The sequence below is a fragment of the Aeromonas australiensis genome, from assembly GCF_000819725.1.
Classification (GTDB): Bacteria; Pseudomonadota; Gammaproteobacteria; order Enterobacterales; family Aeromonadaceae; genus Aeromonas; species Aeromonas australiensis.
Genome location: NZ_CDDH01000085.1, coordinates 1 through 56,598, shown reverse-complemented (window position 1 = coordinate 56,598; position 56,598 = coordinate 1). Strand labels below are relative to the sequence as shown.

The following is a 56,598-nucleotide window of genomic DNA, read 5'->3' as shown; positions in this document are numbered from 1 at the left end:
CCGACCACACCCTGACCATTGAGTCCGTTGCGATCGCCAAAGCGAATGGCCACTTCGGGGGCGAAGCGCAGCAGCGACCAGCCGTTGAGATCCCAGCGCAGCTGGTTTACCGATTCGCTGGCATATTGCAGTCGGGCGATCTGGCCATTCCAGATAGTGCCGCTCACTCCTTCCAGTTGCAGCAGGTTGGCGACGTTGGCAGGCAGCGGCAGATAGCGCGCCACCAGCGCTGCAGGCAGGGTGGCCAGCAGGAAGAGCAGATAGGCGGCCAGAAACAGGCTGGCAATCAGGATGCGTTTTTTCATTGTGGACGACTCAACTGCAAACGTCTGACCTTGACCAGACCCGGGGCCAGATCCTCGCGGGCGATCTCGATAATTTGAACCTCAATGCCGTGCTGCTCCACCAGCGTGGAGAGCCAGATCAGCAAGTCATCGAACTGGACCGTGTCGATCCACACCTGCAGCTCCTGCCCCTGGGGTTGCAGTCGGGCAATCTTGATCTTGTGGTTGAAGGCGGTGCGGTTGACGACGCCCTCCAGAGTGCCGGAGGTGTCGATCTGACGACCCGAGCCACCCTGCATGGCCAGCACCTCTTCCCCCTTCTCCTTGAGCCAGGCGAGGGTCTGCTGCTGGTTCTGCACCTGCCGCTCCCGCTCGGCAATGCGATTATTGATCGGTTGCCAGACGCTCCAGTAGAAGAGGCCGACCAGCAACAAAACGCCACCTGCGACCACCAGCCGCTGTTCCCGTGCGGTGATGCCGTGCCACCAGCTCTGCAATTTTTCCATCATGATGATTTACCCTTGAGCACCAGTGCGCCCTCTACCTTGCCCTCGGTGCTGCGCACCTCGCCCTGTTGCACCTCGAATTGCTTGCCGGCCAGCTCACGGAACCGCTCGATCTCGGCAAAGCCGGGGGCGGTCACCTGCAGCCGCAGCTCGTGGCGACTGGCATCAAAGCGCATCACCTGGGGCTTCAGGCCGGGTACTTCGGCAAAGGTGGGGGCCAGCTCGGTGAGCATCAGCAGCACGCCGTTTTGCGGGGCTTGTCCCATCTGTTGCAGATGCTGGGTCATCTGGCTGCGCACGTTCACGATGCGGCTCTCTCCCGGGAAGATGCGGGTATAGACGGCACGGATCTCCGCTTTTAGCGCCTTGTCCTGCTCGCTGAGCTGATAGAGCTGCACCCCGCGCTGGCAAAGGGCCACCAGCAGCAACAGACCCGCGGTGATGACCACCTTGCGCCACTGCAACCAGTAGCGGGCATACTCGGTCTGCGGTCGGTAGGGGCCGGTCAGCAGGTTGCCCCGGCAGGTGAGGGCCCCTTTGGCCAACAGCAGCATGGGCAGCTCTGGCTCCGCCGCCTGCCAGTTGGCGGCGGCAATGGCGGGCACCGGAGTGTGGCTGTGGATGGTGACCGGCTCCGCTTCCGTCGCCAGCAAGATGGCCAGCAACGGCTCGTCGGCGACGATCCCCTGACAGGGGCCCTGGCTCACCAGCCACTCGTTGCCCAGTTGCAGCGCAGACCAGCCATCCGCGGCCTGTGGCAGCGCCAGCACATCGGGCAGCAGTTGCAGGCTTTTGAGGCCAGCGGCATCGAGCCAGCCGAGCCACTCGTCCATCTTCTGCCGATCCACCGCCATCAGGTCGACCTGCTGGCCTTCGTGGGCCAGCACCACCAGATGGAGCTCGTCCACGTCGGAGGCGATCTGCTCCTCCAGCAGGTAGGGGAGGGCCGCCGCCGACTGCCGGTTGTAGCGACCCGGCAGGGTGACGCGCCGGAAGATCAGATCGCTGCCCGGCACTAGCGTGACCACGGGGCGGCCACCGGCCCGCTCCTGCAGCTCGCTCAGGGAATCGGCCGAGGGCAGGGTGCCGGAGGCGATGATCTCCTGCTCCTGACCGGACCAGACCAGCCAGGTCACGGGTTGTTGTTTATTGGTCCCCAGTCGGATGACCAGACTTTCGCTCACGCATCTCTCTCCTGCGATACCTGTTTGCAAAGGGCGTTGTGCGCCTTGGCAACCGGTGTGCAGCCCGCAGGCTGCATCCAACATCTCTCGTACCCACGGGCGAGTGCTCGGGGGAACGCTGTTTATTCGGCGCCGCTACTGAGGCGGCGCAGCATCACCAATTTATTGTCCTTGCCCCGCTGGAACAGGGTTTCGAGCCAGGCCCGGTTGTCGCCGACCTCGGCCACGACTCGGGCTTCGAAGAAGTCGCTCTTGACCACCAGCGCCTCTTTCAATCCTTTCACTGAATCGACCGGAGCGAGCATATCCGTCATCAGCTTGCTCTCTTTCCACCCCTTTTGTGGTCGCTCGTTCAATACTCGTTTGGCATCATTGCGCCCGATAGTGCCCAGATAAAGAGCGACCAGCAGCTCGGGGCGATCCGGTGCCAGAGTATTGATATTGATCTTCAACTTGTCGTTGGGCAGGGCGCAAACATAGGGTGCCAGCTTGGCATAGACCCTGGCCGTTACCCCGCGCACCGCCCGCAACTCATCCTTGCCCAGCATCCACTGGTTGGCGGTCAGATAGGGGGGCTTGAGCCCCTCGTAATAGGCGTCCTCTGCGCCAAGGCTGGAGACCAGCACCGTATCCTTGTCAGTCCAGTCACGGATGGCATCGGTGAGCTGGGCTGCCTCGTAGTCATCCATCGCCAGTTGCTTGAGCAGTTCGCGAAACACCTGCACCGGATAGGGCTGCTGCGCCAGCTCCTCGCCGCTCCCCGCCTTGGCGGCCACGCTCAGGCTGTTGAGGTTAAAGCAGGATTGCAGGTCGGTCACCTCGCCCTTGAGCTGGCCATCATCTACCGGAAACACCGTATTCTTGCGGGCCCAGTTCTGGCTGAGGTTGACCACCTCGGGGTTGTCCTTGAAATCCTGTGTCAGCACCTTGCTCACCAGCGCTTCCGCCGAGAGGGCATACCACCACGCCTGTTTGCCGGTGGTGATGTTGGCGGTACGGCGCAGCTCCAGCTGCAGGCGGCCGCTCATATTGCTGGCGATGATCACCATCACCGAGAGGATCAGCAGCACCACCAGCAGCGCCATACCGCGTTGGCGACCGGGAGCGGCGAGATTAGCCCGCATTGGCGCTACCCCCGTTCTGGCTGTCACCATTACCGCCGTTGCCGTTGCCGTTGCCGTTGCCGTTGCCGTTGCCGCCGTTGTTCCCGTTGTTGTTGCCGCCCCCTTGGTCGGGGTTGCTGCTCTGGCTGTTCTCTTCGGCGCGCTGGCCACCGGCACCGATCAGGAACTGACGGCGAATGGTGCCGTAATCCTCCAGATCCAGCTCCACCGCCAGCCCGTGGGGCAGCACGCTGCGCTGGGTCCACTCCTCCTTCCAGTTGCCCTTGCCGAAGAAATAGAGGCGAAACGCCGTGACCCCTGTCAGCACCGGCTGGATGCGCGGCTCGGTGCCGATCACCGGATCCGGATAGAGGTAGCTCAGGCGCTCCAGTTTCTGATCCTTGAGGCGCCAGCCGACCCGCTGCAGATGGGAGCGGGGCAGCATACCGTCCGGGTTGAGCCAGCCGCTGCGCATAAAGGCCATGCCCCAGTCATCGCTCTGCTGGCCGAAACGGGAGGCCGCCAGCAGCACCTTGTTGTTCTCCCCATCGATGCGGCCGCTGCGCGGCACCATCTGGGTGATGTCTCGCTCCAGCAGGGTGAAGGCGAGCTGCAATTCATTGAGGCGGGCCTCCTTGCGCTTGGCCACCTCGTCGCTGGTGAGCACCCCCTGCAGCACCTGATAGGCCCCCAGGCTGAGGCTGGCGAAGATGGCGATGGCCACCAGCATCTCCAGCAGGGTAAAACCGCTCAGACGAGCAGGCCGGGTGTGCGGCAAGCGAATTGGCGATCGCACTCTCGGCGTCTCGAGCAGGGTGAAACCGGCGTGACGGACGGAGCGAGGCGTGTGGGCGGAGTGCTGGGTCATCGGCTGATATAGGTCCGCATCATGGCGACCGGGTTTTCGGCCTTGGCCTCGGTGCGCACTTCCATATCGAGCGCCCGGAAGTTGTTGTCGGCGGTGGCGACGCCGCGATAGCGCCAGTACCAGGTGCTGCCCGCCATCTGCTCATCCCCTTCCACCCAGCTGTCGCCGGGCCACTTGTTCTCGAGCTTCTGTTGCACCAGCTGGTTCTCCACCACCCAGGTGGCGAGGGTCTTCTGCTCCAGATAGTTGAGGGCCGAGAGGTGTTCGCTGGCGGTTTTCATTACCGCCAGACCCGCGATGGCAAAGACGGCCAGTGCGACCATGACTTCGAGTAGTGTCATGCCCCGGGCTTTCATTCGCTCACCTCTTCATCTTCATCGCCGGTGAGCAGGGTAAGACGGCCGAACTCGTCCCCCTTGACGATGCGGGTGTAGCGGGCATCGTCATCCTGCTGGGTGAAGGTGAGCACGAACGGGCTCAGCTCGCCGCCCGGGAAAATAAGCAACTGCGGGGTGCGCTCCTTCTGGTCGCGCGTCTGCTCGGTTTTCTCGTCGGAGTCCGGCTGCCAGCCAAAGCCTTCCAGCTCCAGGGTCAACGTTATGTTCTCGACCAGCTGTACCGGCCCCAGCTGCTTGTCGCCAGTCAGGGCCAGCCACTTGCGATCCTTGGCCTGACGCTGCATAAACTGCCAGCCATTCTCCTCGATGCGAATGCCTACCAGCCGGCCATCCATCACCGCATACTCCTGTGCCAGCTGAACAGTCGCCATCAGACGGCGCGCCTGTTTGTCGATCTCCCTGTCACCTCTGGCGCCTCCCATGCTGAGGGTAACGGCGGTGGCCACCAGTCCCATCAGCATGGCGACCAGCAACACTTCCAGCAGAGTAAAGCCGGATTGGCGATGAAAGGAGAGAGAGCGCTTCATGCAGTCAACTCACAAGGAGTGCGGTGGCGGCACATCACTTATTGGAAATCCTTCAGGTTCCAGTTGCCGATGTCGTCATCGGTACCGGCTTCGCCATCCAGACCCATGGAGAAGATATCGATCTTGCCGTACTGGCCCGGGCTCAACAGTTGATATTGGTTACCCCAGGGATCTTGTGGCAGCCGCTTGATGTAGCCCCCTTCACGATAGCTGCGCGGTGCCGGGTCGATGGTCGGTTTGGTCACCAGCGCATCCAGACCCTGCTCGGTGGTCGGGTAACGGTTGTTGTCCAGCTTGTACATATCCAGGGCGTTTTCCAGCGCCACGATATCGGAGACCGCTTTCTGCTGGTCCGCTTTCTCCTTGTTGCCCATCAGGTTGGGCACCACCAGACTGGCCAGAATGCCGAGGATCACGATGACCACCATGACTTCCAGCAGGGTAAAACCGGATTGACGACGCTTTTGCATGAGTTACTCCCTCACAGATGAGATGGCATGAACCATCGACGATTGATTGTTAAACCGCGATCGTTCGATTACGCCTGTCGGCTAATCGAACCTACGAGGTCGATTGGATTGGTAGGTTCGAATAGGGTCGCGTATTCGGACATCCGAACCTTACATATTCACCATATTGTTCAGTTCGAGGATCGGCTGCAGGATCGACATCACGATAAACAGCACCACCCCGGCCATGGAGACCACCAGCATGGGTTCGAACACCCCGAGGGCGATATTAACCTGGGATTCAAACTCCCGATCCTGGTTGTCCGCCGCCCGCTCTAGCATGCTGTCGAGCTCGCCGCTCTGCTCGCCGGAGGCGATCATGTGCAGCATCATGGGCGGGAAAATCTTGGTCTCGGTCAGCGACTTGCGCAGACTGGTCCCCTCGCGCACCCGTTCGGCGGCTTCGAGAATGCGCATTCTGGCAAAGTCGTTGGAGAGCACTTCGCCGGCGATCTTCATCCCCTCCAGCAGCGGCACCGCACTGGCGTTGAGGATGCTTAACGTGCGAGCGAAGCGGGCGGTGTTGAGGCCGCGGCTGACCCGGCCAATCACCGGCAGGCCAAGGATCACTTGATGCCAGTGGCGGCGACGCTTTTCATCGGTGAGCCACCAGCGCCAGACAAAGCTGCCGAGGAAGATCAGCAGCAGGAACCAGAGGCCGTAATGCTGCATCAGCTCGCTGGTGCCGATGAGAAAGCGGGTGGTGCCCGGCAGCTGCTGACCCATGTGTTCAAACTGGGCCACCACCTTGGGCACCACCGCGGTGAGCAGGATTGAGATAACCCCGATAGCCACGCAGGTGAGCACGATGGGGTAGATCATCGCCTGCAGCAGCTTGGTGCGCATATGCTGGCGCTGCTCGGTGTAGTCGGCGAGGCGGTTGAGCACCTTCTCCAGATGGCCCGACTTTTCACCGGCTGCCACCATGGAGCGAAACAGCTGGTCGAACACATGGGGAAAAGCCCCCAGCGAGTCGGCCAGCGAATACCCTTCTACCACCTTGCTGCGCACAGTCGCCACCAGAGAGCGCAGATGGGCTTTTTCGCACTGCTCGGCCACCGCCTTGAGCGCCTCTTCGATGGTGAGACCGGCCCCCACCAGAGTCGCCAGCTGGCGAGTGATCAGGGCCAGCTCGGCGGTGGAGGCGCCACGACGGAACAGGGCGAAGCGGGTCGCTTCCCGCTTTGCCTTCTCGGTGGTCTCGTGCACCTCGAGGGGGGTGAGCCCCTGTTCGCGCAGCAGCTGGCGCACCTGACGGGCCGAGTCGCCCTCCAGCACGCCGCTCTTGCTGCGCCCCTTGTTGTCGAGGGCCTTGTATTCAAATGCCGCCATCTCAATCTTCCCGGGTCACGCGCAGTACCTCTTCGAGGCTGGTCTGCCCCTTGAGGACCTTGTCGATGCCGTCACGGCGGATGCTGGGAGTGTGGCCGCGGATCAGCCGCTCGATGGCTAGCTCACCGCTGGCACTGTGAATGGCTTCACGCACCGCTTCATCGATCACCACCAGCTCGTGGATGCCGGTCCGGCCACGGTAGCCGGTGTGGTTGCACAGCTCGCAGCCCACCGGCCGCCACACCTGCTGATCGGGAGCCAGCTCGATGCCCATGGCGAGGCGCTCCTGCTCGGTGATGGGGCGCGGGGCGCGGCAATCGGGGCAGAGGGTGCGCACCAGCCGCTGGGCCAGCACCGCCAGCAAGGACGAAGAGAGCAGGAAGGGCTCGATCCCCATGTCCCGCATCCGGGTGATAGCGCCGATGGCGGTGTTGGTGTGCAGGGTCGACATCACCAGGTGACCGGTGAGGGAGGCCTGCACCGCGATCTGGGCGGTCTCGAGGTCACGAATTTCACCCACCATCACCACATCCGGATCCTGGCGCAGAATAGCGCGCAGGCCGCGGGCGAAGGTCATGTCCACCTTGCTGTTGACCTGGGTCTGGCCCACCCCTTCGAGGTCATATTCGATAGGGTCTTCCACCGTCAGAATGTTGCGATCCCGGGAGTTGATTTCAGACAGCGCCGCATAGAGGGTGGTGGATTTACCGGAACCGGTCGGGCCGGTGACCAGAATAATGCCGTGGGGCTTGCGAATAAGCTCGCTGATGATGGTGCGGTTGGCCGCGGTCATCCCCAGCTGCTTGAGTTCGAGGCGCACGTTGTTCTTGTCGAGCAGACGCAGTACCACCCGCTCGCCGTAGCTGGACGGCATGGTGGAGACCCGCACGTCGACAGCGCGGCCGCCGATCCGCAACGAGATACGGCCATCCTGCGGTACCCGCTTCTCGGCGATATCCATGCGCGACATCACCTTGATCCGCGAGACCAGCAGCGAGGCCAGCTTGCGATGGGGGCGCAGGATCTCCCGCAGTACCCCATCGATACGAAAGCGAATGACCAGTGCCCGCTCGAAGGTCTCGATATGGATATCGGAGGCCTCCTCCTTGATTGCTTCGCTCAGCATGGCGTTGATGAGGCGAATGATGGGGGCATCGTCGTCGGCATCCAGCAGATCTTCGCTTTGCGGCAGCTCTTCAGCCAGGGCGAAGAAGTCCATCTCGTTGCCGAGATCTTCCATCAGCTGGCGCGCCTCGGAGGAGTCGCGCTGGTAGTGGGCCATCAGTAGCTCTTCGAAGGCGTCGTTGTCGAGCTGCTCCACTGCGAAGCTGCAACCCGCGACCCGCCGCACTTCCAGCAGGGCCTGCGGGGTGACACCGGGGCGGCACTGCAGCACGGGGGCGCCGTCCCGCTCAATCAGGATCACCCCGAAGTTGCGGGCAAAGACAAAGGGGAGCTCGGGCAGTGGCGCAGGCCCGACGCTGCCATCCAGATGGTAGGCACTCATCAGGGCTTACTCTGCACAAACGGGGTGGCGGTCTCGACAGTGTTCTGCTGTCTGCTCCGCATCTCGTTGATCTGCTTCTGGATCTCTTGTTGCAGCTCGGGCGATACCATCACATCCTGGCCGTAGGCGGGCAATACCTGACGGGCGGGGGAGGTGAGATACCCCTCCTGGGCGGCGGCATTGAGCTGCTCGGCGCGGAACAGGGTGTATTTGCTGCTGGAGATACCGGAGTAGACATCGGCATCGCGCAAGATGGTGGGCCGGATAAAGACCATCAGGTTGCGCTTGGAGGTGGTGTTAGAGGTGGAGCGGAACAGATAGCCCAGCACCGGAATATCGCCAAGCAAGGGCACCTTGGAGACCTGCTCCTTGGTCTGTTCGTCCATCAAACCGCCCAGCACCACGGTTTCGCCGCTTTTGACCAGCACTGCATTCTTGACGGTACGGGTATCGAAGGTCGGGCCAAGGTTGGCAGTACCGGTCGCCTGGGTCTGGGCGACGCTGGAGACCTCCTGCTCGATATTGAGCAGCACCGAATCCCCTTCGTTGATCTGCGGGGTGACGGTCAGCTTGGTGCCCACCGTCTTGCGCTCGATGGTGTTGAACACCTGATCGCTGGTGGTGGAGCTTTGCGAACCACTCTGGACCGGGACCTCCTGACCGACGTTGAAGGAGGCCTCCTTGTTGTCCATGGTGACGATACTCGGGGTGGAGAGAATATCGTTCTTGGTATTGGAGGCCAGCGCCGTGGCCAGCATGGCCCAGTCACCGCGATAGAAACCGGCGGCCATGCCATTGAACTCTTTCAGCAGATTGGCAGCGCTGTCGGTCTTGCCATCCTGGTAATCCTTGCCAGCAATGATGGCACCGCCAATGGGCAGGCCAGAGTTGGTGAACTGGGTGCCACCGCCGTTGGCATTGCCCCACTGGACGCCAAGGGTGAGGCCATCGCCATCCTGCATCTCGACGATGATCGCCTCCACCAGCACCTGGGCGCGGCGGATATCGAGCTTGGCCACCACCTGCTCCAGTTCGGACATCACGTCCGGCTGGGCGGTGATGACCAGCGCATTGGTGGTCTCGTCGGCTGAGATCGCCAGCTTGCCACCACCGATGCTGGCGCCACCTGTGGTTGCGCCGCCGCCCTTCTTGTCGGCCTCGATGCTGGAGCTGACCCCCTTGAGCACCTCGACCATATCTTTGGCCTTGCCATATTTGAGGTAGAGGACCCGGGTGTTGCCCTGGCTTTGCAGGTCGCGGTCGAGCTGGCGCACCATCTGGATGATGCGGGCGCGCGCTTTGGGTTCACCACTCACCACCACAGAGTTGGTGCGCTCGTCGGCCACCACCTTGGGGGAGAGCAGCAGGGAGGCGGTGCCGCCCTGTGGGTTGCCATCCTTGTTGAGGTTGGTCACCAGCCGCACCATTTCACCCGCCGAGGCGAACTTGAGTTTGATGATGTCCACATCCTGATCGCCGGCACGGTCGACCCGGTTGACCACTTCCACCAGCCGGTTGACCACGGCGGCGCGGCCGGTGATCAGCAGTACGTTGGAGGGCTCGTAGTGCACTACGTTGCCACCACCAGCGTTGTCGTTGAGCTGACGCAGCAGCGGCGCCAGTTCACGGACCGAGACGTTGCGCACTGGTACTACCCGGGTCACCATCTCGTCGCCCATGCCCGGGTTGTTGCCATCTACCACCGGAATGGCGGAGGTCTTGGCATCCCGCGAGCGCAGCACCTTGAGCACCCCGTTGTCCATCGGCACCACGGCAAAGCCGTAGACATCGAGCACGCTCAGGAAGAACTGGTAATACTGCTCCTCGTTGAGCAGGTCGTAGCTGCGCACGTTGATCTTGCCGCGCACCGATGGCTCTATGATGATGGTTTTATTGAGGTTCTTGCCCACCGTATTGATGAACTCTTCAATGTCGGTGTTCTTGAAACTGGCAGCGTATTCGGTGGCCCAGGCTGAGCCCGCCATCATCAGTGCCGCAGCGATAGTGGCCAGACGCCAGCCTTTTCCTTTAGTGGTCATTCTTGATACGACTCCAAATCATTATTCTGACAAGCGCACATAGATGTCGAACTGTTCGCCCTGTCGCTCGACGGTCACTGTCATTTCCGTTGCGCCAGCCAGCTGCTGCATCGCCTGCATGGCTTGCATATTGTCCCGTAAATCCAGTCCGTTGATGCTGATGGCCAGGTCATTGGCCTGCAGCCCGCTCTGGTTGAAAAACTCAGGGTTGCTGCCCGGATTGAGGCGATAGCCGGTCATGCGGCCATCCACCTGTACCGGGGAAATATTGAGGTAATCGGTGATCTTGGCCGGGTCGGCCATCAGTTCGCTACGCAGGGAACTAATAGGAGCGCCACTAGCCGTTGGTGGCAGCGGCTTGCCATACTCCTCGCCATCCAGCATCAGGGTCTCGTCACGGCCATCGCGCTCGATGATCACCCGATCCGGATAGACCTGCCGGATCCGTGTCTGGGTGCCGTCAATCATATCGCCAATACCATAGGAGTTCTGGATACCGGACATGGCGATGATGGCGATGGATTTGGCGGGATCCGAGCTGGCCAGCACACCACTTAACTGAGCATTGAGCTGGGTGCGTGGCGCATTGGCGGCCACGGAGGCTTTGGCCTGCGCCTTGGGGAGCGCCTTGCCAAACAGCGCCAGTCGGCTTACCTCGCCCAGTTCAAGGTGCGGGTTGCTCTGGCCGTTGACCGCCACGGCGGAGGGTTGCCACGGTTGAGTGGTTTGCGGGCTTGCCAGGGTGAGCAGACGCCAGGTGAGGGCGGCGCTCTGTTGCGCCAGCATGATCAGCAGCGCCAGCAAGGCCAACTGGCTGACTCTGGTCATGGGAAGCCGCCGGCACCGGGCCAGCAGCAGGGTCAAGGTCTCATCCCTGAATCTTAGTGTCATATTAATCAACAAATTCCAGGCTCTGGGGCGGCTGCGTATTGTCTACGGCCGGTGGCTGTGACACAACGGGTCGGAGCGCGCCAAACCGTAAAAATGGATATTTCATCACACCCTGATCCTTTGAATGCTCATAAAAGTGGCACTCAGGTGAGGTGCATCCTGCTTGCTTGCGAATATCTGGGCCCGGTGCGTACTCACCCTTGCCAATCCTGCAGCGCCTTGAGGGATACGCTCTGTCCGGCAACTTGCAGCACTATGTATTGCTGGTCGATGGTAGCGAGCACGACCCCCGGCGCGATTTCGCTCCCCTCCCGGTATTCACGACCATTGAGCACCACGGCCCGTTTGGCGGGGTTGGAGGAGAACACATGAGAGCCGTAGCTCAGCTGTGGCACTTGCTGGCGCACCGACTGGGGGGCCGAGCCCAGCGCCATCAATTGGGCCGGTTGCACGTTCTGGCTGGCGGTGTGTGGCGTCTCCTGCAATGGGGTTTCATTGAGTGCCCGCATCAGCTGCTCGGCCAGACTCAGCGTGGGGGGATTCCCCTGACTGGCCCCTTCGTTTCTGGCTACCGCTCTGGGTTGGACCACCGGCTCTGGCAGGGGGGGGGGCAGCGGACGGGTTACCATCGCCTTGGGTTCGACCCGCACGAAGGGGGGAGTGATCACCTCTTTCACCTCCACCTTCTCCTCGATGGGGCGCAGGTGGATCAGATGCCAGCCATAGTTGGCTCCCGCCCCCAGCAACAGGGCCAGGGGAGCCAGCAGCCAGCCGATGCGGCGGCGGCTGCGCTCCTCTTCCCGGGGCATGGGCAATCCCATGGCCGGAATATGGGTGGAGAGTTGCGGCTGCTGCGCACGGTGCAGCGCCTTGAGCAGGGTAGACATCAGGAGGCCTCCTCCAGTCTGGGCATGGGTTCACCGGAGAGGGCGTTGAGACGGAGCAGGGTATTGCTGCCCGCGATGCCATCAGGGGTCAGCCCCTGATCTCGCTGAAACTGCTGCAGCTTGTTTTTGAGCTCGCCATCGAAACGGTGCACCTTGCGCTCGGGTTGTTGCAGCGCACGGCTGAGGGCATTGTCGAGCCACTGGAGTTGGGTGATACCCGCATTGTTGCCAATCAGGGGCACACCTCCCTTTGGCATTCGCCAGAGCAGGGTGTAACTGCCGCCCCAGTTGTCGCTGAGCCACTGGCGATCCACCTGCCAGCTCTGGTCGCCGATCAGCAGGTTGGCCTTGCTTGGCCCCAGATTGACCAGGGTCGCATAGTAGAGGCCACCAGTCTGGTCGGTGAGGGTGATCATGGCGGGATACTGCAGGGCGCGCAGCTCGTCGAGGCTCGCCTCTCCCTCCTGACAGCGCAGACCGGCCCGAGGGGCGTTGTCGCAAGTTGCCTCGAACGGTTCCGGCTCATAACCCCAGACCCGATAGAGATTCTGCATGGCGCTGTCGGGGTCGATGGCCTGATTGATCGCCTCGGTCAGCTGCTCCTGCTGCTCGGCGGTCTCATCTATGGTGACCGGCACCTCGACCCTGACTACCGGACGGGTGGGGAACACACCGAAAAATTGCCAGCCCCACCAGCCTGCGGCCACCAGCAGGGCGCCTGCCAGCGTCACTATCAGACCGGAGGCCCAGCTTCCTTCGTCCCGAACGCCATTGACCTCGAAGGCGGCCTGGCTGATATCGCTGTGGATAATTTTGTAGCTGCCACGGGCGAAAGCGGCGATCAGGGCGCGGTCGCAGATAAGGTTGATGAAACGGGGGATGCCGCCACTCAGGCGATGGAGCGTCTTGATGGCACGCGGGGTAAAAATAGGTTGCACGCAGCCCGCAACTTGCAGCCGGAAGCGGACGTAGGCATCCACATCGCTGTGGGAGAGCGGCAGCAGGTGGTAGCGGGCGGTAATGCGTTGGGCCAGCTGGCGCAGCAGGGGCTGGCGCAGCATCTGTTGCAGCTCGGGCTGGCCGATCAGCACCACCTGCAGCAGTTTTCGTTCGTCGGTTTCGAGGTTGGTGAGCAGACGCAACTGCTCCAGTACGCCGGGCAGCAGGTGCTGCGCCTCATCTACCAGTACCACGCTGCGCTTGCCTGCCGCCAGGTTGGCCAGCAGGTGATCGCGAATAAGGTCGAACAGCCGCTTGATCCCGGCATCCTCGGGATAGGGGAGCTGAAACTCGTCGCAGATGGCGGCCAGCAGATCCCGTTCGGTCAGGGAAGGGTTGAGGATATAGGCGATCTCGGTCTCGGCGGGCAGCTGTTGCAGCAGGCAGCGGGAGACGGTGGTTTTGCCGGTGCCCACTTCGCCGGTCAGCAGCACAAAGCCGCCGCCATCCTGCAATCCATAGTTGAGATGAGCAAGGGCTTCGCCGTGGCGCTCGCTCATATAGAGGTACTTGGGATTGGGCGAGATGGAAAACGGGTGTTCCGAGAGGCCGAAGAACTGTGTGTACATGAGGGTATTCTTTTGTAGCCGGCGACAGATGAAAAATGTCTCCGGATGATAGCAAACCTCGCTTTCATTGGAAGCCATCATTGGCGCCGGAGGGCAAATTGCGGCCTTTTCCTGCCATCTTGTGACCCCGGTTATGTCATTGGCATGAAACCCGGATCACAAAATGACAAAAGACAGCTGCAAATAAAGGGAGCTAGCAATATCTGCCCAGCGTGAACAGTACCGCGTGTGCCGCTGCACCTATGACTGTCAGAGCTGTTTTCGCGCTTTTTATGACGCCGGTTGCGTTGTCTGCCATCACGGCTGGTCCCATTCAGTGGTGATCCTGAAACTGCGCAGCAATCTCCCTGAACTGCGTCTCGCAGGCGAGAAAAGCCGCAATGATGGCGGGATCAAAATGGCTGCCACTCCCTTTGACGATGATCTCCTTCGCCTCCTCATGGCTGAAGGCTGGCTTGTAGACCCGCTTCGAGATGAGGGCATCGTAGACATCCGCCACTGCCATCAGCCGCCCGGAGAGGGGAATAGCCTCACCTGCCAGCCCAGCCGGATAGCCGCTGCCATCCCACTTTTCGTGGTGGGTGAGGGAGATCTCCCGGGCCAGCCGCAGGAAGGAGTTGGAGCCCAGCTGCGCCTCGGCAGTGGCCAGTGCATCGGCGCCGATCTGCGGGTGACGCTTCATGATGGCGAACTCTTCATCGGTCAACTTGCCTGGCTTGAGCAAGATGGCATCGGGAATGCCCACCTTGCCCACATCATGCAGCGGGGCTGATTTGAACAGCAGATCGATGGTGGCGTCATCGAGTGGGTAGCGCTCCCAGTCGCTGCCGCTGAGGTATTGCGCCAGTGTCTTTACGTAGTGCTGGGTGCGGATGATATGGGCTCCGGTTTCGTTATCACGGGTTTCCGCCAATGAGGCGAGACCGAGAATGGCGACGTCACGGGTCAGATTAAGCTCATCGCTGCGGGCTTTCAGTTCGCCGATCATCTGATTGGTGCTGGCCGCGATAACACCAAACTCGTCATCCCGGGTGATGGGGACCCGGGCATCGAAGTCACCGCACTGTACTCTGGCCATGGTGCGGGTCTGCTGGCGCAGGGAGAGGCCGAGATTGCGGCCATAACCGTGGATGATGAGGGCGAGATAACAGAAGGTCACCGTCATTACGAAGGCGATCTCCCAGAGAATGTAGTGCTGGGCATCGACCCTCGGCAGGCTGCGCTCCACTGTCACCAGCCACTCCAGATCCTTGTTGAACAGCAAGAAGAATACGCCCCCCAGCAGGGTGAGGGTCGCCAGGGTAAAGAGGGTAAACTTGCGTGGCAGCGGCATGGCCAGCGGGTGGCTTAGCGTCAGACTCAGCTCATCTTGTCGTGCTCTGGCTTGATGCCAGTCTCGCTCCAGAGTCAGGTCTGCCGCCACCAGAAAACCGAGGGTGGCCATTCCGAGCAACACTTTAAGGTGGCTTTCCAGAGAGAATTCATGGACCAGCGCGTTGTAGCAGGAGATCAGCAGGGCGCCCAGCAGATAGAAACCTACCTCAAGGGCAAATCCGTCCAGCCCGTTGCGAGGTAAAGGATGCCGTGAGAGCAGTATGCTGCGCACGGCGAACATGATGGTGAACGTCACCAGAGTTGGTCCCAGCAACTGGGGCAGGGGGAGATTCTCGATCAACGGGCAAACCTGCCCGCCATAGAGACAAAATAGTGACAGGGTTATCCCGTAGTGCAGGGCGCAGCGCCCCGTGATCCTCTGCATATTCCCACCCATGTTGCTGGTTATTGTTATGTCGGCGGGAGGCCCGCCATTACAGGCGTCGCAGCAGCAGGCTACCGATGGAGTAACCCGCGCCAAATGAGCAAAGCACACCGCGGGCCCCCGCAGGAAGGTCGCGATTGTACAGATGAAACGCGATGATGGAACCCGCCGAGCTGGTATTACCATAGCTATCGAGAATGATCGGCGCCTCCTGCTGAGTGGCATCATGGCCAAGCAGCTTGCGGCCGATGAACTGGTTCATGGTGAGGTTGGCCTGATGGAGCCAGAGCCGGTTCAGGCTCTCGGCGGGCCAGCCCTGCTCATCGAGCTGGCCGGCTATCTGGTCGCACACCAGCGGCAACACCTCCTTGAACACCTTGCGACCCTGCTGGCGGAACAGCTTGTCGTCGCTGTAGCGGGTACGCGGGCTGAGCCGGTTCAAAAAGCCGAAGTTGTTGCGAATGTTGTTGGAGTACTGGGTCACCAGCTTGCTGGCTACCAGTTGCCACGGATTGGCCACCTTGCAATCTGCTTCCCGCTCCAGCAGCACTGCGGTGCAGCCATCGCCGAAGATAAAGTGACTGTCTCTGTCCCGGAAATTGAGGTGCCCAGAGCAGATCTCAGGATTGACCACCAGCGCCACGTTGGCAGTGCCGGCCGCCAGCATGTCCGCTGCCGTCTTGATACCAAAAGTGGCGGAGGAGCAGGCCACGTTCATATCAAAGGCCAGGCCACCCGCCCCCAGATAGTGCTGCAGCTCGATGGCCAGTGCCGGATAGGGGCGCGGCATATTGGAGGCGGCCACGATGACCAGGTCGATCTCACCCGGCTCGCGGCCGGCGGCGATCAGCGCCTGCTCGGCGGCAGCCACTGCCATCTCCACCATGATGGAGGGCATCTCGTCGGGCCGCTCCGCCAGCAGCGGCTGCATGATATCGGGGTTGAGCACCCCTTCGCGGCTCACCAGATAACGGCTCTTGATGCCGGAGGCCTTCTCGATGAACTCGCAGCTGGAGTGCTGCTTGGCTGGGAGCTGGCCGGCATCGATGGCGGAGGCGTTCTCCTCGTTGTAGAGATCCACATACTGGTTGAAGGCGGCCACCAGCTCTTCATTGCTGACGGCAAAGGGTGGGGTATAGAGGCCTGAGCCACTGATCACGATAGAGGTCATCTTTGCTCCTCGCCGGGTTCACTCCCGGCTTGTTGGTCTGTTCGGGTAGAGAGGGTCACAGCTGGTCGATGGCCGCAGCCAGACCCGCCAGAGTCAGCGGATGCATCCGTCCGCCAACCACGTCATTCATCAGTTTGATGGAAGGATGCCAGAGCCACTCCCGGCGCGGGGTGGGGTTGAGCCACACCAGCTTGGGAAAGTGCTGTTGCAAGCGGGTAAGCCACACCTGACCCGACTCCTCGTTCCAATACTCAACGCTGCCGCCCGGCCAGGTGATCTCGTAGGGGCCCATGGTGGCATCCCCCACCAGGATCACCTTGTAGTCGCTGCCGTAGGTACGCAGCAGGCGCAGGGTATCGAACCGCTCCTCAAAGCGGCGGTTGTTATCCTTCCAGACGAAGTCATAGAGGCAGTTGTGAAAATAGAAGTACTCCAGATGCTTGAACTCGTGGCGCAGGGCAGAGAAGAGGCGCTGCACCTCGGCAACGTGGGCATCCATGGAGCCCCCTACATCGAAGAAAACCAATAGTTTGACCCCGTTGTGGCGCTCGGGCCGCAGCTTCACATCGAGCCAGCCCTGGCGGGCAGAGCTTTTTATGGTGTCGTCAAGATCCAGCTCGTCGGGATTGCCTTTGCGCACCCAGCGTCTGAGTTTTCGCAGTGCCAGCTGGATGGCGCGCTGGCCAAGCGGCGAGTCGTCGCTGAAGTTGCGATAGTGGCGGGCCTCCCACACCTTGGCCGCCTTGCGGTGCAGCCCTTCTCCCCCCATGCGCACCCCCTCGGGGTGAAAACCGCCGTGGCCAAACGGGCTGCTGCCGCCAGTCCCTACCCACTTGTTGCCACCGGCGTGGCGCTCTTTCTGCTCGCTTAATCGCTGGTTGAGGGTCTCCAGCAGCTTGTCGAGTCCGCCGAGGGATGTGAGCAGCGCCTTCTCCTCTGGGCTCAACAGTCGCTCGAACTCCTGGCGCAGCCACTCCTCGGGCAGGCTCTCCGGCAGCAGGGGGATGGCTTCCTGCCCCGCGTAGTACTCGGCGAAGGCGCGATCGAAGCGATCGTAGTGGGCCTCGTCTTTTACTAGCAGGCAGCGGGAGAGCTGGTAGAACGCATCCATATCGACAGCGACCAGCCGGGCGGCAAGCGCTGCGTGCAAGTCCAGCAGTTCGCGCAGGCTGCAGGGGAGCTTGTGGCGGCGCAGGTGGGTAAAAAAGTCGATCAGCATGGGTCAGCTGCCGCGCCGGGCCAAAAAGGCGAGCTTCTCGAACAGATGCAAATCCTGCTCGGTCTTGAGCAGGGCACCATATAGCGCGGGCACCAGCTTGCCGGGTTCGCGGGCGCGCATCGCCTCGGGGGCGACATCGTCGGCCAAGAGCAGGCGGATCCAGTCCAGCAGCTCTGAAGTAGAGGGTTTCTTGCGCAGTCCCTCTACCTCGCGCAGCTCGAAGAAGAGATCCATCGCCTCGCCAAGCAGGCTCTCCTTGAGGTCGGGATAGTGGAGTTTGACGATGGCCTGCATCTCGACCTTGTCGGGGAAGCGGATGTAGTGGAAGAAGCAGCGGCGCAGGAAGGCATCCGGCAGCTCTTTTTCGTTGTTGGAAGTGATGATGACCACCGGCCGCTGGCGCGCCTTGACTCGCTCACCGGTCTCGTAGACGTCGAACTCCATCCGATCCAGCTCCAGCAGCAGATCGTTGGGGAATTCGATGTCGGCCTTGTCGATCTCGTCGATCAGCAGCACCGGTCGCTGCTCGGCGCAGAAGGCCTGCCACAGCTTGCCCTGGCGAATGTAGTGACTGATATCGGCCACTCTGGGATCGCCTAGCTGGGAGTCCCGCAGCCGGGCAACTGCATCATATTCGTAGAGACCCTGCTGAGCCTTGGTGGTGGACTTGATATGCCAGGCAATGAGGTCTGTGCCGAGATGGTTGGCCACCGCCTCCGCCAGCACCGTCTTGCCGGTACCCGGTTCCCCTTTGATCAGCAGCGGTTTTTCGAGGGTGATGGCGGCATTGACCGCCATCTTCAATGCATCGGAGGCGAGATAGTGGCTGCTTCCTGAAAATCCCATAACGTCGGTTCCTTTGACGATTGGCAGCCCGGATCACGGGCCAGAGAGAATAAGTTCTATATGTTCTAATACCATATGGTTATAACGAATCGTCACTTCTCATTCAGAAACCACAGGGTAATCTTGTTTCATCGCCTTAACAAACACAGGGATAGCACCATGAGCAAAATTTTTGAGGACAACAGCCAGACCATCGGCAACACCCCGCTGGTTCGTCTCAACCGTGTTACCAAGGGCCGTGTGCTGGCCAAGATCGAGAGCCGTAACCCCAGCTTCAGCGTCAAGTGCCGGATCGGTGCCAACCTGATCTGGGATGCAGAGAAGCGCGGTATCCTGACCAAGGGCAAGGAGATCATCGAGCCTACCAGCGGCAACACGGGTATTGCTCTGGCGTTTGTCGCGGCGGCTCGTGGCTATCCCATTACCCTGACCATGCCGGCCACCATGAGCCTGGAGCGTCGCAAGCTGCTCAAGGCGCTTGGGGCCAACCTGGTACTGACCGAAGGGCCGCTCGGGATGAAGGGGGCCATTGCCAAGGCCAACGAGATCCTCGAATCAGAGCCGGGCAAGTATGTGTTGCTGCAGCAGTTTGAAAACCCGGCCAACCCCGAGATCCACGAGAAGACCACAGGTCCCGAGATCTGGGATGCAACCGATGGTGAGGTGGATGTGTTCGTGGCCGGGGTCGGTACCGGCGGCACCATCACAGGTGTCTCCCGTTACCTGAAGCAGACCAAGGGCAAGGCGGTGGTCTCTGTCGCGGTCGAACCTGCCGAGTCACCGGTCATCAGCCAGAAGCTGGCCGGTGAAGAGATCAAACCGGGTCCACACAAGATCCAGGGGATCGGCGCCGGCTTTATCCCGGGTAACCTCGACCTGACTCTGCTGGACCGCGTCGAGCAGGTCAGTAGCGATGAAGCGATCGAGATGGCCCGCCGCCTGATGGAGGAGGAGGGGATCCTGGCTGGTATCAGTTCCGGGGCCGCGGTGGTGGCAGCCAGTCGCCTGGCCGAGTTGCCGGAGTTTGAAGGCAAGACCATAGTGGTTATCCTGCCGAGCGCCGCCGAGCGTTACCTCTCCAGCGCCCTGTTTGCCGGGGTGTTTAGTGAGCAGGAACTGCAGCAGTAACTGATCGGAATCTTTCAAAACAGCGGCGCTCCCAGGAGCGCCGTTTCTTTATGGGCTAGACTCAACCCACCGTTAGTGTCACTTGATCCTTATTTTTTGGGGTAAAATAACAAGTTCTGGAGTGAGAAAAAAAGCAGACATTCTGCGGTAAATCTCATATTCTGTGCGGCGTCACGCGGTGTTTGCTGGCTGGGTATCACAAAGTAACAAAGTGTTATTTTTCGTTATGAAATAATTTCAGGCCAGTCCTGATGCGGCTTGTAGCCCAATAACTGAAAATTGCCAACCAGCGCGCCGATTACTGCACAGAAACTTGACCTGGATTAAACCATTGCGGGTCTGCTTTCGTTACTTTACAACATATCCATACTGACACGGTGGGTCAGGTTGCTTCAAAAACGACCAATCCACCAGAAAATATCAATAATATGGGGTGAAACCATGTACGAGAAGTCTGTTGTTATTACTGCTGAAAACGGCCTGCACACCCGTCCGGCAGCTCAGTTCGTGAAAGAAGCCAAAGAATTCCAAAGCGAGATCACTGTGGTCTCCGGTGGCAAGTCCGCCAGCGCCAAGAGCCTGTTCAAGCTGCAGACCCTGGGCCTGACCAAGGGTACCAATGTAACCATCCAGGCTGACGGTCCGGATGCTCAGCAAGCTGTTGAGAAGCTGGTTGCCCTGATGGACGAGCTGGAGTAATCCAGCTTTACTCCTCCCCCACAGTCGTTTTAATAGGAAGGATTATGATATCTGGCATTCTTGCGTCCCCCGGTATCGCATTCGGTAAGGCGCTTCTTCTGAAAGAAGATGAAATCGTTATCAATCAGGGCAAAATCTCTGCTGACCAGATTGATGCCGAAATCAACCGCTTCCTCGAAGCTCGTACCAAGTCAGCTGCCCAGCTGGAAGCCATCAAAGAGATGGCCGGTCGTACCTTCGGTGAGGAAAAAGAGGCCATCTTCGAAGGCCACATCATGCTGCTCGAAGATGAGGAGCTGGAAGGGGATATCAGATCCTTCATCAAAGAGAACAAGGCTTCCGCTGACAAAGCCATCTATGAGGTGATCGAGCAGTACGCCAAGATGATGGCCGAGCTGGATGACCCTTATCTGCGCGAACGCGCCACCGACTTCCGTGACATCGGTACCCGTCTGGTCAAGAACGTACTGGGCATCGCCGTTGTCAACCTGAGCACCATCGACGAAGAGGTCATCCTGGTCGCCAAAGACCTGACCCCGTCTGAAACCGCTCAGATCAACCTGAAATATGTGCTGGGTTTTGTCACCGACATCGGTGGCCGTACCTCTCACACCTCCATCATGGCCCGCTCCCTGGAGCTGCCGGCCGTGGTAGGCACCAACGACATCACCGAGCGCGTCAAGAACGGTGACATGCTGGTGCTGGATGCGATCAACAACCAGATCATCATCAATCCGACCGCTGAACAGCTGACCGAAGCCAAGAAGTTCCAGGCTCAGTTCCAGGCCGAGAAAGATGAGCTGGCCAAGCTGAAAGACTTGCCTGCCATCACCCTGGATGGTCATCAGGTCGAAGTGTGCGCCAATATCGGTACCGTCAAGGATACCGAAGGTGCCATCCGCAATGGCGCCGAAGGCGTAGGTCTGTACCGTACCGAGTTCCTGTTCATGGACCGTGACGCACTGCCGACCGAAGACGAGCAGTTCAAAGCCTACAAAGAAGTGGCCGAAGCGATGCCGGATCAGCCGATCATCGTGCGTACCATGGACATTGGCGGCGACAAAGAGCTGCCGTACATGAATTTCCCGAAAGAGATGAACCCCTTCCTGGGCTGGCGTGCCGTGCGGATCTTCTTTGACCGCACCGACATCATGCATGCTCAGCTGCGGGCCATTCTGCGTGCGTCTGCCTTTGGCAAACTGCGTATCATGTTCCCGATGATCATCTCTGTCGAAGAGTTCCGTAGCCTGAAAGCTACCGTAGAGACGCTGAAAGCTGAACTGCGTGCCGAAGGCAAAGCCTTTGATGAATCCATCGAAGTGGGTATCATGATCGAGACCCCGGCCGCCGCCGTGATGGCTCATCATCTGGCCAAGGAAGTGGATTTCTTCAGTATCGGTACCAATGACCTGACCCAGTACACCCTGGCCGTCGATCGTGGTAACGAGATGATCTCCGCCATGTACAACCCGCTGTCACCCTCCGTCCTGACCCTGATCAAGATGGTTATCGATGCGTCCCACGCCGAAGGCAAGTGGACCGGTATGTGTGGTGAACTGGCTGGTGACGAGCGCGCTACCCTGCTGCTGCTGGGTATGGGTCTGGATGAGTTCTCCATGAGCGCCATCTCTGTACCGCGTATCAAGAAGCTTATCCGCAACACCAACTTCGAAGATGTGAAGGCAATGGCTGATCAAGCGCTGAGCTTTGCCACCGCTGCAGAAATCGAAACGTGCGTAGATAACTTTATTAAGCAGAAAGCAGTCTGCTAAGATCGGCTGCAAACAGCGACAAATCATCTCTAGGAGCTTTATATGGGTCTGTTCGACAAACTGAAGAAACTGGTTTCTGACGATAGCTCTGACACCGGCGGCATCGAAATCTTTGCTCCGCTGTCTGGCGAAATCGTGCCGATCGAAGATGTACCTGATGTTGTCTTCGCTGAGAAGATCGTTGGTGACGGTATCGCTATCAAGCCGGCTGGCAACAAGATGGTTGCACCGTGCGATGGTACCATCGGCAAGATTTTCGAGACCAACCACGCGTTCTCTCTGGAATCCGATACTGGTATCGAGCTGTTCGTTCACTTCGGTATCGACACCGTTGAACTGAAAGGCGAAGGCTTCAAGCGTATCGCTCAGGAAGGCCAGCAGGTCAAGCGCGGCGACACCATCATCGAGTTCGATCTGGCCGTTCTGGAAGCGAAAGCCAAGTCTACCCTGACTCCGGTTGTCATCTCCAACATGGACGAGATCAAAGAGCTGATCAAAATGACGGGTGCTGTGACTGTGGGCGAGACCCCGGTTATCCGTATCAAGAAATAATGCCCAGCTGGCTCACGCCAGTTGCTGCAGTAAAAAAAAACCGAAGCCTGGTGCTTCGGTTTTTTTATGTGTGCGCCCTGACAGGCGCTTCCCGGTCACAGTGGTGGTGACCAGATGTGAGAGGGCAGAGGCAGCAAGGCTTCTTCTTGCTCGATTTGCTACGCCTCTTTTGCTGGTGGCGGTGGAAGAGTTCCATATGGGGCGAATGCTGTCTTTTTGGTGCCTTGCTCCTGGGTTGAGCGATAATTTTTATCTTTAAATAGACGCATTAAATCAATTGCTTATTGATATTTTTTGATCTCGTTGACTCTTTTTTGGTGTTTTTTTGAAAGGAAATGCCTCGCTTGCCGGTTCTATTGCAGGTACCCGGTTGCGACAAATCGGGGATATCAGCAACATCCAACGATTTCAAAAGGAACATGAACATGAACGTTAAAAAAAGCACTGCTATCGCCTCCGCCATGACCGGTCTGCTGGCGCTGGGCGCTCAATTTATCGCGGCACCAGCGATGGCTGCCAATGAAAAGGAGAAGTGCTACGGCGTGGTCAAGGCCGGCAAGAATGATTGCGCGACCAAGAGCAGCTCCTGCGCCGGTACTGCCAAGGAAGATGCTCAGGGTGATGCCTTTGTGGTGATGCCCAAAGGGCTGTGCGAGAAGCTGGTCGGCGGTTCGCTGCAACCCAAGTAAGAGACATCGGGCAGGGGATGGCCAACGGGCCTCCCCCTGCATCTTCTCTGATTGGCGAAAGCGAGTCTTGCGATGAACCCTTTGATTGGTATCGGATTACGCACTCCCCATTACGACGAGATCCGGCAAACCCTGCCGGCAGTCGGTTGGCTTGAAGTGCACAGTGAAAATTACTTCGCACGGCACAGCCAGGGTTTTCAGGTGCTCGCCGAGCTGGAGCAGCACTACCCCGTCAGTCTTCACGGCGTTGGCATGTCTCTCGGTTCTGCCGACCCCCTCGATCCGCACCATCTGCAGCAGTTGTCGACACTGGCCGCGGTGATCAAACCGGTACGGATCTCCGAACATCTCAGCTGGGGCAGCATTGGTGGACGTTATTTCAATGACCTGCTGCCGGTGCCCTATACCCGCGCCTCTCTGCGCAACATCAGCGACAAGATCCAGCAGGTACAACAGACCCTGGGTTGCCGCATGCTGATTGAAAATCCCTCCTCCTATCTGCAACTGGCCGGGGAGATGAGCGAATGGGAATTTCTGGTCGAGCTGCAGCAGCGCAGCGAGTGCGGCATCCTGCTCGACCTCAACAATCTCTATGTCAGTGCCTTCAATCACGGTTTCTCTTGCGATGAGTATCTGGCAGCGATCGATCTCGCCACTGTCGGGGAGATCCATCTGGCCGGTTATACCGAGAAACAGCTGTCGGAAGGCTCCCTCTATATCGATACCCACAGTGCCCCTGTGGTGGCACCGGTCTGGGAACTCTATCGCCAGATCTGCCGCCAGCAGGCCATTCCCACCCTGATTGAGTGGGACCTCGAGATCCCGCCGCTGCCGGTCTTGCTGGCAGAGGCGGCGCAGGCCAGCGCCATTCTGGATGAGGTGCACCTCATGCGTACGCCACAGGAGGTGGCCCATGGTTGAATTGGCACAACTGCAACGGCATTTTGCCGATGGCCTGCTGGGGACGCCAGACGCCATTGCCCCTCACATCAGCTCCCGGCTCTTTCCTGTCGAATCTGTGCTGCAGGTCTATCGCAACCACTTCATCCTGAGTCTTGGTGAGGTGCTGGCGAGCAGTTATCCCGCGGTCAGGGTCATGGTCGGGGACGACTTTTTTGCAGCAGCGGCCCGTGGCTTCGTATTGGCCGAGCCGCTCAGGGAAGGAAGCGTAATGCACTATGGCGCCGGATTTGGCCAATGGTTGGCCCGCTTGCCGACTACAACCGGGCTGCCCTGGCTGGAGGCGCTGGCGCAGTTCGAGTGGCAGCTTGAGCGTGCCAGTCTGCTGCCGCTCGACTCCCGCTGCTGGCCAGCCGAACGTCTGGCCGCATTATCGCCGCAACAATGGGATCGGCTGCGGCTGTTGCCAGCCACGGATCTGCTGCTGGTTACCAGCGATTATCCGGTGCTGGCCCTGTGGCAGATGGCGCTGCACGGTGGTGAAGTGGTGGAGGTGCTTGATGCCCCTGACTGGCTGGCATTGAAGAAACAGCCCGATTACCGGGTCGCACCCTTGCCCCTGACTGCGGGTGAGTGGGCGCTGTTACAGGGTTGTCTCGCTGGTTTGGCGCTGGTCGAGCTGCTGGCGGCCGACCCTGCGGCCAGTGAACATCTCACTCGCCTGATAACCCTTGGTCTGCTGGTGGATATGGAGGTAATGCCATGATGGCAAACAAATGGCTGGCGCTGGCCAGCTCGAGTGGTGATTTGCCGCGCTGGAGCAGCGCCGGTGTGCTGTTGCTGGCGCGGCTGTGGGTCGCCTCGGTTTTTATCACTGCCGGCTGGCTCAAGCTGACAGCCTGGGATTCCACCCTCTATCTGTTTGAATCCGAGTATCAGGTGCCCCTGCTGCCCTGGTTGTGGGCTGCTTATCTGGGTACGGCGACCGAGCTGTTGCTGCCGCTTTTCCTGCTGGCGGGGCTTTTTACTCGCCCGGCCGCCTTGCTGCTGTTTGGCTTCAATGTCATAGCTGTGATCTCCTATCCGACCCTCTGGGCGGGCGGCTTTTACGATCATCAGTTGTGGGGCTGGATGCTGCTGACCTTGGCCATCTGGGGCGGCGGCATGCTGAGCCTGGATCACTGGCTGACACGTCGTAGCCATTGATTTATCTCTTATTTTCCCAATAACAAAGAGCGCCACAAGGTGCTCTTTGTCATAATGGCGGTCGGCGAAATTTCCCATGAGAAAAAAGGAGCAGCCAATGATCATTCGTCAGGCAAGGACCGCAGATATTCCCGCACTGGTGGCGCTGCGCATGGAGCTGTTTTGCGAGGTCGGTGAGCTGGCAACGCCGCAGGCAGACCCGGCCTTGTGGCAGGCCACCGCTGACTACTTTACCCGGGCGATCAGTGAAGAGAGGGCGCTATCCTGGTTGGCTGAAGCCGATACGCAGCAGGGCGGCAAGCAGATCGTGGCAGTGGGAACGTTGGCGCTGTTTGTGCGACCCCCCTATCCCGGCAATCTGGCGGGGGTGGAGGGGTATCTGCTCAATATGTATACGCAACCGCAATGGCGCCAGCAGGGGATCGCCACGGTGCTGCTCGATGCCATAACGGCCTTCGCCCGAGCGCGTCAGCTGGGCAAGGTATGGCTCCATGCCAGCGAGCAGGGGCGCCCGCTCTATGAGCGGATCGGCTTTGTCGCCAATCCGGCCTATCTGGAGTGGGACCTGACTACCTAATTGATGAGACCCCGTTATCTATCTGGTTTCTCGTCTAAAATTGATGCAGACAAAAATGTGGTCACATCAATGTAACAGCGGAGCGGGGCAGATGTTTAACTTCAAACTCAAAGCGGAATTACAAGCGTGTCAAATGCAGTTGGCCCAGACTCAGGCATTTATTGATGCGGTCAAAGCCAGTGTCGCTAGCATTAGCTTTACCTCGCAGGGGGAGATCCTGGAGGCAAACCCGCTGTTTCTCAGTGTGGTGGGTTACAGCGAGCAGGAAGTCGTAGGTAAGCACCATAGAATCTTTTGCGATGCTCACTATGCCCAATCCCCCTCCTACGCCCAATTCTGGGAACAGTTGCGCCAGGGGCATGCCCACAGTGGCATCTATCAGCGTGTAGATAAACAGGGGCGGGAGTTGTGGCTGGAGGCAACCTATTTCCCGGTCAAGCTGGACGGCAAGGTGGTCAGGGTGGTCAAGATTGCTTCTGATATCACCGAAAGCTATCAACAGCTGAGTCGTCAGAAAGCGATCAGCTCGGCGCTCGATCGGGCGCTTGCGGTGATTGAATTTACTCCCAAAGGGGAGATTATCACTGCCAACCAGAATTTCCTCTCCTGTGTCGGTTACTCCCTTTCGCAGATCAAGGGGCAGCATCACCGACTGTTTTGCGATGAGAGCTTCTATCGCGAGCAGCCCCACTTCTGGGACGATCTGGCCCACGGCCAGTTCAAGTCGGGGCTGTTCAGTCGCCGTGACAGCCACGGCAACGAGATCTGGCTGGAGGCAACCTACAACCCCATCAAGGATGAGAGCGGCAAGGTGGTCAAGGTGATCAAGTTTGCCAGTGAGGTGACCGAGCGGATCAAACGCGCCCAGGCAGTGATCGAGGCGGCCAACATAGCCCAGACCATTTCGCAGGAGACCACCCGCTTTGCCGAAACCGGGTCTGAACTGCTGGCAGCATCGGTTGCCATCTCCAGCGCCATCTCCGAACAGGTGAGTCGCACTGCCGGTCTGATTGGTCAGCTCAATGAGCAGTCTAAAAGCATTGAGGCTATCGTCTCGACCATCAGCAGCATTGCCGAGCAGACCAATCTGCTGGCCCTTAATGCCGCCATTGAGGCGGCCCGGGCTGGCGATCAGGGGCGTGGCTTTGCGGTGGTGGCCGACGAGGTACGTCAGCTGGCAGCCCGCACCTCCCTCTCGACCGGCGAGATCGCCAGCGTGGTGCAGAAAAACCGTGAACTGACGGCCCAGATCACCAGCAACATCAACGAAGTGGCCACCAGTGCCCAGCGTGGCATGGAGCAGATCGGCGAGGTGAGCGGTGTCATGACGCAGATCGAGCAGGGGGCCATCAATGTGACCGATACAGTCTCCAATCTGGCGATTGGCTCCTGACAATCAGCGGTTGTCGCAAGAGGCACCGAGCGGATCAAGAATCCATCGGTGCTTATTTATTGGCCACTTGATATGCCAATCTGAACCCCTCCTGTATCACCCTGCCATTGTGAATTGTCCCCACATCCTCTCTTGCTTAGGCTTGCCGCCTCATTTATTTCAGAACAGGAACAGAACACTATGGTATTAAAACAGAAAGGGCGGGCAATGGCCCTGCTGGTGATGGTCGCAAGCATGGGTCTTGGCGGCTGCATGGGGCAGATGGGGCTTTCCGGCATGGTCACCAAGGGCAACCTGAGTGTGGTGGATAACCGCTACGGTCGTGCCGGGGTCTTTATGCTGCTCTCTCCGGTCTATGGTCTGGCTGCGACTGCTGACCTGTTCGTTTTCAATACCATCGAGTTCTGGTCAGGCAAGAACCCCATCACCGGCAAATCACCTGCTGTGGTAGACATGCGCGCTGATGCGGTGATCAAGGTGAATCAGCACCTCGATCCCTCCCTCAAAAAGGTACCCTTGGCCATGCTACCGCACGGGGTGCGTGAGGTTGAGGTGAGCTACCCTGACGAGCGCACCGCCCAGATGGAAGTACATTATCTGGATTGCAGCAGTAGTCTGATGCGTGGCGAAAAGCGCGGTGAGCTGATGGATATCTATTTTGATGGCAAGTTTGTCTCTACCCTGACCCAGTCAGAGTTGCAGCAGATGAGTGCCAAGGCCAGTGCCGCAGCCTGATCATCTGAGCTATCTCTAGAAATACGCCCCGCTCCTGCGGGGCGTATTTTATTTGGCTTGCACTGGCTGCTTGCGATGGGGCGGGGTGAGGATCAGCCCCAGCAGGCGGCGCAGGTGGGTGAGTTGTTCGGTCAGCTGCACGTTGAGCCAGAGGTAGCCATTGATGGCGGCCTCGGTATTGGGCGGCAGCGACACCTGGGTCGCCACCTCCTGCAGGCGGGCGATGGCGGCATCGGCACCGCGCCCGTCACCGGTTAGCATCATCAGGGCAAGCTGGTTGATCGCCTCCTCGGTGGCCTGATGGCAGGCGTGCAGTTCGCGGGTGCTCTGCATCAGGAAGTGGCTCTGCCGATCGTTCCAGTAGGTGTTGGCCAGCATCTCCAGAGTGCAGAGGGTGTTGCGCATGGTGACCTGCACCGCATCAAACAGGGCGACGCTGTGGCGCGTCTCCTTGGCCGCCGGGGCCAGCAGGGCCCGCAGTTTGCCTGTCTGGGCCAGCAGCTGGGAGAGATTGTGCTTGAGGCGCGGGCGCTCCAGCACATTGGGGGAGAGGTGAGTGTGATAGAGCCGCCCCGACTGCTGCAGGATCTGGTGCAGTTGCAGCCGCCAGTGGCTATAGGCCCGCTGGGGGTAGATGCTGCAAAAGAGCAGCGCCAGCAGGGAGCCCAGAATCACGTCGGCACTACGCCACAGCGCTGTCTCTATGTCCCCCGGCATGGCCCCCATGGTGACCCCTAGCGTGATACCGATCAGCAGTCCCACATAGGGGCGCTTGCCGAGGGCCAGATAGCCGCAGAGAAACATGATACAGCCACACCAGATCAGCATCAGCGGCAGGGAGTAGAGCTCGAGATAGAGGGCGACCACCCCGCAACTGGCGCCGAAGATGGTGCCCACCACCCGCTGCAGGGCGCGGGAGAGCACATTGCCCCAAAACGAGATGGGGCCCATCACCACCACAAGCGTGATCAGCGGCCAGGTGCTCTCCGGCAGTTTCAGCTCGCGGGTCAGCAAAAAGGTGAGCATAAAGGCGAGCGCAATGCGCAGGCCATGGACGATCCGGTAGCGGCCATAGACCAGCAGATCGAGTCGGGAGAGGGGGGCATCAAGACGCACGGTCTGCCTCCTGTCAGGTGGGGGACGGGGCGCCGTGCATCCGGCCGACGCCCCGTCGGGATTCAGGCCAGTCGTCCCTGCAGGGGATGGATCCAGACCCGCTCGCCAACGGCGATCCCGGGTTGATCCGGTACGATTTCAATCAGGCAGTTGGCATCGGCCATGGAGCTCAGAATACCCGAGCCCTGTGGCCCTGTGGTGCGCACCCGCAGCTGGCCGTTACGGTCCTGATGGAAGATGCCGCGCAGAAACTCGGTGCGCCCCGGGCGGCTCTTCATCTTCACATCCGCCAGTGCCGAGAGGCGCAGCGGCTGCCACCGCTTGCCTTGCAGGCGGGCGATGGCGGGCTCGACAAACTGCAGGAAGCAGACCATGGCCGCCACCGGATTGCCCGGCAGGCCGAAGAAGGGGGTCTGCCCCAGCTTGCCAAAGGCGAGCGGGCGGCCCGGTCGCATCTGGATGCGCCAGAAATCGATCTGGCCCAGCTCAGCCAGCACCAGCTTGATAAAGTCGGCGTTGCCTACCGAGACTCCGCCCGAGCTCAGCACCAGATCGGCGCTGGCGGCGGCCTGCTCCAGCTGCTGGCGCAGTATGGTCTTGTCATCGGGAATGATGCCAAGGTCCATCACCTCGCAACCGGCGGCGCGGATAAGGGCCATCAGGGTGAAGCGGTTGCTGTCGAAGATGTGGCCGGGGGCGAGCTGCTCGCCCGGCGCCTGCACCTCGTCGCCGGTACTGAACAGCGCCACTTTCAGCGGGGTGCGCACAGTGAGACTGGCTTGACCGAGTGATGCCGCCAGCCCCAGCTGGGGGGCGCCAAGCCAGGTACCGGCTGGGATGGCGACCGCCCCCTTGGCGAGATCTTCCCCGGCCAGGCGCACATTCTGCCCTGCGCGAACGGGGGCGGTGACGGTGACCCACTCACCTTCAATCAGCGTCTCTTCCCGCATCACCACGGTATCCACACCGGGGGGCAGCGGGGCGCCGGTCATGATCTGCACCGCCTGACCGGCCAGCACAGGCTCGTGGCGCTGCTGGCCTGCCAGCACTTCCCCCACCAGCTGCCAGCGGCCGGCGGCGAGATCGTCGCTGCGAAGGCCAATGCCATCCATCGCCGAGTTGGCATGGGGCGGCACATTGATGGGGCTTATCAGATCGGCGGCCAGCACGGCGCCGTGGCACTGGGCCAGCGGTTTTTCGGAGCAGGCCGTGCTCGGGGTGAGGGCCGCCAGAATGGCGTTGCGGGCCGCCTCGACCGAGAGGAAGCCCTTGCCTGCCTCAGGCTCCTTGTTCTGGCAGCCGTCAAGCCAGCGGCAGACGAAGTCGGCAATGGCCGCCAGATCGTTGATATCGAGGCGGGGCAGGCTTGTCTGCTGCTGTTCGCCACTCTGTTGGGGCTGATCGCTGGCCAGCGCAATGATGTCACTGTCTTCGGGGAAGAGCAGCGGCTTGCCAATCTCGGCGCGGTGCAGCTCGATTTTCGGGAAGTGTTCGTGCTTGAACCCCTCGACCAAGAGCAGATCGAGCTCTGTCTGATCGAAGCTGGCCAGCAGTCGGCGAAAATCGGCTTCGGCCAGTTCGGTCTCGCCGTGCATTGTTTCAGTAATGCGCGCATGGCGGCGGCGGGAGGCGACCATCATCTGCCGGGCGCCCGCCTTGCGCAGGCGGTAGCTGTCCTTGCCTGGCTGGTCGATGTCAAAGTCGTGGTGGGCGTGCTTGAGCACCCCGATGCGCAGGCCGCGATCCACCAGCAGGGGGATCAACTGCTCCAGCAAGGTGGTCTTGCCGGTGCCGCTCCAGGCGGCGAAGCCGAGCAGGGGGAGAGTGGGGGCCGGGGTCATGAGGTGACTCCTTGTTGGGGGTCGATAGCCGGGGCAAGCAGACGGGCCTCGTAGGCGGCCAGCTCGTCCGGGCTGTTGAGATTGATAAAGGCATCCGGCTGATCGGCAAAGCTCACCACCGCCATATGGTGGCGGGCAAACCAGATATCGATTTTGCGCTCTCCCTCTGCCAGCGCAGCGGTGAGGGAGGGGAGCAGGGATTTGTGCAGCAGGGCCACCACGGGTTGCAGCCAGTCGCCATCGTGGGCTACCACCAGCTCGGTATCCGGGGTCAGGGCGGCGCGAAAGCGGCTCATCAGATCCAGCGGCAGGGCGGGGCCATCGCAGGGGACAAACAGCACCCAGTCGTGACGGGCGGCAGCAAGGCCCGCCTGCATGCCCGCCAGCGGGCCGAGATAGTCGTTGTTGTCATCGCAGATGACCGGGGCCAGCGCCTGATAGCGGGGCTGATTGCGGTTGGCGTTGATCAGCACCTCATCCACCTGGGGGCGCAGCCGTGCCAAAACATGGTCGATAAGAGGGCGTCCTGCCAGTGCTACCCATCCCTTGTCTTCGCCCCCCATCCGGGTGGCGCGGCCTCCTGCCAGGATCACTGCTGATACGGCAACGGGATCAGAGTGGCTGTCGCTTTTTGAAGTCATGTCGCTCGATGATTTTTAAAGGGGTCGTCTCTTGCAGCTGGCCACGGGCGAGGGTCCATTGCCGCTCGCACAGGTCGGTCAATGCGTTGCTCTGGTGGCTGATGACGACCAGGCCGCTGCCATGTTCCCGCAGATCTTGCGCCAATGCGGCCATCAGGGCAACCGAATGTGTGTCGAGATTGGCGGTGGGCTCATCCATCAGCAGAAAGGCCGGTTGCAGCGCCCAGGCGCGTGCCATCGCCAGCCGTTGCCGTTCGCCACCGGACAAAATGCTGATGTGCTCCCGCGCCAGCCCCTCCAGCTCGACCCGGCGCAGCGCCTCAAACACCCGGATCTCGCTGCCGAGCTGTTTATCGAGCGCCCAGGCGACGTTGTCGTGCACCGTGCGATCGAACAGATAGGGGGTCTGGTGCAGATAGGTGACCCGGCCCGGCCCCAGATCCCGCTTGAGCAGCCGGTTGAGCCGCTGTTGCCAGCGCCCCGGCAGATTGGTGTGGCCGCGGGTGGGGGCCAGCAGCCCCGCCAGGATCTTGAGCAAGGTGGTCTTGCCCACCCCGTTGGCTCCATGCAGCCAGATGGCATCCCCCGGTGCGATGGCGAGCCGGTCAATCGCGAACAGCTGGCGCTCGCCAAAGCGCATGGTGAGTTGCTGGGCGGTCAGGGCCATGGGGTACTCCTGTTGATGCACAGTGGGGGCATGGTCAGTTCTTCAGATAGCTGTGGCCGTGCCAGAGATAGGGTCAGCAGCATTCGGTAATGGCTAACAATGCGCTGTGCCATGGTCAGTTCTTCAGATAGCTGTGGCCGCGACAGGCCGTCAGCAGCAGGTTGAGCAAGAGGGCGAGAGTGAGCAGCACTATGCCGAGGGCCACACCCTGGGTGAAGGCCCCTTTCTGGGTCTCCAGCGCGATGGCGGTGGGGATGTTGCGGGTAAAGTGCAGGATATTGCCCCCCACCATCATGGAGCAGCCCACCTCGGTGACGATGCGGCTGAAGGCGCCGATGATGGCGGCCAGCAGGCCAAAGCGGCACTCGTGCATCAGGCCGATCAGCGCCTTGGGCCAGGAGACCCCGAGGGTCAGGGCAGTCTCCCAGGCGCGGCGGTCGCTCTGGACAAACGCCGCGTGGGCCATGGTGGCGATCACCGGAAAGGCGATCAGCATCTGCCCCACCACCATCGCCTGCTGGGTAAAGAGCAGCTTCCAGTCGCCAAAGGGGCCGGCCCGCGACAGCAGCATGTAGAGCAAGAGGCCAATCACCACGGTCGGCACCGATTGCAGGGTATTGATGCAGGAGAGCCAGAGCCAGCGGCCGGGCAGCGGCAGATAGGCCAGGGCAAAGCCCAGCAGCAAGGCGGGCAGCAGCACCAGCAGCAGGGCTATGCCGGAGACGGAGAAGGAGACCCCCACCACCTGCCACAGTTCGGTGTCACCACTGAACAGCAGGGCGAGGGCCGCTAATGTCGTGTCAAGCAGCGTCGGCATCAGACCTCTCTCTCCATAGTGCAGGACGAGTCGCGCAGGGGGAAGGCCAGCTGCGCCACCATGTCGGTCGGTGCGGGCATTACTTGGTGTTGGCATCCGCCACAAACAGCGCCTGACCCGCCACCTTGAAGTCGCCGATCAGCTTCTGGCCATGCTCTGAGACCAGCCAGTTCTTCAGGGTGCGAGCCCCTTCGGTGTTGAGATCCGGGTAGCGCTTGGGGTTGACCAGGATCACCTGATAGGGGTTGAACAGGCGCTTGTCACCCTCCAGCAGTACGGCGAGATCCAGCTTGCTCTGGTAGGCGAGCCAGGTGCCGCGGTCGGTCAGGGTGTAGGCACCCAGCTCCGAGGCCATGGTCAGGGTCGGGCCCATCCCCTGGCCGATGGACTTGTAACCGGCAAACTCGGGTTTGACGTCAGCGGCCTGCCACAGGGTCTGCTCCTTGATGTGGGTACCGGACTCGTCACCGCGGGAGATAAAGGTCTGGCCCTGCTCCTTGATGGCTTGCAGCCCCTTGGCCGCGTCGTGCAGTTTGCCGAGACCCGCCGGGTCTTTGGCCGGGCCGACGATAACGAAGTCGTTATACATCAGGTGCACCGGCTCGATGCCAAAGCCCGCATCGACAAACTTCTTCTCGGCAGAGGGGGCGTGGGTCATCACCAGATCCGCATCGCCATTCTCGCCCATCTTCAGGCTCTGGCCGGTACCGGCCGCCATCACCTGCACCGGATAACCGGTCTCTTTGGTGAACTGGGGCAGCAGCCAGCCCAGCAGACCGGACTGCTCGGTGCTGGTGGTGGTGGCGAGGCGGATCGGCGCTTTTGTGGCATTAGTATCCGCGTCGGCGTGGGCCGCACCGGCGATCAGCAGGCTGGCAGCGAGGGAGAGGGCAAAACGTTTGAGGCTGGTTTTTATCGTCATCGTGATGCAACTTTTTTCAGGGTGGATGAGGAGAGGGCAAGAGTAAGCAAGCGGGGTGCCAAACTGTTCCTTTGCCGCTGCATTCACGGTTTGCCGTTTAAAAACAGAAGCTTATTAGAATCAATTAGGTGAGCTTGTTATCGCTTTTAATAATTGGTGTTGGTGCTTTTGCTGCGGGGAGGACAAAATGTCCCACAAAGGTTCCGGTTATCGGGACATTTTCCGACCCTCTCTGCCTTCGAGGTATTATTTTCATGACTGCACCCGCCAGCCGCTGGTCAGCCCTCTCCCTGCTTATCGTTGACGATGAGCCCGGCATGCGCAGCTTTCTGGCCAAGGCGCTGGCCAAGCGTTTTGCCCAGATTGAGACTGCCGCCAGCGTGGAGGAGGCGGAAGCCCTGCGTTGCCGCCTTCACTTCGACCTTATCATCGCCGACATCCGGCTGCCGGGGCGCTCCGGCATCGAATGGCACGAGGCCATCGACCCGGCTACCCGGCGCAACGACATCATCTTCATGACCGGTTTCGGCGATATGGAGACCGCCCTCAAGGCGCTGCGCCTCGGCGCCAGCGACTTTATCCTCAAGCCCTTCAACCTCGATCAGATGGTGCAGGCGGTAGACAGAGTCATCGAGCGTCGCCAGATGGAGCGGGAGAACCTGCTGCTGCGCCGGGAGGTGAGCAAGCTCTTCCCGCCCACCCTGATTGGCGACAGTGCCAAGACCCGTGAGCTCAAGACGCTGATTGCCCGGGTTGCCCCCTCCAACGCCGCCGTGCTGGTGGAGGGAGAGTCCGGCACCGGCAAGGAGCTGGTGGCCCGCGCCCTGCATCAACTCTCTGGCCGGATGGGGGCCTTTGTGCCCCTCAACTGCGCCGCCATCGCGCCGGAGCTGCTGGAAAGCGAGCTGTTTGGCCATGTGCAGGGGGCCTTTACCGGCGCCCGCAAGGGGCGCGACGGTCTGTTCCGGGTCGCCCATCAGGGCACGCTCTTTTTGGACGAGATCGGCGAAATGCCCCTTGCCATGCAGGCCTCTTTGTTGCGGGCGCTGGAGCAGAAGGCCATCCGCCCGGTGGGGGCCGAGCGCGAATTGGCGGTGGATGTGCGCATCGTTGCCGCCACCAACCGCAACCTCAAGGCTGAGGTGGAGGCGGGCCGCTTTCGCGAAGATCTCTTCTATCGCCTCAACGTGGTGGCGCTGCCGGTGGCCCCGCTGCGCGAGCGCATCGACGACATCCCCGCGCTGGTACACCACTTTACCCGCCAGCTCACCGCCGAGATGGGGATGGGCTCCCTGAGCTGGACCCACGAGGATGTGGTAGCGATGCAGGCCTACCCCTGGCCCGGCAACGTGCGGGAGCTGCGCAACCTTATCGAGCGCTGCCTGCTGCTGGGCAAGCCCCCGGCGGATTACTGGCAGAGCAGCAAGTCCGCCGAGCAGGGGGCGAGCGAGGAGGGCTATCCGCTGGCGTGGCCGCTGGCGGAGGTGGAAAAAGCCCACATCCTGCAGGTGGTGGCGAGCCATGATGGCAACAAGTCGGCCGCCTCCCGGGTGCTCGGGGTGGCGCGCAAGACGCTGGATCGCAAATTCAAGGAGTGGGCCATCGAATGAGGAAGGCTGACTGGATGGGGTGGCGATGAAACTGACCCTGATCTCCCGCAGTATGCGGGCCCTGTTGCCCCGTTGCGTGCGCACCAAGGTGCGCTGGCGCCTGCTGCTGCTCACCTCGGTGCCCATCATGCTCACTCTGGTGGGCATGATCGCGCTCACCCTCTACTGGACCCTCACTTACAGCTGGCAGAACCTGCTCACCACGGTGCGCAGCGATCTCGGGGTGGCCCACCACGCCATCAGGGTGCAGCAGCAGCGCCAGAGCGAGCGTCTGGAGCATCTGCGCGATGCCTGGGCCTTTCAACTGCGGCTGCGGGAATCGCCGGATCAGCTCCATGACTGGGTGATGCCGCTGGCGGCCAACTATGGCCTCGATTTTCTGCGCTTGCGCCGTGGCCCCGAGCTGGATCAGCTGACGGTGCAGGAGCGCGCCGCCCTCACGGCCGGGCGCAGCGTCAGTCACTTTGTGGTCTGGTCGCAGCAGGAGATGCTCGCCCTCTCCCCGCAACTGGCCAAGCGGGCCGTGCTGTGGCTGCGGGATGGCACCAAAGTGGTGGAGGAGAGGGGGCTGATCAGTCTGTCACTGACCCCTGTGATGGGCCGCGACGGATCGCTCTGGGCGGTGCTGGAGGGGGGCGAGCTTGTCAACGGCAGCACCCGGCTGGTGGATGAGCTCAAGGGGCAGGTATTTGCCAAAAACACCCTGCCGGATGGCAGTGTCGGCACCGTTACCCTGTTTCTCGACGATCTGCGGGTGAGCACCAATGTGCCGGTCAGCAGCAGCCGTCAGGTGGGCCGGGCGGTGGGCACCCGGGTCTCACCACCAGTGCGCGAGCAGGTGCTGGGTCGAGGGGAGATGTGGGTTGACCGCGCCTTCGTCCACGACGCCTGGTATGTCTCGGGTTACGAGCCGCTGCTGGGAGCCAGGGGCGAGCGGCTCGGCATGCTCTATGTCGGCTTTCTCGAGTGGCCCATCATCCGCACCTACCTCACCAATCTGGTGGAGCTGGGTTCCGGCGTGGTGCTGCTGTTGCTGCTCTCCGGCCTGCTGGTCTATCGCGGCGCGCGGGATCTCTTCTCCCCCATCGAGCGGATGCACAAGGTGGTGCGGCAGGTGCAGGCCGGGGAGTCCGCTCGAATCGGCCCGCTGGCCCTCGATCCCGACCACGAGCTGGCCCAGCTCGGTCGCCAGTTTGACGCCATGCTGGACAGGCAAGAAGCGCATCAGCAGCAGATGGCTCGCAGCGCCGACGAGCTGGAGCAGAAGGTGGCCGAACGTACCCAACGCCTTGAGCAGAAGACCGCCGAGCTGGAAGAGCATATTCATATGCTGACCGAGGCGCGCCAGCAGTTGCTCATCAGCGAGAAGCTGGCGGCCCTTGGCGAGCTCTCGGCCGGGGTGGCCCACGAGATCAACAACCCCTTGGCGGTGATCCTCGGCAATGTGGAGCTGATGAAGCTGGAGCTGGGGGAGGCGGCCGAACCGGTTAGCGAGGAGCTGGCACTGGTGCTGGCCCAGATCGAGCGCATTCGTGCCATCACCCGCAGCCTGCTGCAATATTCGCGCCCCGGCGACTACGAGACGGCGCCGGTGTGGCAGCACCTTAACCCCATCATCGAGGAGAGCCTGACCCTGGTGCGTTCCGCCTTGCGCCAGCAGCAGGTGGAGCTGGTGGCCGATCTCAGGGCCCAGCAGCCCATCGAGGCGGATCGTCAGCAGCTGCTACAGGTGCTGATCAACCTGCTGGTCAACGCCAGCCACGCGCTGGGGGAGCTGGGGGAGATCCGGGTCGAGAGCCGCGACTGGGTCGATGAACTGGGTCAGTTGCGCGGGGCCGAGGTACGGGTGATCGATAACGGCAGCGGCATCGAGGCGGCCATTATCGACAAGATCTTCGACCCCTTCTTCACCACCCGCGCCACCGGCACCGGTCTGGGGCTGGCCCTGAGTCACCGCATCATCAGTCGCTGGGGCGGCGAGCTCTTGGTGGACTCAACCCCGGGGCAGGGGAGCTGCTTTACCGTGCGGCTGCGCAGCCACGCCCTGCTGCCAAGCGGCAGTGAGCCCGCGAAACTGGAAGGGTGGCGCATCGCCCTCAATGCCGAGGGGCGTGAGACAAGCGATTGATGCTGTTATAAAAAGGCCCGTGATAACAACAGCCCGTCAACATGGTTGACGGGCTGTTTTGTCGGTGGGTGAGTGGTTATTTACTGCGGGCTCCACACCAGCTTGCCGCTCTGGGTCAGGTCATAGCCGCCGAGGCGGGCCGCCAGCTCGCGCCCCTCGGGGGATTGTAGCCAGCCGATCAACTGCTGCAGCAGGGTGCGAAAGAAGACTCCCTGCGGCATCACCAGATCGAAGCACTCCTGCGACAAGGGCATAAAGCCGAGGCCAAACTCGGTGGCGGTACTCTGGGCGCCGGGCCCGACATCCGCATCGCCGCGGCTGATGGCGGCGGCCAGCTCCCGCTCGCTGTTGACCTCGAGGGTGCGCTCCAGCCGGGTCAGCGACTCCCCTTGGGTTTGCAGCCACTCCTGCAGGGCGCGCTGGCTGCCAGCCCCCTCCTGACGCATGGCCCAGCGCCAGTCGAGCGCCTCTTTCGCCTCTTTGGGTTGCAAGCCCCGGCGCAGTACCAGCCCCTGCACCCGGCGAAATCCATGAACGATCACCCATTGTCGGTGGCCCTGATACTGCTGCACCAGCGCCGGGTGGCGCAGGTGCGCCTCCTCGGCCTGCCCCCAGTGGATGGCTACGATCTCCACATGGCCGCGCGCCAGCATCGCCAGCCCCTGACGGGTGCCGCACGGGGTGTAGCCCACCAGAGCCTGGGTGCCGAGCTGCCGGGCCAAGCGGCTGCTGGCGTAGTGCAGCAGCACATCGTCCGAGCCTGCCAGCAGCAGCCGGTCGTTCATCACCCCCTCATGGCAACTGCCGAGCAGCCAGCGGTCGAGCAGGGAGCGGGGAAACAGCCACTTACCGGTCGCCTTGGTGGCGGGGATACGCGCCTCGTTGGCGAGCTGGTAGACCTTCTTCTCGTTGAGATCGAGGTATTCCGCCACCTGCTTCACGTTCATAAACTCGTTCATGGCTTAGTCCCGCATCCCGCGACCGGCCGGACTGGGCGCCAGCACCGGCGGCTTCTCGTCCAGCACCATATGGTCGTGACCGCTGAATACCTCGAAATGGCGCCCCTTGGCGCGGGCAATCATGGTGATGCCGAGCTGGCGGGCCAGGTCCAGCCCCATCTGGGTAACGCCGGAGCGTGACAGCAGCACTGGAATGCCCATCTGCGCCACCTTGATCACCATCTCCGAGGTGAGCCGCCCTGTGGTGTAGAAGATCTTGTCGTGGCCACTCTCGCCGCGCATCCATAGCTCGCCCGCCAGGGTATCCACCGCATTGTGGCGTCCCACATCCTCGACAAAGGAGAGGATTTCGCTGCCGCGACAGATGGCGCAGCCATGGACGGCTCCCGCAATCTTGTAGGTTTCGTTATGGGCCGACAGCGCCTTGAGCAGGGCGTAGAGGGTGCTCTGTTTAAGCTCGGGCGCCGCCAAGACCACCCCTTCGAGCTTCTTCATCACGCTGCCATACATAGTGCCCTGACCGCAGCCGGAGGTGACCGTCTTCTTCTCCAAGGATTTGTCGAGATCGGCGGCCTGCTGACTGCTCACCACGGCGGCGGCCTCGCTCTCCCAGTCGACAATCACCGACTCTATGGCTGCAATGTCCTCGATAAAGCCCTGATTTTTCAGATAACCCAGCACCAGCGCCTCGGGGCGGGCCCCCAGCGTCATCAGGGTTACTATCTCCTTCCAGTTGAGGTAGACCGTCAGTGGCCGCTCACAGGCGATTTGGCGGGTTTGCAGCGTGCCCTGCTCATCCATCACCTCGACGGCCATGGTGAGCTGGGCTGCAGCATTGCTTTTGATAAAGGTCGGTGTCATGGGCCCCTCGCGACCGGTTGCCGGGATCTAAGGGGAGGGATACAGCAAGTTTTGTTCCAGATTGTTAAAAGAAAATTATCGTTGTAGGTAAACATATTGTGTTTTGCAAAAATCGATCAAAATATCACTTTTTATTGGGTTCTGTATGAGTTCGTATGATAAAGTTTATTCATTAGGTATAAATATTTAATTTGTTTGTGTTTTATTTTACAAAAGCAAGGGTGATAGGTTCGTAATGTTAAGCGAAAATTTATTGAGTTATAGGAAGAGGATTGATGAAGATACAGGCTTACAGAGTAAAAGGAAACTATTGGTTTTACTATCTGTTTTGATGTTAGCCATTGACTTTACTGGTGCGACATTCAAAGAAGCAAATACATTTATATTTAAAATTGAATTTGAAAATCAGTCTGGCTTGAATGTTTTTTTACTTTTATCGGTTGTGTACCTTCTAATTCGTTACTACGCATATGCACATAGTTATCATGAAGAGCTTTACAATCTATGGTCTGGTCGAATGCTTGAAGACCGAAATGTGTTTTACTATGACGTTGTTATGGAAGATGTACGTGGTTTATTAGGGCCTGCTGTGGAGTTTTCTGGGAGCGATGAGCCTGGTATACAAGAATCTAAGTATTACGTATCTGGAATATTTAAAAGGGCACTAATATTCCCCTCTTATCACATAGATGAAGATGGCGAGACACATCAATTTGAAAAGTTGATTAAATTAACAAAGTTTAATGATAAATGGACGCGTAAAAAATATATTAAGTTACTTTCATATGAATTAAAATATCAATCTTCAGCATTTTTTAAGTATCGAGAGAATTTGGATCTTATTGGCCCATATGTGATTGGAAGCTTGGCGATTATGCTGACTTTATGGAAAATGCTATAGGTTACTGCGGCGAGCATCTCGTATGTTGGGCTAAATCGTAGGTTGGTGCTGAAGCCTAACGTTTACCACGTAATCTTGTTGATGTTGGCAATCATCTTGTCACTCGGTTATTTGGATTGGGATGTGGGTAAATTGGTTTTACGCCGCCTGTTGGGCTTCGCTGCGCTCAGCACCAACCTACGCTCTGCACCCACCTACGCTCCGCGCCAACCCATATCCCGCACAAGGCCCCAACCTGCATCAAAGCCTCCATCCACCACCAAACCTGCCTTGGCCCCACTCTTGCTATGTCTTATCCCATAGATGGCCGTGGCCGCCATAAATCTCCTGCTGTGATCCGCCCCAAACGGGGTGGATCACGGGGGAGGGCGGCTCGGCAGAGACCTTCTGATGGGAGCCGTGACAGTGCAAGAGACAACCAAACCCCTCTCCCCGCAGCGCTGGCTGCAGCTGGAGTTAAAGGCCATCGACAGCCAGGTTGGCCGCTGGCAGAGCCGCCGTTTCGAGATAGCAGCGCTCCATCCCGCGCAGCCCGAGGCTGCCGGTGCCTTGCCCCTCACCCTGTTTCGCGATGAGCGGGGGGATTATCGCTTCAATCTGAGCTCCGGTTCGCCCCGCCTTTTTGTTACCGGAAGTGTCACCGGAAGCCGCGTGGACAGTGGCTTTGTGGCTGATGGTCTGACCCTGAGCCAGACCGTGGCCGCCGCCTATATGGATGGCGAGCGGCAGGTGCTCTCCTGCCCGCTGCCCGAGGCGCTGCAAGCCTGGGTGGAGGCCTTTATCGGCCGCCACGGCGAGCTGCTGGAGGCCCGTCGCAAGGGCAAGAAGGGCAAGGGACGGGCGCAGGATCAGCTGGGTGTCGATACGGTAGATCAAGCCAGCTGTGGCGCCGTTAAAGCCACCGGCCCCGATGGCCGCGAGCGTGGTAGTGACGCCGGAACCTGTGCCGTAAACAAGGCCGGAAACAATGCCGGAAAAAATGCCCATGAGTGAGTTCCTCAAGCGTTGGTCATCTCGCAAGAGTGAGGCGCGCAAGCATCAGGTATTGCAGCCGAGGGAAGAGGTTAGCCCCGAGGCGGTTGCCGCCCCCATCGAAGGCAGTGGTGAAGCTGAAACTCCAGATGCTGCGCTGGATAGCCCCGTAGTCAGCACTGACAAGGGGAGCGGTGAACCCCTTGCCGTTGAGGGGGCTGGGAGTGGCGAGCCTCCGCTAACAGCGACTCAGCCGGGCAAGGCCAAACTCCCCGACAGGGAGGCGCTGCGGGCCATGTTTCGCAGCCACAAGCCGGATGGGCTCGACGACTACACCCAGGATTTCAGCCAGCCCGAATTGCTGCCCGCAGCCCTGACTGCCGGGCTGCGCAACTGGCTGGTAGATCAGGTGACTGCGCCGGAGAGCGAATCGGCCAATCCGGCCAGCGGATCCGCTGAACCGCTGGCGGTTGCCAGCGAACCTGCCGCCAACGAGCTGGCTGATAACCATTCTCAAACCCCCACCGACGATCGGGACATTTTGGTTTCCTCTGGTGGACAAAATGTCCCAACCAAAGGTGGGGAAATGGAACCCTCAGGATCCTGACTCCCTGTCAGTCACTTTTTTCCCGGGGGAGTTGGCTCGCCTCTTGCTCTCTCGGCTTACCAACAAGCGCCCATCCCATGAGGTGGCGCGCGCAGGAGTGTATGTGAGCACTGAACAAACATTGCCAAATCTGAGCCCAAATCTGGCCTCCAATCTTGCCCATGGGGCGGGGGCGGCCGCGCATAACGTGCGCGCTCGCGCCTATGCCCTGCAGCATACGGTCAAGACCGACAACCTGATCCCGGCCACTGTCTCTTACCAGAGTCAGGGGCGTTTGCTGCTGGTCGGCCCGGAAGATCGCATTCGCCGCGCCGCCAGCCTGCTGCCCGCCGGGGTGAAGCCCACCCTGCTGGTGACCGAAGCGGTCCACTATGCCGAGGCGGCAGATCTCGAAGCCATCTTTGATGCCACCGCATCCCTCGCCGCCCTGACCCTGCGCGAACCGAGCCTGACAGGGTATCTGGGGCAGTTCCAGCTCACCGGCCTTAATGGGCAGGGGGAGCGGGTTAATCTGGCGGCGCTCTGCTTCCCACAACAAGGCTTTCCACAACAAGCGACGGTGGGTAGCGAACCGCGCTTCGATCTGGTGGCCGATCTGGGCCGTGCCCCGCTCTTTGCGCTGGAGCGCCCGCCGGTCGGCTATCTGCATCTGGCTGATGACGATGTGCTGGCCGCACGGCTTGCCGAACTCTGCGCGCTGACCGGTATCTTCGACAAGCCGCGCTTTTTTCGCCTTGACCCCGAGGCCTGCGCCTTTACCGCCCGCGGCGTGCCCGGTTGCAGCCGCTGCCTCGATGTCTGCCCGACCGATGCCCTCAAGCCCATCAATGGTCGCATCCAGATCGATCCCCATCTCTGTCAGGGCTTCGGTAGCTGTGCCTCGGCCTGTCCGACCGGGGCGATTGCCTATCACCAGCCCGATGCCAACACCAGCGGCGACTACCTGCTGCGCTTGCTCAAGCATTACCGGGAGGCGGGCGGCGAAGCGCCCCAGTTGCTGATCGCCGGTGAACACGAGCGCGAATGGGTGGAGGCCGAACTCACCCGCCTGCCCGCCAACTGGCTGCCAGTCTGGGTGGAGGAGAGCGCGAGTTTAGGCATCGAGAGCTGGTTCGCCGCCCTCGCCTATGGCGCCAGCGCGGTGCGCATCGCGCTGGACGATGATGCCCCCGAGAGCGTCCGTGCGCTGGTTGAGCGGGAGCTGGCGAGCGCCGCCGTGCTGCTGGCGGGCGCGGGTCTTGCTGCCGATCGCATCGCTCTGTTTGACGCAGATGTTGGTGAGCCTGTTTCCGGCCAGCCAGCCGTTGCCCTGCTGGAGAGGCCGCTTAAAGGGGACAAACGGGAAAACCTGTTTGCCGCCTTCGATGCCCTCTGGCAGGCCAACGAAGGGAGCCGCGAGCCGCTGGCGGTGCCTCACGGCGCCCCATACGGCAGTGTGGAGCTGAAAGACGCTGACTGCACCCTCTGCATGGGTTGCGTGGCGGTCTGCCCGAGCCGTGCCCTGCATGCGGTGGGGCACACGCCTGGCCTTAACTTTATCGAGCAGGACTGCATCCAGTGCGGCATGTGCGAAAAGGCGTGCCCCGAGCAGGCCATCGTACTGATGCCCCGCCTGCAACCCGTGCCCGAGGCGCGCCGCGCCGTGCAGAGCCTCAAAGCCGAAGAAGCGGCCTGCTGCATTCGCTGCGCCAAGCCGTTCGCGCCCGCCTCGATGATCCGCCGCATCCAGCAAAAACTGGCCGGTCACTCCCACTTCCAGAACGAGGCCGCCCAGCGGCTGCTGATGTGTGAGGATTGCCGGGTCAAGGATGTGTTTGCAGCGCTGGCGGCGGATCCCGTCTCCCAGCTCAAGGTGTGAGGGCCAGTGATGAGTGAACAACATAACGAAAAGGCTGGCGAACTGACCATTACCGAACTGGAACAGAGCAGCGCCGATCTCTACGCCCTGCTGGCAAGCCTCTGGCGCGCCGCTCCCCGCGGCGAACAGCTCGCCTGGCTGCAAGGGTTGCAGCCGATGCCGGGCCCCTTTGCCAGAGGGCTGGGGCTGGTGCAGCTGGCGGCCAGTAGTCACCACGAAAACGAGCTCGCCGAGGAGTATCAGGATCTCTTTATCGGGCTGGGGCGCGGGGAGATCGTGCCGTTTGCCTCCTGGTATCTCACCGGCTCTTTGATGGAGCTGCCGTTGGCGGTACTGCGCGCAGATCTGCAGTCCCTCGGTTTCGAGCGCCAGAGCGGCGTGTGCGAGCCGGAAGATCATCTGGCCGCCCTGTGTGAGGTGATGGCGGTACTGATTGGCGAGCAACACCCGGAGCGCAACCGCTTCTATGAGCGCCACCTTGCCCCCTGGGTACTGGCCTGCTGCCGCGATCAGCAACAGGCGAAAGGGGGCAGCTTCTACCGGGCGGTCGGCGCCCTTGCCGACGATTTCTTCAAGCTGGAAAACGAATTGCGCCTGCCGTTTGGCGCCTGCGTGGTGAAGGGCTGAATGCCCCTATCTGCGCATAACACGCTGTGCATAACAAAAGCTGCGCATAACAAGACGAGCAGACGAGATATCCCATTGGACGCGAAGCTGGCGCGCAGGCGCTGGCAAGAACAACAACAGAGGTCACAAGAATGAGCGATGAACAGCTGAAAGACCCGTCCCGCCGCAATCTGATCAAGGGAGTTGGCGTAGTCGCCACCATAGGCGTGCTGGCCGGTGCCACCGGTCGGGTGGTGAGCAAAGAGGCGCTGACCCACGACACCGAGCCTGACAAGGGCTATCGGGAGACCCCCCATGTTCACGACTTTTATCGCACCCTGCGCGGCACCGACTGAGCCGGCTCAGTGAAGGAGAATTCATGAAACTGACAAAACGTGCCGAGCAGCCCCAGGCGGGTGAGCAGAGCAATCAGGCCATTCGCGGTCAGGGGCTGACCCGTCGCGCCTTTATGGTCAACTCAAGTCTGGTGGCCGGTGGCGCCGTGGCCGCCGGTTGGCTGGCGCCGGCCATGATGCAGCGGGCCGAGGCCAAAACCGTGGCCTTTGATGTGCCGGTCGAGGTGAAGCGCACCATCTGCTCTCACTGCTCGGTGGGCTGCGGCCTCTATGCCGAGGTACAGAACGGCGTCTGGACCGGTCAGGAGCCGGCCTTCGATCACCCCTTCAACTTGGGCGGTCACTGCGCCAAGGGGGCGGCCCTGCGCGAGCACGGCCACGGTGAGCGTCGCCTCAAGTACCCGATGAAGCTGGTGGGTGGCAAGTGGCAGCGCATCAGCTGGGATCAGGCCATCGAAGAGGTGGGCAATGAAGTGCTGCGCCTGCGCAAGGAGTCCGGCCCCGACAGCGTCTACTGGCTCGGCTCCGCCAAGCACTCCAACGAGCAGGCCTACCTGTTTCGCAAGATGGCCTCCCTGTGGGGCACCAACAACGTCGATCACCAGGCGCGGATCTGCCACTCCACCACGGTGGCTGGCGTCGCCAACACCTGGGGCTACGGCGCCATGACCAACAGCCTGAACGATATGCATAACAGCAAGTCGATCATGTTTATCGGCTCCAACCCGGCGGAGGCCCACCCGGTCGCCATGCAGCACATCCTGCTGGCGAAAGAGCGCAACGGCTGCAAGATCCTGGTGGTCGACCCGCGCCGTACCCGCACCGCCGCCAAGGCGGACATGTACCTCTCCCTGCGCCCAGGCACCGACGTCGCCTTTATCTGGGGCATGCTCTGGCACATCTTCAAGCACGGCTGGGAAGACAAAGAGTTCATCCGCACCCGCGTCTACGGCATGGATGAGGTGCAAAAAGAGGTGGCGCGCTGGACCCCGGCCGAAGTGGAACGGGTGACCGGCCTCAACGAGCAGCAGGTCTATGGCGCCGCCAAACTGCTGGCCGACAACCGCCCCGGCTGCGTGGTCTGGTGCATGGGGGGGACCCAGCACACCACAGGCAACAACAACACCCGCGCTTACTGCATCCTCGAACTGGCCCTCGGCAACGTGGGCAAGAGCGGGGCGGGCACCAACATCTTCCGCGGTCACGACAACGTGCAGGGCGCCACCGACTTTGGCGTCACCTCCGACTCATTGCCCGGTTACTACGGGCTGGAAGAGGGCTCCTGGAAACACTGGGCCCGAGTGTGGGATGTGGATTACGAGTGGATCAAGGCGCGCTTCGACAACAAGGCCTACAACGGCAAGCTGCCGATGAACAACAACGGCATTCCGGTCTCCCGCTGGGTGGACGGGGTGCTGGAGAACGCCGATCTCATCGAGCAGGGCTCCAACATCCGCGCCATGTTCTACTGGGGCCATGCGGTCAACTCCCAGACTCGCGGCCCCGAGATGAAGAAGGCGATGCAAAAGCTCGACATGATGGTGATTGTCGACCCGTATCCCACAGTCGCTGCCGTGATGAACGATCGCACCGACGGCGTCTACCTGCTGCCGGCCACCACCCAGTTCGAGACTTATGGCTCCGTCACCGCCACCAACCGCTCCATGCAGTGGCGCGACAAGGTGATTGAGCCCCTGTTCGAATCCAAGGTCGACCACGAGATCATGTATCTGCTGAGCAAGAAGCTCGGCTTTGCCGATCAGCTGTTCAAGCACATCAAGGTGGAGAACAACCAGCCACTCTTGGAAGACATCACCCGCGAGTACAACCGCGGCATGTGGAGTGTGGGCTACACCGGCCAGAGCCCGGAGCGGCTCAAGGCGCACCAGCAGAACTGGCACACCTTCCACAAGACCAACCTCAAGGCCGAGGGCGGCCCGGTCAGTGGCGAAGTGTACGGTCTGCCCTGGCCCTGCTGGGGCACCCCTGAGATGAAACACCCCGGCAGCCACATTCTCTACGACACCAGCATTCCTGTCTCGGAAGGGGGCGGCGGTTTCCGCGCCCGTTTCGGCATCGAGTATCAGGGCGTCTCGCTGCTCGCCGAAGACTCCTGGCCGAAGGGGAGTGAGGTGGAAGACGGCTATCCCGAGATCACTGCCGACTTGATGAAGCAGCTCGGCTGGTGGGATGAGCTGACCGAGGCCGAGAAAAAAGAGGCCGAGGGCAAGAACTGGAAGACCGATCTCTCTGGCGGCATTCAGCGCGTCGCCATCAAGCACGGCTTTGTGCCGTATGGCAACGCCAAGGCGCGCTGCGTGGTGTGGACCTTCCCGGATCAGGTGCCCAAGCACCGCGAGCCGCTCTATACCCCGCGCCGCGACTTGCTGGCTGACTACGCTACCTGGCCTGATTCGAAAAGCCTGTGGCGTCTGCCGACCCAGTACGCCTCGGTGCAGGAGAAGGATGTCAGCAAGGAGTTCCCCATCATCCTCACCTCCGGCCGTCTGGTGGAGTACGAGGGGGGCGGCGACGAGACCCGCTCCAACCCCTGGCTGGCTGAACTGCAGCAGGAGATGTTCGTCGAGATGAACCCGGCGGATGCCAACGATGTCGGCGTGCGCGACGGTCAGGACGTGTGGGTCGAGGGGCCAGAAGGGGGCCGGGTCAAGGTGAAGGCGCTGGTGACCCCGCGGGTCAAGCCGGGGCTCGCCTTTATGCCGTTCCACTTCGGCGGCCACTTCGAGGGCAAGGATCTGCGATCCAAATATCCGGAAGGGTCAGACCCCTATGTGCTGGGGGAGTCGGTCAACATAGTCACCACCTATGGTTATGACCCGGTCACCCAGATGCAGGAGACCAAGGTCACCCTGTGCCGTTTTCGCAAAGTAGGAGCCTGATCCCATGGCCAGAATGAAATTCATGTGTGACACCAAGCGTTGCATCGAGTGCAACGGCTGTGTGACGGCGTGCAAGAACGAGAACGACGATGCCCTGGAGTGGGGCATCCAGCGCCGCCGGGTGGTGACCCTCAACGACGGCCTGCCGGGGGAGACCTCCATCTCGGTCGCCTGTATGCACTGCACCGACGCCCCCTGCATGGCGGTCTGCCCGGCCGACTGCTTCTATCACACCGACGACGGCATAGTGCTGCACAACAAGGATCTCTGCATCGGTTGCGGTTACTGCCTGTTTGCCTGCCCGTTCGGTGCCCCCCAGTTCCCCAAGAGCGCCGCGTTCGGCGATCGGGGCAAGATGGACAAGTGCACCTTCTGTGCCGGTGGCCCGGAAGAGGATCACAGCGAAGCGGAGCGCCAGAAGTACGGTGCCAACCGCATCGCCGAGGGCAAGCTGCCCATGTGTGCCGAGCTCTGCTCTACCAAGGCGCTGCTGGCAGGGGATGCGCAGGTGATCTCCGATATCTTCCGCGAGCGGGTTGCCTATCGTGGTGCCCCTCATGCAGCTTGGGGTTCTGATGAACAGGCGCTCTATCGCGACGCCAGCAAACCTCACGATGGCAGAGGCAAGGGGCTCAAGCTTGGCAAGCAGGAGGATGGCCAATGAGACACTGGCTGACAGCGCTGCTGACGGCCTTGCTGCTGTTCAGTGCGCCCGGCTTCGCCGATGCGCAGAAAGAGGCGGTCGGCTTTGCCGGCGCCGATTACTGGCGGGCGGTGAAGGATGGGCAGGAGGGGACAACCACTTCCCGCTCGCCGGAGCATGGAGTGCTTATCTCGGTGCCGGGCCAGCTCTGGTTCGAGGTGAAGACCAAGTGGGTGTCACCGCTCGGTGCCATCGCCATCTTCGGATCGCTGGCCATGTGCGGTCTGATGTACCTGGTGGTGGGGCAGACCAAGCTCTCCAAACCGCGCACCGGGCGCAAGCTCAAGCGCTGGAGCAGGCTGGATCGGGCCCTGCACTGGACCACGGCATTTATGTTTCTGACCCTCTCCGGGTCGGGGCTGGCCATCATCTACGGCAAGTTCTTCATCAAGCCGGTGGTGAGCATGGGGGTGTGGCAGAACTGGATCTGGTTTGCCAAGGTGTTCCACAACTATGTGGGGCCGCTCTTCTTCCTCTGCCTGATGGGGGTGCTCATCAAGTGGTTTCGCCACAACATCGTCAACATGGTGGATGTGCAGTGGTTTATGAAGTTTGGCGGTATGCTTGGCAAGCACAAGGGAAGTCACCCCTCGGCGGGCTTCTCCAACGGCGGCGAGAAGGCGATCTTCTGGCTGCTCATCTGGTTTGGCGGCATTGTGGTGGCGACCGGGCTGTTTCTGGACTTCCCCATCTTCGGCCAGCTGCGCCGTCAGATGGAGTGGGCCAGTTTCATCCATATCGTCGGCGCCTTGATCCTCATCTGCGGCTTTATCTTCCATATCTACATGGGTCTGTTCCAGCTGGAAGGGGCGCTGGAGGGGATGGTGACCGGTGAGGTGGACGAGACCTGGGCTAAAGAGCATCACGATCTCTGGTATGAAGAGGTAAAGCATACTCTCGATGAGCCCAGGTCGGGTAAATCCGGTTGATGGCCGGCAAAGGTAAATTAAGAAGGGGCGCTGCGGCGCCCCTGTTTCATGGTGTCACCATGTCTGCCGGGTCAGTACTCACCTTTGGCCAGGCGGTCAAAATAGTCCCGATAGCGGCCGCTGGCGATGGCTTGCTGTAACTGCAGATTGAACTTATCCCGCAGTTTGGCCGAATCCGGCATTTTGTGCGGGAACATCACAAAGCTGTCGTTGCGCAGAAAAGGGGTCTGGCTGTGGGTGATAAGTGCCGCGCTGGCGGGATCAAGCTGGTTCTGCAACTCGGCCAGACCAACCCGCAGCTCTTGCGGATAGAGGTCGATCCGCTCGCGCAGCAGCTTGCCGAAATTCTGCTTCACATCGGTAACCCGCTGCTGGCTCACCTTGCCGTCGGCCACCATCTTATCCAGCTCAGGCCCGTAGCTGTAGGCGATGTCACCCCCCAACCGCAGGCCGATGATCTGCTCAAGGCGTTCTGCCTGCAACTGCCGTGATTTGAGGGAGAAGAAGACAAACTGCTCCTGCAGCACCGCTTCGCTGAACAGAAAATCCTGCTCCCGCTCCGGTTTGTGCATCCAGACGGCGGTGGCATCGTAGAGCTGGCTGTTGGCCGCCAGGGAATAGACCCGGCCCCAGGGGGCGAAGTGGAACTTCACCTGATAGCCCGCCTCTTTGAACAGATCGCTGATAAGGTGGGCAACGGGGCCATGATGTTTGGCTCGTTCGGCGATAAAGGGGGGCCATTCACCAACGATGATATTAAGCTCCCGGCCCGGTGCGGCCAGTGCCGACGGGCAGGTCAGAAACAACCACAGAGCAAGCAGCGGGATCAGGCGCATGGCAAGAAGAAGGCGTGGGCTGGTAGCGTCGAGGGCATCAGGGTCACTCCCGGCTGTGATGATGTGAAGGGGGCTGGGTTGTCAGCAATGCTAACATGAGTCTAATTCCTTGCCGTGGATATTTGTTGCGCTGGAGCCGCTGGAGGGGTGTTTTGGCCACAGGGTATGGCCAAGCTCACAAAATCAAACGATTAAACGTCATATGATTGATTTCATTATGAGTCTTGCTCTCCTGCCGAACGGCAACTTCACGTAAATCAAAGAGAATGACTATGGCTACCGGACAATATCTGCTGTGGAAAGATGCACAGGGAGAGGATTTTCGCCCCGTTGCACTGACCGGCACCGATCTGCTTAACAATCGATACCTCAACAAGGGCACAGCCTTTACCGAACAGGAGCGGGCCGATTTCGATCTCGATGGTTTGCTGCCTCCTCAGGTGCAAACCTTCGAAGCTCAGCTGGAACGGGTCTATCAGGGTTTTTTGAGTGCCTGCAGTGACATCGAGAAGTACCAGAACCTGCGTGCCCTGCAGGATCGCAACGAAACTCTCTTCTATGCCCTGTTGTCACGCCATGTAGAGGAGATGACCCCCTACATCTACACCCCGACAGTGGGCAAGGCGTGCCAGGAGTTCAGCCATCGCTTCCAGAAGCCCCGTGGCCTCTATATTACCCCTGACAATGTGGATGACATGGGCAGTCAGGCTCGTCACTTCGATGCCAAGTCGATCCGCATCATTGTCGTCACCGACAGCCAGGGCATTTTGGGGATCGGCGATCAGGGTGTTGGCGGCATGGGGATCCCCATCGGCAAGCTGGCGCTCTATACCCTGGGTGCCGGTATTCACCCCGCCTGTTGCATGCCCATTGCGCTGGATGTGGGCACCGATAATCAGACTCTGCTCGATGACCCCATGTACCTTGGCCGCCCCCACAAGCGCATTCGCGGCAAGGAGTACGAAGAGTTCATCGACAAGTTCGTACAGGGGGTCAAGCGCCACTTCCCCAATGCGGTGCTGCAGTGGGAAGACTTCAGCAAATCCAACGCCTTCAACAATCTGGCTCGTTATCAGCAGGCGCTGCCTTCGTTTAACGATGACATTCAGGGCACTGGCGCCGTGGTGCTGGCCGGTATTATCGGCGCGGTCAAGGTCAAAGGGGAGACCCTGGGCCAGCAGAACTATCTGGTCTATGGCGCCGGTGCTGGCGGGGTCGGGGTGGCGGATCAGATCTGCGCGGGGATGATCCGCGAGGGGATGGATCCCCAGGCGGCCCGCGATCGCATCTACATACTGGATACCCAGGGGCTGGTGTGCGACAACCGGGACGGGCTCGACGAGTACAAACGTCGTTACGCCAAACCGGGGCTGCTGTTGGCTGGTTGGGATACCGAGGTGCCCGGCAAGGCCAATTTGGCCGATGTGCTGCGTCATGTGCCCATTACCGTGCTGTTGGGGACCAGCGGCTCTGGCGGCGCCTTCCAGGAAGAGCACGTCCAGCTGATGCAGAAGCATTGCGAGCGTCCCATGGTGTTCCCGCTCTCCAACCCGACCGCCAACTGTGAAGCACTGCCGGAAGATATCTACCGCTGGAGCAAGGGCAAAGCCATCGTGGCTACTGGCAGCCCGTTCAAAGATGTCGCGTTTGAGGGCAAGGATTTTCGTATCGGCCAGGGCAACAACGTCTTTATCTTCCCCGGAGTGGGCCTGGCGGCCATCGTCAGCCAGATCCGCGAGATCACGCCCGATATCTTCACCACTGCCGCCTTTGCGTTGGCCGAGTGCGTGAACGAAGAGGATTTGGCACAAGGCTCTGTCTATCCGCGCATTCGAGAACTGCGCACTATTTCACTCCATGTGGCGACGGCCGTGCTCAAAGACATAGTGCGCCGGGATCCTTCCCACCCACTGATCGGCCAGGATCTGCAGCAACATATCCTCAACCAGATGTGGGAGCCGGTCTACCTGCCTTATCGTCGGGTATAGTGCCAATCATCAATTATCTAACTATTTGAAATTAAAGGGGATGATTCTTTCATCCTCTTTTTTTCCACATTTTTCGTGTCGGCGGTGAACAGAGGTAGCCAAATCCGCACGCTTTCATCACAAAGCAGCCCAACCAGCGCTATTTTCCCCATCTGTTGTGCAAAACCCCATCACTGTTGAGTGGCCTATCAATCATCGTGCAGGAAAAACGATTGGCGTTTGTAAGAAAAGTGCGTAAAATCGCATACTCGATGCTTGTAGCAACGAATCCCGCCTAAAAAGCCAGTTTCATGCCCTCCCCAAGCAGTAAAAGGTAACAAGTGACGTCTTTACGTTCATTTTGTGCTTTGAAAAAGTCTTGTGATAACTGAAAAGTGATAAATATCCCCATCAGTTGTCAAAAAGTTAAGGATATCCATGTTTTCCTTAGTCAAGCAAAGTGTCGCCGGGCTGCAAATCCTGTTTGTCGCCTTCGGTGCCATGGTTCTGGTGCCCCTGCTCACCGGACTTAACCCCTCCATGGCCCTGCTTGGCGCCGGTGTGGGCACCCTGCTGTTCCAGCTCTGCACCCGTCGTCAGGTCCCGATTTTCCTCGGTTCCAGCTTTGCCTTCATCGCTCCTATCATCTACGCCACCCAGACCTGGGGCTTGCCCTCCACCATGTTTGGCCTGTTTGCCGCCGGTTTCATGTATTTCATTCTGGCTGCGTTGATCAGGGCGAAAGGAATGGGATTTGTCCACAAATTGCTGCCGCCGGTAGTGATTGGCCCGGTGATCATGGTGATTGGCCTCTCCGTGGCCCAGGTTGCTTGCAACATGGCGATGGGCCGTGCCGGTAGCGAACAGGTTATTCCTGCGTCAACCGCCCTGACTCTGGCTGGTATCTCGCTGGCGGTTACCCTGATTGCTGCCGTGTTCTGCAAGGGCTGGATCAAGCTCATCCCCATCCTGTGCGGCGTGGTTGCCGGTTATGTCTCTGCCGTGTTCATGGGTCAGGTTAGCTTCGATGGCATGGTGAACGCCCCCTGGTTGGCGCTGCCCCACTTCGAAACCCCCGAGATCAACTGGGCTGCCGCCCTGTTCATGCTGCCAGTGGCCATTGCCCCCTGTATTGAGCACATTGGCGGCGTGCTGGCGATTGGTGGCGTGACTGGCAAGGACTATACCAAGGAGCCGGGTCTGCACCGTACTTTGGCCGGTGACGGCATCGGCGTCTGCTTCGCCGGTTTCATCGGTGGCCCACCCGTGACTACCTACGCCGAAGTGACCGGTGCCGTGATGATCACTCGCAACTTCAATCCGGTCACCATGACCTGGGCTGCGGTGTTTGCCATCATTCTGGCCTTCTTCGGCAAGTTCAACGCCCTGCTCACCTCCATCCCCATGCCGGTGATGGGCGGTATCATGCTGCTGCTGTTCGGATCCATCGCTGCTATCGGTCTCAAGACCCTGGTTGAATCCAAGGTGGATCTGGGGCTGTCACGCAATATCGCGATTGTCGCCGTGACTCTTACTGTCGGTGTCGGCGCGCTGGAGATGAAGATCGGTGACTTTGCGCTGGCCGGTGTCGGCCTGGCCTCTGTTGCCGCCATCCTGCTCAACCTGATCCTGCCTGCGCACTCCGAAGAGGGGGTGATGGAGGCTGCCAAGGATTGAGTGTCGCCGGACGTTCATCGTTGAGATAGAGAAGGCCACCTCGCGGTGGCCTTCTCTGTTTTGGTTCTCTAGTGCCACTTCTCGGCTCGGCGGAGCTCATATGGCGTCGAGTGTGGGGGGGGATGAGGGAGTTGGCATTCTCATTTGACGTATCTCTTTTCGTGACCTTAGCTAAAGGACAGGCTCGGCTCAGAGGTCTCCTCGAGCAGTATGGGAAAATGGATGTTGGCTTTTCAATCATTGCTCTCCCAGACCCCTGTCATGAAACGATGCGCTGCTTCTCCGCCACGGCGCTGTTGCATGGCACAGGTTTATCCGCCCACTCCATCTACTCCCTCATGCTGCCCTGGCATGTTTGCCACCTGGATTTACCGTGAGCCGCGCTCGCCAGTTGTATTTTATTGCGCGCTGGCAACATCCGGATCTGTTTGCTGCTGCACATGGGTGGGTGGCGAGCCGTGAAAGCCGGCATGACCCCAACGGGTCAGACATGCACCGCCATCGAGAACGGCGGATGTTCAGGGATGAATGGCAAACAAAGCGAGGTTGCGATGAACTATCAACTGCTGTGGAAAAGTGCAATTTTTTCAGTCTCTTCCATGATGGCGATGAGCGCGGTTCAGGCTGCGCCACTGAATGTGATGACCGAGGATTATCCTCCCTTCAATATGCAGGGTGAGGGAGGGAAGATTATTGGGCTGTCGACCGAGGTGGTTGAAGAGCTGTTCAAACGTGCCGAGGTCGAATACAAACTGACCCTGATGCCGTGGAAGCGGGCGTACGAAGATACCCTTGGCACACCCAATACAGCGCTCTATTCCACGACTCGCACTCCGGAGCGGGAGACGCTCTTCAAGTGGGTCGGGCCGCTAGTAAGTAACAACTGGGTCTTCTTCTCCAGCGCCACCGCCAATATCACGGTCTCTTCGCTGGAAGATGCCAAGCAGTATTCGGTGGGGGGCTATAACGGTGATGCGGCTGCCGAGTATCTTCAAACGGAGGGGTTCACCAAGCTGCAGCTTGCGGCCAACGATACCGCCAACGTGAAAAAATTGGAGGCGGGTCGTATCGATCTCTGGGCGACTGGCCAGTACCTGGCCCCCTATCTGGCCAACAAGGAGAACGTAGCCACTCCCAAGCCAGTCTTTGTGTTCAAGGAAACCCAGATGAGCCTGGCGTTTAACAAGGATACGCCTGATGAGCTTATCACCAAGCTAAACGAAATCCTGGCTGCCATGAAGGCGGATGGCACCATCGACAAGATCAATGCCAAGTACCAGTAATAATAGCGAGTGCCGCTCAATGGTAGTGCGTCGGCAGCTGTAAAAACCGGGAGGAAGCCATGGATTGGAAAAGTCTTACGTTCAGGATTGCCGTGTTAACCTCCCTGTCGGTGAGTCTACTGCTGGTGTTGTTTGGCGGGTACAACTACAACGCAGCCAGAGCGGATAGCTATAGCAAACAGAGTGCATTAGTCGAACAAGCCATCGGCCGGCTGCAGCTCTCCCTGCCTGGGCCGCTTTGGAATTATGAATCAGCCTTTATCGAGGCCTCGCTCAAGTCAGAGCTGGCGGCCGATATTCTCAGCGCTTTGCTGGTGGTCAACAAGGATAAGCTGGTGGCCGGATTTGCCCGTGACATTGAGGGTGATATAGCCCCCGTGGCGGCCATGCCTGCTGATACGTCTGCCTACGAGGGATATGACCTGGTCTATGACGACAGTGGCCAGAAAAACACGGTGGCCCGATTGCTGGTGCAAACCAGTGATGCCGCTATTCAGGCCCAACTGCGCCAGCAGTTGCTCACCACCGTCTGGCAGATCCTGGCGCTCGATCTCTGCATCATCGCGCTGCTGATGGTGCTTATCCACCGCAATGTGCTGAGGCCACTTCATCAGATGAATCAGGCGGTGTTAGATCTGGCCAGAGGAGAGGGGGACCTGACCCAGCGACTCAAGATCAACCGTCAGGATGAGATGGGAGCACTGGCCACCAACATCAACCACTTTATTGCCAAGTTGCAGGATATGGTGGCGAAGATTAATACCCTTTCTGCCGGGGTGCTACAAAATGCCGAGCGTTGCGATACCCTCTCGGCAGATACCAGGGTGGGCAGTGACGCCCAGCAGTCCGAGTTGGATCAGGTCGCTACCGCCATTACTGAGATGAGTCAGGCGGTACAGGAGGTGGCTGGTAATGCGGTCAAAACGTCCGGTGCCACTGATGAGGCCAATCACTATGTGGAGCAGGGTTACCATCTGGCAGGTCATGCCAATGAGGCGATTCATCAGCTGGTGGGTGAGGTGGAGCGAGTAGCCACTCTGATGCGAACCCTCTCGACCGAGAGCAACAGCATCGGCACCATTATAGAAGTGATCAACGGCATTGCCGAGCAGACCAACCTGCTTGCTCTCAATGCCGCCATCGAGGCGGCGCGGGCTGGCGATCAGGGGCGTGGTTTCGCGGTAGTGGCGGA

The 56,598-nt window shown here is 60.4% G+C and carries 52 protein-coding genes and 1 pseudogene (1 of these 53 only partly in view); 26 read left to right on the top strand and 27 right to left on the bottom strand.

Annotated features, from left to right (window positions below; genetic code table 11):
• The 18 genes and pseudogenes from exeN to BN1117_RS15350 all read right to left on the bottom strand — a co-directional run.
• On the bottom strand, positions 1-305 hold the beginning of the coding sequence (exeN, locus tag BN1117_RS15435; protein ID WP_040098790.1) for a GspN family type II secretion system protein ExeN. It extends 463 nt beyond the left edge of the window; only the first 305 of its 768 coding nucleotides appear in the window; it begins with the start codon at positions 303-305; its stop codon lies beyond the left edge, outside the window.
• Entirely contained in the window at positions 302-793 is a 492-nt protein-coding gene (gene exeM / locus BN1117_RS15430) for a GspM family type II secretion system protein ExeM (protein WP_040098789.1), read from the bottom strand. Before exeM ends, exeN begins: the two co-directional genes overlap by 4 nt.
• Positions 790-1,974, bottom strand: a complete 1,185-nt coding sequence (gene exeL, locus BN1117_RS15425) for a GspL family type II secretion system protein ExeL (protein ID WP_040098788.1) — start codon at positions 1,972-1,974, stop codon at positions 790-792. The genes exeM and exeL overlap by 4 nt, the downstream gene beginning before the upstream one ends.
• A 122-nt stretch (positions 1,975-2,096) precedes the next feature.
• The gene (exeK, locus tag BN1117_RS15420; protein WP_040098787.1) at positions 2,097-3,098 is read right to left on the bottom strand and encodes a GspK family T2SS minor pseudopilin variant ExeK; all 1,002 of its coding nucleotides are present in this window, start codon (positions 3,096-3,098) and stop codon (positions 2,097-2,099) included.
• A gap of 124 nt (positions 3,099-3,222) precedes the next feature.
• Positions 3,223-3,807: pseudogene (gene exeJ, locus BN1117_RS15415) on the bottom strand (GspJ family T2SS minor pseudopilin variant ExeJ); the annotation flags it as partial.
• Between the two features lie 134 nt (positions 3,808-3,941).
• Positions 3,942-4,301, bottom strand: coding sequence for a GspI family T2SS minor pseudopilin variant ExeI (exeI, locus tag BN1117_RS15410; protein WP_021229089.1), 360 nt, complete (start codon positions 4,299-4,301; stop codon positions 3,942-3,944).
• On the bottom strand, positions 4,298-4,870 hold the full coding sequence (gene exeH, locus BN1117_RS15405) for a GspH family T2SS minor pseudopilin variant ExeH (RefSeq protein WP_040098786.1): 573 nt from the start codon (positions 4,868-4,870) through the stop codon (positions 4,298-4,300). The genes exeI and exeH overlap by 4 nt, the downstream gene beginning before the upstream one ends.
• Positions 4,871-4,908: 38 nt before the next feature.
• Positions 4,909-5,340: a GspG family T2SS major pseudopilin variant ExeG gene (exeG, locus tag BN1117_RS15400; protein ID WP_040098785.1), complete on the bottom strand. Its 432-nt coding sequence runs from the start codon at positions 5,338-5,340 to the stop codon at positions 4,909-4,911.
• Between the two features lie 150 nt (positions 5,341-5,490).
• On the bottom strand, positions 5,491-6,711 hold the full coding sequence (gene exeF / locus BN1117_RS15395) for a GspF family T2SS innner membrane protein variant ExeF (RefSeq protein ID WP_040098784.1): 1,221 nt from the start codon (positions 6,709-6,711) through the stop codon (positions 5,491-5,493).
• A 1-nt stretch (position 6,712) separates the two neighbouring features.
• Complete coding sequence (exeE, locus tag BN1117_RS15390) at positions 6,713-8,218, bottom strand: GspE family T2SS ATPase variant ExeE (protein ID WP_040098783.1); 1,506 nt, start codon at positions 8,216-8,218, stop codon at positions 6,713-6,715.
• Positions 8,218-10,257, bottom strand: coding sequence for a GspD family T2SS secretin variant ExeD (exeD, locus tag BN1117_RS15385; RefSeq protein WP_040098782.1), 2,040 nt, complete (start codon positions 10,255-10,257; stop codon positions 8,218-8,220). Before exeD ends, exeE begins: the two co-directional genes overlap by 1 nt.
• 21 nt (positions 10,258-10,278) lie before the next feature.
• Positions 10,279-11,121, bottom strand: coding sequence for a GspC family type II secretion system variant ExeC (gene exeC, locus BN1117_RS15380; RefSeq protein ID WP_156130012.1), 843 nt, complete (start codon positions 11,119-11,121; stop codon positions 10,279-10,281).
• Between the two features lie 221 nt (positions 11,122-11,342).
• Entirely contained in the window at positions 11,343-12,035 is a 693-nt protein-coding gene (gene exeB / locus BN1117_RS15375; protein WP_040098780.1) for a GspB family T2SS assembly factor variant ExeB, read from the bottom strand.
• Positions 12,035-13,603, bottom strand: a complete 1,569-nt coding sequence (locus BN1117_RS15370) for an ExeA family protein (protein ID WP_040098779.1) — start codon at positions 13,601-13,603, stop codon at positions 12,035-12,037. The genes exeB and BN1117_RS15370 overlap by 1 nt, the downstream gene beginning before the upstream one ends.
• A 313-nt stretch (positions 13,604-13,916) precedes the next feature.
• Complete coding sequence (locus BN1117_RS15365) at positions 13,917-15,362, bottom strand: HD domain-containing phosphohydrolase (RefSeq protein ID WP_040098777.1); 1,446 nt, start codon at positions 15,360-15,362, stop codon at positions 13,917-13,919.
• Positions 15,363-15,411: 49 nt separating this feature from the next.
• On the bottom strand, positions 15,412-16,533 hold the full coding sequence (locus BN1117_RS15360; RefSeq protein WP_040098776.1) for a beta-ketoacyl-ACP synthase III: 1,122 nt from the start codon (positions 16,531-16,533) through the stop codon (positions 15,412-15,414).
• 55 nt (positions 16,534-16,588) lie between these two features.
• Entirely contained in the window at positions 16,589-17,752 is a 1,164-nt protein-coding gene (locus tag BN1117_RS15355) for a vWA domain-containing protein (RefSeq protein WP_040098774.1), read from the bottom strand.
• A gap of 3 nt (positions 17,753-17,755) precedes the next feature.
• Positions 17,756-18,598: an AAA family ATPase gene (locus BN1117_RS15350; RefSeq protein ID WP_040098768.1), complete on the bottom strand. Its 843-nt coding sequence runs from the start codon at positions 18,596-18,598 to the stop codon at positions 17,756-17,758.
• Between the two features lie 159 nt (positions 18,599-18,757).
• Between BN1117_RS15350 and cysK the strand changes: the two genes are divergently transcribed.
• From cysK to BN1117_RS15295, 11 genes are all read left to right on the top strand, one after another.
• Positions 18,758-19,726, top strand: a complete 969-nt coding sequence (gene cysK, locus BN1117_RS15345) for a cysteine synthase A (protein ID WP_040098766.1) — start codon at positions 18,758-18,760, stop codon at positions 19,724-19,726.
• Positions 19,727-20,167: 441 nt separating this feature from the next.
• Complete coding sequence (locus BN1117_RS15340) at positions 20,168-20,425, top strand: HPr family phosphocarrier protein (RefSeq protein WP_005338266.1); 258 nt, start codon at positions 20,168-20,170, stop codon at positions 20,423-20,425.
• 44 nt (positions 20,426-20,469) lie between these two features.
• Positions 20,470-22,197 carry a phosphoenolpyruvate-protein phosphotransferase PtsI gene (gene ptsI / locus BN1117_RS15335; protein WP_040098764.1) on the top strand — a complete coding sequence of 576 codons (1,728 nt, stop codon included), beginning with the start codon at positions 20,470-20,472 and terminating at the stop codon, positions 22,195-22,197.
• A 42-nt stretch (positions 22,198-22,239) separates the two neighbouring features.
• Complete coding sequence (gene crr / locus BN1117_RS15330) at positions 22,240-22,749, top strand: PTS glucose transporter subunit IIA (RefSeq protein WP_040098762.1); 510 nt, start codon at positions 22,240-22,242, stop codon at positions 22,747-22,749.
• 425 nt (positions 22,750-23,174) lie between these two features.
• Complete coding sequence (locus tag BN1117_RS15325) at positions 23,175-23,438, top strand: BufA1 family periplasmic bufferin-type metallophore (protein WP_040098760.1); 264 nt, start codon at positions 23,175-23,177, stop codon at positions 23,436-23,438.
• A gap of 72 nt (positions 23,439-23,510) precedes the next feature.
• Positions 23,511-24,359 (top strand): MNIO family bufferin maturase, encoded by an 849-nt coding sequence (bufB, locus tag BN1117_RS15320; RefSeq protein WP_040098757.1) that lies wholly within the window; start codon positions 23,511-23,513, stop codon positions 24,357-24,359.
• Positions 24,352-25,104: an HvfC/BufC N-terminal domain-containing protein gene (locus tag BN1117_RS15315; protein ID WP_040098755.1), complete on the top strand. Its 753-nt coding sequence runs from the start codon at positions 24,352-24,354 to the stop codon at positions 25,102-25,104. The genes bufB and BN1117_RS15315 overlap by 8 nt, the downstream gene beginning before the upstream one ends.
• Positions 25,101-25,544 carry a DoxX family protein gene (locus BN1117_RS15310; protein WP_040098753.1) on the top strand — a complete coding sequence of 148 codons (444 nt, stop codon included), beginning with the start codon at positions 25,101-25,103 and terminating at the stop codon, positions 25,542-25,544. The genes BN1117_RS15315 and BN1117_RS15310 overlap by 4 nt, the downstream gene beginning before the upstream one ends.
• 97 nt (positions 25,545-25,641) lie before the next feature.
• Entirely contained in the window at positions 25,642-26,121 is a 480-nt protein-coding gene (locus BN1117_RS15305) for a GNAT family N-acetyltransferase (RefSeq protein WP_040098752.1), read from the top strand.
• A gap of 91 nt (positions 26,122-26,212) precedes the next feature.
• Positions 26,213-27,514, top strand: a complete 1,302-nt coding sequence (locus BN1117_RS19955; RefSeq protein ID WP_040098751.1) for a methyl-accepting chemotaxis protein — start codon at positions 26,213-26,215, stop codon at positions 27,512-27,514.
• Positions 27,515-27,694: 180 nt separating this feature from the next.
• Positions 27,695-28,249, top strand: coding sequence for a DUF3332 domain-containing protein (locus BN1117_RS15295; RefSeq protein WP_040098750.1), 555 nt, complete (start codon positions 27,695-27,697; stop codon positions 28,247-28,249).
• A 48-nt stretch (positions 28,250-28,297) separates the two neighbouring features.
• Here the strand turns inward: BN1117_RS15295 and BN1117_RS15290 are convergent, their stop codons facing one another.
• The 6 genes from BN1117_RS15290 to BN1117_RS15265 all read right to left on the bottom strand — a co-directional run bounded on the left by BN1117_RS15290 (position 28,298) and on the right by BN1117_RS15265 (position 34,253).
• Positions 28,298-29,365 carry an FUSC family protein gene (locus BN1117_RS15290; RefSeq protein ID WP_040098748.1) on the bottom strand — a complete coding sequence of 356 codons (1,068 nt, stop codon included), beginning with the start codon at positions 29,363-29,365 and terminating at the stop codon, positions 28,298-28,300.
• 62 nt (positions 29,366-29,427) lie between these two features.
• Positions 29,428-31,206, bottom strand: a complete 1,779-nt coding sequence (locus BN1117_RS15285) for a bifunctional molybdopterin-guanine dinucleotide biosynthesis adaptor protein MobB/molybdopterin molybdotransferase MoeA (RefSeq protein WP_040098747.1) — start codon at positions 31,204-31,206, stop codon at positions 29,428-29,430.
• Entirely contained in the window at positions 31,203-31,847 is a 645-nt protein-coding gene (mobA, locus tag BN1117_RS15280; protein ID WP_040098746.1) for a molybdenum cofactor guanylyltransferase MobA, read from the bottom strand. Before mobA ends, BN1117_RS15285 begins: the two co-directional genes overlap by 4 nt.
• On the bottom strand, positions 31,819-32,514 hold the full coding sequence (locus tag BN1117_RS15275; RefSeq protein WP_040098745.1) for an energy-coupling factor ABC transporter ATP-binding protein: 696 nt from the start codon (positions 32,512-32,514) through the stop codon (positions 31,819-31,821). The genes mobA and BN1117_RS15275 overlap by 29 nt, the downstream gene beginning before the upstream one ends.
• 115 nt (positions 32,515-32,629) lie before the next feature.
• Positions 32,630-33,331: an ABC transporter permease gene (locus BN1117_RS15270; RefSeq protein ID WP_040098743.1), complete on the bottom strand. Its 702-nt coding sequence runs from the start codon at positions 33,329-33,331 to the stop codon at positions 32,630-32,632.
• Between the two features lie 79 nt (positions 33,332-33,410).
• On the bottom strand, positions 33,411-34,253 hold the full coding sequence (locus BN1117_RS15265; protein WP_040098742.1) for an ABC transporter substrate-binding protein: 843 nt from the start codon (positions 34,251-34,253) through the stop codon (positions 33,411-33,413).
• 254 nt (positions 34,254-34,507) lie between these two features.
• Here BN1117_RS15265 and BN1117_RS15260 point away from each other — a divergent pair, with 254 nt between their 5' ends.
• Both BN1117_RS15260 and BN1117_RS15255 read left to right on the top strand, forming a co-directional pair.
• Positions 34,508-35,863 (top strand): sigma-54-dependent transcriptional regulator, encoded by a 1,356-nt coding sequence (locus BN1117_RS15260; RefSeq protein ID WP_040098741.1) that lies wholly within the window; start codon positions 34,508-34,510, stop codon positions 35,861-35,863.
• A gap of 25 nt (positions 35,864-35,888) precedes the next feature.
• Positions 35,889-37,991 (top strand): sensor histidine kinase, encoded by a 2,103-nt coding sequence (locus BN1117_RS15255; RefSeq protein WP_040098740.1) that lies wholly within the window; start codon positions 35,889-35,891, stop codon positions 37,989-37,991.
• A gap of 80 nt (positions 37,992-38,071) precedes the next feature.
• Here the strand turns inward: BN1117_RS15255 and BN1117_RS15250 are convergent, their stop codons facing one another.
• A complete protein-coding gene (locus BN1117_RS15250; RefSeq protein ID WP_082032614.1) occupies positions 38,072-38,938 on the bottom strand; it encodes a helix-turn-helix transcriptional regulator in 867 nt (288 codons plus the stop codon).
• Positions 38,939-38,953: 15 nt separating this feature from the next.
• Positions 38,954-39,811 (bottom strand): formate dehydrogenase accessory sulfurtransferase FdhD, encoded by an 858-nt coding sequence (locus tag BN1117_RS15245; RefSeq protein ID WP_040098737.1) that lies wholly within the window; start codon positions 39,809-39,811, stop codon positions 38,954-38,956.
• A gap of 235 nt (positions 39,812-40,046) precedes the next feature.
• Here BN1117_RS15245 and BN1117_RS15240 point away from each other — a divergent pair, with 235 nt between their 5' ends.
• From BN1117_RS15240 to BN1117_RS15200, 9 genes are all read left to right on the top strand, one after another.
• Positions 40,047-40,712, top strand: a complete 666-nt coding sequence (locus tag BN1117_RS15240) for a hypothetical protein (RefSeq protein ID WP_156130009.1) — start codon at positions 40,047-40,049, stop codon at positions 40,710-40,712.
• Positions 40,713-41,102: 390 nt separating this feature from the next.
• Positions 41,103-41,705: a DUF3305 domain-containing protein gene (locus BN1117_RS15235; protein WP_040098736.1), complete on the top strand. Its 603-nt coding sequence runs from the start codon at positions 41,103-41,105 to the stop codon at positions 41,703-41,705.
• Positions 41,698-42,291 (top strand): DUF3306 domain-containing protein, encoded by a 594-nt coding sequence (locus BN1117_RS15230; protein ID WP_040098735.1) that lies wholly within the window; start codon positions 41,698-41,700, stop codon positions 42,289-42,291. Before BN1117_RS15235 ends, BN1117_RS15230 begins: the two co-directional genes overlap by 8 nt.
• A gap of 103 nt (positions 42,292-42,394) precedes the next feature.
• Complete coding sequence (locus BN1117_RS15225) at positions 42,395-44,149, top strand: 4Fe-4S dicluster domain-containing protein (protein ID WP_040098734.1); 1,755 nt, start codon at positions 42,395-42,397, stop codon at positions 44,147-44,149.
• 9 nt (positions 44,150-44,158) lie between these two features.
• Entirely contained in the window at positions 44,159-44,776 is a 618-nt protein-coding gene (locus tag BN1117_RS15220; protein WP_040098733.1) for a TorD/DmsD family molecular chaperone, read from the top strand.
• A gap of 131 nt (positions 44,777-44,907) precedes the next feature.
• Positions 44,908-45,111: a transcriptional initiation protein Tat gene (locus BN1117_RS15215; RefSeq protein WP_040098732.1), complete on the top strand. Its 204-nt coding sequence runs from the start codon at positions 44,908-44,910 to the stop codon at positions 45,109-45,111.
• A 23-nt stretch (positions 45,112-45,134) separates the two neighbouring features.
• Positions 45,135-48,011, top strand: coding sequence for a formate dehydrogenase subunit alpha (locus BN1117_RS15210; RefSeq protein ID WP_040098731.1), 2,877 nt, complete (start codon positions 45,135-45,137; stop codon positions 48,009-48,011).
• Positions 48,012-48,015: 4 nt separating this feature from the next.
• Positions 48,016-48,675, top strand: coding sequence for a formate dehydrogenase FDH3 subunit beta (gene fdh3B, locus BN1117_RS15205; protein WP_040098730.1), 660 nt, complete (start codon positions 48,016-48,018; stop codon positions 48,673-48,675).
• A complete protein-coding gene (locus BN1117_RS15200; RefSeq protein WP_040098729.1) occupies positions 48,672-49,643 on the top strand; it encodes a formate dehydrogenase subunit gamma in 972 nt (323 codons plus the stop codon). The genes fdh3B and BN1117_RS15200 overlap by 4 nt, the downstream gene beginning before the upstream one ends.
• Before the next feature lie 71 nt (positions 49,644-49,714).
• Here the strand turns inward: BN1117_RS15200 and BN1117_RS15195 are convergent, their stop codons facing one another.
• On the bottom strand, positions 49,715-50,479 hold the full coding sequence (locus BN1117_RS15195) for a substrate-binding periplasmic protein (RefSeq protein ID WP_040098728.1): 765 nt from the start codon (positions 50,477-50,479) through the stop codon (positions 49,715-49,717).
• A 272-nt stretch (positions 50,480-50,751) separates the two neighbouring features.
• On the opposite strand from BN1117_RS15195, the gene BN1117_RS15190 reads away from it, so the two are divergent.
• The 4 genes from BN1117_RS15190 to BN1117_RS15175 all read left to right on the top strand — a co-directional run.
• Entirely contained in the window at positions 50,752-52,467 is a 1,716-nt protein-coding gene (locus tag BN1117_RS15190) for an NAD-dependent malic enzyme (RefSeq protein ID WP_040098726.1), read from the top strand.
• A 417-nt stretch (positions 52,468-52,884) separates the two neighbouring features.
• Positions 52,885-54,123: a uracil-xanthine permease family protein gene (locus BN1117_RS15185; RefSeq protein ID WP_040098725.1), complete on the top strand. Its 1,239-nt coding sequence runs from the start codon at positions 52,885-52,887 to the stop codon at positions 54,121-54,123.
• Positions 54,124-54,674: 551 nt separating this feature from the next.
• The gene (locus BN1117_RS15180) at positions 54,675-55,406 is read left to right on the top strand and encodes a transporter substrate-binding domain-containing protein (protein WP_040098814.1); all 732 of its coding nucleotides are present in this window, start codon (positions 54,675-54,677) and stop codon (positions 55,404-55,406) included.
• A gap of 59 nt (positions 55,407-55,465) precedes the next feature.
• A partial coding sequence (locus tag BN1117_RS15175; RefSeq protein WP_040098812.1) for a methyl-accepting chemotaxis protein occupies positions 55,466-56,598 on the top strand: 1,133 nt, incomplete at its 3' end.

Bases quoted from the DNA above. Each gene is read 5' to 3' on its own strand.
- exeM (WP_040098789.1), bottom strand. From the start codon at position 793: ATGATGGAAAAATTGCAGAGCTGGTGGCACGGCATCACCGCACGGGAA.
- exeK (WP_040098787.1), bottom strand. From the start codon at position 3,098: ATGCGGGCTAATCTCGCCGCTCCCGGTCGCCAACGCGGTATGGCGCTG.
- exeI (WP_021229089.1), bottom strand. From the start codon at position 4,301: ATGAAAGCCCGGGGCATGACACTACTCGAAGTCATGGTCGCACTGGCC.
- exeH (WP_040098786.1), bottom strand. From the start codon at position 4,870: ATGAAGCGCTCTCTCTCCTTTCATCGCCAATCCGGCTTTACTCTGCTG.
- exeG (WP_040098785.1), bottom strand. From the start codon at position 5,340: ATGCAAAAGCGTCGTCAATCCGGTTTTACCCTGCTGGAAGTCATGGTG.
- exeF (WP_040098784.1), bottom strand. From the start codon at position 6,711: ATGGCGGCATTTGAATACAAGGCCCTCGACAACAAGGGGCGCAGCAAG.
- exeE (WP_040098783.1), bottom strand. From the start codon at position 8,218: ATGAGTGCCTACCATCTGGATGGCAGCGTCGGGCCTGCGCCACTGCCC.
- exeD (WP_040098782.1), bottom strand. From the start codon at position 10,257: ATGACCACTAAAGGAAAAGGCTGGCGTCTGGCCACTATCGCTGCGGCA.
- exeB (WP_040098780.1), bottom strand. From the start codon at position 12,035: ATGTCTACCCTGCTCAAGGCGCTGCACCGTGCGCAGCAGCCGCAACTC.
- BN1117_RS15370 (WP_040098779.1), bottom strand. From the start codon at position 13,603: ATGTACACACAGTTCTTCGGCCTCTCGGAACACCCGTTTTCCATCTCG.
- BN1117_RS15365 (WP_040098777.1), bottom strand. From the start codon at position 15,362: ATGCAGAGGATCACGGGGCGCTGCGCCCTGCACTACGGGATAACCCTG.
- BN1117_RS15360 (WP_040098776.1), bottom strand. From the start codon at position 16,533: ATGACCTCTATCGTGATCAGTGGCTCAGGCCTCTATACCCCACCCTTT.
- BN1117_RS15355 (WP_040098774.1), bottom strand. From the start codon at position 17,752: ATGCTGATCGACTTTTTTACCCACCTGCGCCGCCACAAGCTCCCCTGC.
- BN1117_RS15350 (WP_040098768.1), bottom strand. From the start codon at position 18,598: ATGGGATTTTCAGGAAGCAGCCACTATCTCGCCTCCGATGCATTGAAG.
- cysK (WP_040098766.1), top strand. From the start codon at position 18,758: ATGAGCAAAATTTTTGAGGACAACAGCCAGACCATCGGCAACACCCCG.
- BN1117_RS15340 (WP_005338266.1), top strand. From the start codon at position 20,168: ATGTACGAGAAGTCTGTTGTTATTACTGCTGAAAACGGCCTGCACACC.
- ptsI (WP_040098764.1), top strand. From the start codon at position 20,470: ATGATATCTGGCATTCTTGCGTCCCCCGGTATCGCATTCGGTAAGGCG.
- crr (WP_040098762.1), top strand. From the start codon at position 22,240: ATGGGTCTGTTCGACAAACTGAAGAAACTGGTTTCTGACGATAGCTCT.
- BN1117_RS15325 (WP_040098760.1), top strand. From the start codon at position 23,175: ATGAACGTTAAAAAAAGCACTGCTATCGCCTCCGCCATGACCGGTCTG.
- bufB (WP_040098757.1), top strand. From the start codon at position 23,511: ATGAACCCTTTGATTGGTATCGGATTACGCACTCCCCATTACGACGAG.
- BN1117_RS15315 (WP_040098755.1), top strand. From the start codon at position 24,352: ATGGTTGAATTGGCACAACTGCAACGGCATTTTGCCGATGGCCTGCTG.
- BN1117_RS15310 (WP_040098753.1), top strand. From the start codon at position 25,101: ATGATGGCAAACAAATGGCTGGCGCTGGCCAGCTCGAGTGGTGATTTG.
- BN1117_RS15305 (WP_040098752.1), top strand. From the start codon at position 25,642: ATGATCATTCGTCAGGCAAGGACCGCAGATATTCCCGCACTGGTGGCG.
- BN1117_RS19955 (WP_040098751.1), top strand. From the start codon at position 26,213: ATGTTTAACTTCAAACTCAAAGCGGAATTACAAGCGTGTCAAATGCAG.
- BN1117_RS15295 (WP_040098750.1), top strand. From the start codon at position 27,695: ATGGTATTAAAACAGAAAGGGCGGGCAATGGCCCTGCTGGTGATGGTC.
- BN1117_RS15285 (WP_040098747.1), bottom strand. From the start codon at position 31,206: ATGACCCCGGCCCCCACTCTCCCCCTGCTCGGCTTCGCCGCCTGGAGC.
- mobA (WP_040098746.1), bottom strand. From the start codon at position 31,847: ATGACTTCAAAAAGCGACAGCCACTCTGATCCCGTTGCCGTATCAGCA.
- BN1117_RS15275 (WP_040098745.1), bottom strand. From the start codon at position 32,514: ATGGCCCTGACCGCCCAGCAACTCACCATGCGCTTTGGCGAGCGCCAG.
- BN1117_RS15270 (WP_040098743.1), bottom strand. From the start codon at position 33,331: ATGCCGACGCTGCTTGACACGACATTAGCGGCCCTCGCCCTGCTGTTC.
- BN1117_RS15265 (WP_040098742.1), bottom strand. From the start codon at position 34,253: ATGACGATAAAAACCAGCCTCAAACGTTTTGCCCTCTCCCTCGCTGCC.
- BN1117_RS15260 (WP_040098741.1), top strand. From the start codon at position 34,508: ATGACTGCACCCGCCAGCCGCTGGTCAGCCCTCTCCCTGCTTATCGTT.
- BN1117_RS15255 (WP_040098740.1), top strand. From the start codon at position 35,889: ATGAAACTGACCCTGATCTCCCGCAGTATGCGGGCCCTGTTGCCCCGT.
- BN1117_RS15250 (WP_082032614.1), bottom strand. From the start codon at position 38,938: ATGAACGTGAAGCAGGTGGCGGAATACCTCGATCTCAACGAGAAGAAG.
- BN1117_RS15245 (WP_040098737.1), bottom strand. From the start codon at position 39,811: ATGACACCGACCTTTATCAAAAGCAATGCTGCAGCCCAGCTCACCATG.
- BN1117_RS15240 (WP_156130009.1), top strand. From the start codon at position 40,047: ATGTTAAGCGAAAATTTATTGAGTTATAGGAAGAGGATTGATGAAGAT.
- BN1117_RS15235 (WP_040098736.1), top strand. From the start codon at position 41,103: ATGGGAGCCGTGACAGTGCAAGAGACAACCAAACCCCTCTCCCCGCAG.
- BN1117_RS15230 (WP_040098735.1), top strand. From the start codon at position 41,698: ATGAGTGAGTTCCTCAAGCGTTGGTCATCTCGCAAGAGTGAGGCGCGC.
- BN1117_RS15220 (WP_040098733.1), top strand. From the start codon at position 44,159: ATGAGTGAACAACATAACGAAAAGGCTGGCGAACTGACCATTACCGAA.
- BN1117_RS15215 (WP_040098732.1), top strand. From the start codon at position 44,908: ATGAGCGATGAACAGCTGAAAGACCCGTCCCGCCGCAATCTGATCAAG.
- BN1117_RS15210 (WP_040098731.1), top strand. From the start codon at position 45,135: ATGAAACTGACAAAACGTGCCGAGCAGCCCCAGGCGGGTGAGCAGAGC.
- fdh3B (WP_040098730.1), top strand. From the start codon at position 48,016: ATGGCCAGAATGAAATTCATGTGTGACACCAAGCGTTGCATCGAGTGC.
- BN1117_RS15200 (WP_040098729.1), top strand. From the start codon at position 48,672: ATGAGACACTGGCTGACAGCGCTGCTGACGGCCTTGCTGCTGTTCAGT.
- BN1117_RS15195 (WP_040098728.1), bottom strand. From the start codon at position 50,479: ATGCGCCTGATCCCGCTGCTTGCTCTGTGGTTGTTTCTGACCTGCCCG.
- BN1117_RS15190 (WP_040098726.1), top strand. From the start codon at position 50,752: ATGGCTACCGGACAATATCTGCTGTGGAAAGATGCACAGGGAGAGGAT.
- BN1117_RS15185 (WP_040098725.1), top strand. From the start codon at position 52,885: ATGTTTTCCTTAGTCAAGCAAAGTGTCGCCGGGCTGCAAATCCTGTTT.
- BN1117_RS15180 (WP_040098814.1), top strand. From the start codon at position 54,675: ATGAACTATCAACTGCTGTGGAAAAGTGCAATTTTTTCAGTCTCTTCC.